The organism is Stutzerimonas chloritidismutans AW-1, assembly GCF_000495915.1.
In the GTDB taxonomy this organism is placed as follows: Bacteria; Pseudomonadota; Gammaproteobacteria; order Pseudomonadales; family Pseudomonadaceae; genus Stutzerimonas; species Stutzerimonas chloritidismutans.
Genome location: NZ_AOFQ01000014.1, coordinates 1 through 41,783 on the forward strand (window position 1 = coordinate 1; position 41,783 = coordinate 41,783).

Sequence of the window (41,783 nt, forward strand, 5' to 3'; positions counted from 1 at the left end):
TGTCCCCCTGCCGCGAGAATCGACTGCACCTGGCGTTGCGCCAGCTTGAGCTGAGCGGCAATGCCGACCGTACCCTGTGTGGCGGTCTGCTGCCTGCGCAGCCTCGCTGGAGGGAGCTCGAGCGCGCCACGCTGAAGGACCGACAGCTATGCCCGAACTGCAGGCAGTTGCTTGAGGCGCGACGCAAGGGCCTTCCGTCTGCCACCGCTGCCTGGTAGCTCACGTTTAGCCCGGTTCACGTACAATCGCACCATTCCATCACACCAAGTTCTCAAGGATTTTCTGAATGCTCTCGCGCGCGTTTGCAGTCGCCTCCTGTTTGTCACTCGCTGCTTTGCTTTCAGCAGGCACCAGCGCGGCGCTCGAGCTGCCGCTGCCGCCCGAAGGCGACGACATAGTCGGTCAGATCCAGGTGATCAAGGCCAAGTACGAAGACACCTTCGCGGCCATCGGTGAAACCCATGACCTTGGCTATCTGGAGCTGGTAGCGGCAAACCCGGGCGTCGATCCCTGGCTGCCAGGCGAGGGCACGGACATCATTCTGCCGACCCGTTTCATTCTGCCGCCGGGCCCGCGTGAAGGCGTGGTGATCAACATTGCCGAGTACCGCCTTTATTACTTCCCGGAAGGCCAGAACGTTGTGCACACCTTCCCCCTCGGAATCGGTCGCGAGGGTTGGGGCTCGCCGGTTGGTAATACGCGGATTTCGGCAATGACCAGCAACCCCGCCTGGTACCCTCCGCAGTCCATCCGTGACGAGCACGCCGCTGATGGCGACCCGCTGCCGAAGGTGGTGCCGCCGGGGCCGGATAACCCGCTGGGGCCGTACAAGATGAGTCTGGCGCTGCCTGGCTACCTTATTCATGGCTCGAACAAGAAGTTCGGTATTGGCATGCGCGTCAGTCACGGTTGCTTCCGCATGCTCAACCACAATGTGCTGGAGCTGGCGAAGATGGTGAAGGTGGGGACGCCGGTCCGCATCGTCGATGAGCCCTACAAATTCGGCGTGAGCGAAGGCAAGGTTTATCTCGAGGCCCATGCGCCGCTGGAAGAGGAGGATCAGCAAGCGCTCACTTTGATGGACAAGCACGCCGTCGTCATCAATACGCTACTCAAGCGTGACGATGCTGCAGGCAAGCTGCATCTCGACTGGGAAATGGTGCGGGAGATCATCGCCGGCGAGGACGGCCTGCCGATCCAGATTGCCGAACAACGTACGGAAGTGGCCGTACAGGAAGACCAGTTGTTTTGACTACTGATCTGCGCGCATAAAAAAAGCCGACCTCGAAGGTCGGCTTTTTTTATTTCTACAAGCTTACTTGCGGCTGGCGCGTTCCAGCATACGCAGAGCACGCTCGTTGGCTTCGTCAGCGGTCTGCTGAGCCTTCTGAGCGGCGGCCAGAGCTTCGTCGGCCTTGCTGTACGCTTCGTCAGCGCGAGCCTGGGCGCGGGCAGCGGCGTCCTCGGTCGCGGTCAGGCGAGCTTCGCTTTCTTTGGTCATGCTGTTGCTGCAACCGGTAGCCAGAACTGCGGCCAGAGCCAGAGCAGAGAATTTCAGAACGTTGTTCATCTTGTTCCCCTTAAGGTGGAAATCCATAAGCAACTTCCGTTATGGAAAGTTTGCGCGCACATACTACCTAGAACTTAGCTTAAGTAAACGGAGCGAGCCTCGGAGCCACAGGTTTTTTTTCAAATGGCCTTTTGCTTTACCACCCCTTTGCGAAAGTTGGATAAAAAACATCCAGTGTTCGCCGGGAATACATGCACTCATAGTTGCCTGATCTTCTGTTTGATCGAAAGTTCCTTCAATGCCGCGCACAAATATTGATCAGCTGAGGCTGTTCGAACGGATGCGAAACAGGTAGAAAAGACACCTGTGTATGTTTCGGCTGCCAGTTCTGCGTCATGGACCGCAGCGTGATCGAGAACAAGAAGACAGGGCAATCCTGCTGAGGAGTCAAAATGAGCGATACGGTGCGTGTTCACCATGACCTGGCGGGGCATCGCTTCGAGGCGGTGATCGACGGTCATTGTGCCTATCTGGCCTATATGGATTTGGGCAAGCAGACGCTGGACATGTACCGGACCTTCGTTCCGGATGCGCTGCGTGGGCGAGGCATCGCTGCTGTGCTGACGCAGCACGCGCTCGAATATGCCGAGCGCGAGGGGTACCAGGTGATTCCGTCGTGTTCCTATGTCGAACGTTACATCGAGCGCAATCGACCGACCTCGGACAGGGTGGAACCGACCCCATAAAAAAACGCCGGGAGACCGGCGTTTTTCGTTTCAGTCGCGCTGCCGTCTTGGCAGTACGTCCTTTAGCTTGTCGTGCATGCTCATCACCGCTTTCTCGGTGGTTTCCCAGTCGATACAGGCATCGGTGATCGATACGCCGTACTTGAGATCACTCAGATCCTTCGGAATGGACTGGTTACCCCAGCCAAGGTGGCTTTCCACCATCAGGCCAACGATGGAGTTGTTGCCTTCCAGAATCTGATTGGCGACGTTGTCCATTACCAACGGCTGCAGGGCAGGGTCCTTGTTGGAGTTCGCGTGGCTGCAGTCGATCATCACATTGGGGCGGATGCCCGCCTTCTTCAGATCCTGCTCGCACAGCGCGACGCTGACCGAGTCGTAGTTGGGCTTGCCGTTGCCACCGCGCAGGACCACATGTCCGTAGTTGTTGCCCTTGGTGGTGACGATGGAGACGCCGCCGGACTGGTTGATGCCGAGGAAGCGGTGCGGGCTGGAAACCGACTGCAGGGCGTTGATTGCCACGGTCAGGCTGCCGTCGGTGCCGTTCTTGAAGCCGACAGCGGAGGACAGGCCCGAGGCCATCTCGCGGTGCGTCTGGGATTCGGTTGTTCGTGCGCCAATCGCCGACCAGCTGATCAGGTCCTGCAGGTATTGCGGCGAAATCGGATCGAGCGCTTCGGTCGCGGTGGGCAGACCCATCTCGGCAAGGTCGAGAAGCAGCTTGCGACCGATGTGCAGCCCGTCCTGGATCTTGAACGAGTCGTCCATATACGGATCGTTGATCAGGCCTTTCCAGCCGACGGTGGTGCGCGGCTTCTCGAAATACACCCGCATGACGAGGAAGAGGCTGTCGGACACCTTTTCTGCCAGCACCTTGAGACGCTCGGCGTACTCGTGGGCGGCCTTCAGATCGTGAATGGAGCAAGGGCCGATCACTATGAACAGGCGGTGATCCTTGCCGTCGAGAATGTCGCGTACCACCTGGCGCCCGTGGGAGACGGTCTGCAGTGCCGAGGCGGTCAGCGGAATTTCACGCTTCAGTTGCTCCGGCGTGATGAGGGTCACGTTGGAGGCAACGTTAAGGTCGTCGATTGGTAAATCAGCCATTTGTTACTCGTCAGGAATCACGGGAGCCGTCCGCCAGCGATCCCGGTGCGGCGGAACACAGCCTGAGGGCGCAGCGGGGAAACGGAACCTTATCGCTAAAGGCCGCACTCGACAACGAGATTGATGGCCTATTGAGGCTTGCCGCTTGCGTACCCTTCACGCTGCCACGCTAGTCGCTGGGACGTTGCGTGCCGGACTGCTATCGTTCGACCTTTTACCGGTTGGCGCGGCGAGCGCAGCCGGTCCCCTGATCTGGAGTGCTTATGTCTGCAGCGAGTCCACGTATCGGCATCATCGGCACCGGTGCCATCGGCGGTTTTTACGGTTTGATGCTGGCGCGTGCCGGCTACGATGTGCACTTTCTTTTGCGTAGCGAATACGCCGCGGTGTGCGAGCGCGGCTTACAGGTGAACAGTGCCGTTCATGGATCGTTGCTGTTGGAGCGGCCGCAGGTCTATCGCGATGCGGCAAAGATGCCGGCGTGCGACTGGTTGCTGGTCGGTGCCAAAAGCACCAGCAATGATGCACTCGCGCCGATCATCGCGCAGCTAGCCGCTCCTGATTGCAAGGTCGTGGTGCTGCAGAACGGTTTGGGGGTGGAAGATGCCATCAGGCCATTGCTCCTTGATACCGTGCATCTGCTCGGTGGCTTGTGTGCGATCTGCGCCCATCGCTCGGCGCCCGGCGTGGTGGAGCATCAGGCACTGGGCGGGGTGAATCTCGGTTACCACTCTGGACCGGCCGGCGGCGACGAGCAGGCACAACTTGCGTTGCTGAACGCGATGGTCGAGATGTTCCGTCAGGCAGGCGTGGACTCGTCGCCGATGCCCAGCCTGGCACAGGCGCGCTGGATGAAGCTGGTGTGGAATGTCCCGTTCAACGGGCTGTCGGCGTTGCTCGACGCGGGCACCGAGTCACTGCTCAGTAGCGATCACTCGCGCGCGCAGGTCAAGGCGATCATGCAAGAGGTCTGCACGGCGGCGCACGCGCTGGGCTGTTCGCTGCCGGAAGACTTTCCGGAGAAGCTGATGATGGGCACTGCGCGTATGCCCGATTACCTGCCCAGCATGTATTACGATCGTTTTCAGAACCGGCCGATGGAGCTTGAAGCGATCTATGCGGCACCGCTCGCTGCCGCAGCGCAGGCTGGCGTTTCGATGCCCAGGACGGAGATGTTGTATCACCTGTTGCGTTTTCTGGAGAAGCGCACTGGCGGCTGAGCAAACGCCGGGCCCGATTTTCGCCGCGCTGCTAAGCTCAACGGCAGTCGCGGCGAGTCAGACCAAAGGTCGCACAGCAAACGCCAGGCGGAACATCTATCATCCGTTGGCGCACCGTTCATAAGGTTATAAGTGTTGCGGCAGGCGCAGTGGTGCCTTTGCCTTGAGGGATTTCTATGAAGCTTCAACAACTGCGTTACATCTGGGAAGTGGCGCACCATGACCTCAACGTTTCGGCAACGGCGCAGAGTCTGTTCACCTCGCAACCCGGGATCAGCAAGCAGATCCGACTGCTGGAAGACGAGCTCGGCGTCGAGGTGTTCGCCCGCAGCGGCAAGCATCTGACCCGTGTCACGCCAGCGGGGGAGCGCATCATCACGACGGCAGGCGAGATCCTGCGCAAATGCGAGAGCATCAAGCAGATCGCTCAGGAGTTCTCCAACGAAAAGAAGGGAACCCTGAGCATCGCCACCACCCATACCCAGGCGCGCTACGCGTTGCCCCAGGTTATTAGCAGCTTTATCAAGCAATACCCTGACGTTTCCCTGCACATGCACCAGGGTACGCCGATGCAGATCGCCGAGATGGCCGCCGACGGCACCGTCGACTTCGCCATTGCCACCGAAGGGCTGGAGTTGTTCGGTGATCTGGTGATGATGCCCTGCTATCGCTGGAACCGTTGTGTGATCGTGCCTCAGGGGCATCCGCTGGCAAAGCTCGAAAAGCTCACGCTCGAAGCACTCGCCGAGCATCCGATCGTGACCTACGTATTCGGGTTCACCGGCCGTTCCAAGCTCGACGAGGCGTTCGGGCATCGCGGGCTTTCGCCGAAAGTGGTCTTCACCGCCGCCGATGCCGACGTGATCAAGACCTATGTGCGGCTTGGGCTGGGTGTCGGGATCGTTGCGCGAATGGCTGTGGATTCCAAGCTCGACTCCGATCTGGTTGTACTGGATGCCAGCGAGCTGTTCGAATCCAGTGTGACCAAGATCGGCTTCCGCCGCGGCACCTTCTTGCGCGGCTTCATGTGCGACTTCATCCAGCAGTTTGCCCCGCACCTGGATAGGGACATGCTGGAGAAGGCGATCCAGTGCCGTAACAAGGCGGAACTGGATGAGCTGTTCGACGGCATGGAACTGCCGACTTACTGAGCCATGCCGAGCACGCCGGGAGCCCAGCCTGCTGTCCTTTTATCGTTGCTCGCTGCCGGCCCTGGCTAAGTTTCAGTTCTTGGCGATCAGATTGCCGGCATGCAGCCCGCATTCCTTGTGAGTGGCTTCTTCCCACCACCAGCGTCCTTCGCGCTCGTGCTGATTGGGCAGTACCGGGCGGGTGCAGGGCTCGCAGCCGATGCTGATGAAACCGCGCTCGTGCAGGCTGTTGTAGGGGATTTCCAGCATGCGGATGTAGCCCCAGACTTCCTCGCTGGTCATCTGCGCCAACGGGTTGAACTTGTACAGCGCGTTATCCGCTGTGGAGAAGGCCATATCCAGCTCCAGCACCGATACCTGGCTGCGTGTGCCGGGGCTCTGATCGCGGCGCTGCCCGGTAGCCCAGGCGCGGACGGTGGCCAGTTTGCGTCGCAATGGCTCGATCTTGCGAATTCCACAGCATTCGCCGTGACCGTCACGATAGAAACTGAACAGGCCCTTTTCATTTACCAGTGGCTGCAGCAATGCCGGATCGGGGGTCATGATTTCGATGGCAATACCGTAGTGATCGCGCACCTGCTCGATGAAACGGTAGGTTTCGCTATGCAGTCGCCCGGTATCAAGGGTGAACACCTTGACGTTCTTGTTCAGCTTCCAGGCCATGTCCAGCAGCACGACGTCTTCGGCGCCACTGAAGGAAATCCACAGATCATCGCCGAACAGGTCGAAGGCGAGCTTTAGAACGTCTTGCGGGGATTTCTCGGCGTAGGCTGTGGCCAACGCGGCGACGTCGATAGAGGGGCTCATCGGGCGGCTTCCTTATAGATGGCATTGGCGCTTCGGCGCTCTGAGGCAGCGGATGGTAGCAAAAGGCGTTTATGCCGCTAAATAACGTTTAGGCACTCAGATCAGCTGCTTCGGGTATAAGCCTTGCGTTGCTTCGGTGGCGAGCTGCCGTTAGAGTGCCGCCTTCAATTTTCTGCATTGAGGAGTGGCCCCGTGGAAATAGCCTGTCTCGACCTGGAAGGTGTGCTGGTTCCGGAAATCTGGATCGCCTTTGCCGAGGCCACCGGAATCGAATCGCTCCGGGCGACCACGCGGGACATTCCCGACTACGACGTGTTGATGAAGCAGCGCCTACGCATCCTCGATGAGCACGGCCTGAAGCTCGCCGACATCCAGAAGGTGATTGCGACGCTGAAGCCACTGGAAGGCGCACCTGAGTTCGTCGACTGGCTGCGCGAGCGCTTCCAGGTGGTGATCCTGTCCGACACCTTCTACGAGTTCTCGCAGCCGCTGATGCGCCAGTTGGGGTTCCCGACGCTGCTTTGTCACCGCCTGATCACTGACGAAACCGATCGCGTCGTGGACTATCAGCTGCGTCAGAAGGACCCCAAGCGTCAGTCGGTCATTGCGCTGAAGAGCCTCTACTACCGCGTCATTGCCGCGGGCGATTCCTACAACGACACCACCATGCTCAGCGAGGCCCATGCTGGCATCCTGTTCCATGCGCCGGACAACGTCATCGCCGAGTTTCCGCAGTTCCCGGCAGTGCACACCTTCGACGAGCTGAAGCAGGAATTCCTCAAGGCATCGAACCGCAAGCTCGCGCTGTAAGGCCGTGACGCTAGGGCGACTGGTTTAGTCGGTCGCCTCAACCTGGTAGCTGCTCCAGTGTCTGCAGCAGCACCTTCACCTTGTCGATCGATTCCTGGTACTCCGCCTGCCAGTCCGAGTCGGCGATTATGCCACCGCCGCCCCAGCAGCTGGCTTGCCCATCGCGGATGAGCAGTGTGCGAATGGCGATGGAGCTGTCCATTTCCCCCCTGACGTCGACGTACAGCAACGATCCGCAATAGATTGCGCGGCGCGTCGGTTCCAGCTCGTCGATGATCTGCATAGCGCGGATCTTCGGCGCTCCGGTGATCGAGCCGCCGGGAAAGCTGCCGGCCAGCAGATCGAACGCGTCGTGGCCGTCGGCCAATTCGCCGGTCACGCAGCTCACCAGGTGATGCACGTTGGGGTAGCTTTCCAGTGCGAACAGCTGCGGAGCGCGTACGCTGCCGATGCGGCAGCTGCGGCCGAGGTCGTTGCGCAGCAGGTCGACGATCATCAGGTTCTCGGCACGATCCTTGTCACTGGCGAGCAGCGCTTGCGCTTGTACGGCGTCGCTGCGCTCGTCCGCACCGCGTGGACGGGTGCCTTTGATCGGGCGGGTTTCCACGTGGCCCTGCTGCAGGCGCAGGAAGCGCTCCGGCGAGAGGCTGGCAATGGCGCCGTCTTCCAGTGCGACGAAGCCGGCGTACGGCGTTGGGCAAGCTTCTCGCAGCGCGCGATAGGCGCTCCATGGGTCACCCGAGCAGCCGGCACGAAAACGCTGGGTGAAATTGACCTGATAGCAGTCACCGTTCTGGATGTAGGTCTGAATGCGCTCGATGCCGTTCCGGTAAGTGTCGACAGAAAGATCGGCAGCGAAACGGCTGTGCAGCCTGAATGGAGCGCTTTCGACGGTGGTGGCTGAATCGAACAGCGCGATCAGTCGCATCTGCTCGGAAGAAGTCGTTGCTGGGTGAAACACCAACTGACTGGTGCGCCTCTGGTGATCGCTGATCAGCGCCCAGCCATAAAGGCCGAAACGCGCCAGTGGCAGACCGTTGTCGTCGAGGGCGCGCTGGGGCAGGGTCTCGAGGCGGGCACCGAAGTCGTAGCTCAACAGGCCGATCAGGCCTCCGGCAAACGGCAGCTCACAGCTCTCGGGCAGCTCGGCGGAGCCAAGTCCGCGCAACGCCCGGCGCAAACGGTGGAAGTAATCACGCCCTGATTCATCGTCGCGTGGCTCGTGCACAGCCAGTGGCCAGGCACTGAGAATGTCGAAGCGCCCACGCTCTGCCTTCGGCCTGCCCGAATCGAGCAGCACCGCCCCTGGGGCATGGCGGATGTGCTCGAACCAATAGGCGGGATCGGCCTGGTAGGGCAGGGCATGCAGCGTGCAGATGGGCATGGGTCGAGTCGATGAGGGGGCAGCCCGAGAGGATACGCGGGCTACCCGGCTTGCGTCATTCAGGCGTGGGGCGGGACATGGCCGAACAGCTCCTGGGAGAACTTCACCCGTTCCTCCGGCGTTTCCTGGATGCCTTTCTCCTTGAGTTCCGCCAGGCGGTTCTCGACTGCATGGGCCCGGTGCGTTAGCCCACAGTCGTTGGCGATCTGGATGTTCAGGCCAGGGCGCGCGTTCAGCTCGAGAATGAGCGGGCCCTTTTCCTGATCGAGCACCATGTCGACACCGATATATCCGAGCCCGCAGAGCTCGTAACAGCCGGCGGCGAGCTTCATGAAGCCATCCCAGTTCGGCAGCTGCACGCCGTCCACCGCGTTGGTGGTGTCCGGGTGCTTGGTAATCTTGTTGTTCAGCCAGGTACCGCGCAGGGTGATGCCTGTGGCCAGATCCACGCCGACGCCGATGGCGCCCTGGTGCAGGTTGGCCTTGCCTCCGGATTGACGGGTTGGCAGGCGCAGCATCGCCATGACCGGGTAGCCCATCAGCACGATGATGCGAATGTCCGGCACACCTTCGTAGCTGATGCTCTTGAAGATCGGGTCGGGCGTGACGCGATATTCGATCAGTGCGCGGTCGCGATGGCCGCCCAACGAGTACAGCCCGGTGAGGATATTGGAGATCTGATGCTCGATCTCCTCATGGGTCATGATCTTGCCCGAGACGGTCTTGTAGCGGCCTTCGAAACGGTCGGCGATCACCAGGATGCCGTCGCCGCCGGCGCCCTGGGCCGGCTTGACGACGAAATCGGTGTGATCCTTGACGATATCCTTGAGTTTGTCGATGTCCTTTTCGGTTTCGATGATGCCGTACATCTCCGGCACATGAATGCCGGCCTCCATGGCGCGCTCCTTGGTGATGATCTTGTCATCGACGATCGGATACAGGTTGCGCTTGTTGTACTTGAGCACATAGTCCGCGTTGCGGCGGTTGATGCCCATGATTCCCTTGGCCTCGAGGGCCTTCCACGTCTTGATCAGACCGAACATGGCTCAATCCTTCAGAAAGGCTTTGAAGCGGAACAGCTCGGTCAGGCGGTAGCCGCGGTAGCGACCCATCGCCAGCATGAAGCCCACCATGATCAGCAGCACCGCTGGGAAGGTGAAGATGAAGTAGGTCAACTCCTGAATGTTCATCAGCATGAAGGCCAGGCTCGCGGCGATCAGGGTGCCGACCGCCACCTTGAAGGCATGGCCGCCGCCACGTTCTTCCCAGGTGATCGACAGGCGCTCGATGGTCATGGTCAGAATCACCATCGGGAACAGGGAGACCGACAGGCCGCGCTCCAGGCCGAGCTTGTGACTGAGCAGGCTGATCACGGCGATCAGCACCACGACGAACGTCAGTACCACCGAGAGGCGCGGCAGCATCTGCAGTTTCAGGTGTTCCAGGTACGAACGCAGCGACAGGCCCAGCGCCGTGATCAGCGTGAACAGGATGATGCCGAAGCCGATCTGCGTCTCGCGGAACGCCAGGGCAATCAGTACCGGGGTGAAGGTGCCGAGAGTCTGCAGGCCGCCGAGGTTGCGCAGGATCAGGATCACTAGCACGCCGATCGGGATCATGATCATGATCTGGTAGGTCTGCTGGGTCTGCAGGGGCAGGCCATACAGCGAGTACTCGAGGAAGTCGGCGTCGGTGTTCTCGTCGGTCAGCTTGGCCAGGCGGATGGCGTTCATTTCGCTGTTATTGAGCGTGAAGGTCACCTGCGGATTGCGTCCGCCTTCCAGATTGATCAGCGGCTCGTCACCGGTCCACCAGACCAAGCGGTCATTCGGCAGGCCTTGCTCGCCGGTGCCGGGGTTGAAGAACAGCCACTTGTCGCCGTTGAAGCTGCGCAGCCAGAGCTCCGGGGTTTGCGGCTGGTCTGCGTTCAGGCGAATGGTATGCACGCGCTCCATCGGCACGTGAGCGATGGACAGCAGCAATTCGATGACGCGTGCCTTGTTCGGGATGGATGCATCGCCGCCCAGTAGCAGCTTGACGTTGTCATCGTTGGGATTGTTGACCCGCTTGATGGCTTCGCTGATGAAGGTTTCCACATCAGCGGAATGCTGGCGAATGGGAGAAAGCAGCGCTTCGGCAGCGATCTTCTCGGCGCCTTCCACCGGAAGACTGTCGCGGAAGATCGGCCCGGTGGCCTTGGTCTGCTCACCGCTGTAGCGCTTGGTGAGCACGAGGCGGTAATAGAGCGTCTGGTTTCCGCTCGCACGGCGTGCAGACCAGGTGACGCGGCGGTTGCCATCGGCCCGGTTGATGCTGACGCCGTAATTGTTGGATATGAAGCTTTCGTTGAGGCTGACGAATTCCTGATTCAGTGGCGGCACGTACATCTGCAGCTTGACCGGCTCGCGTGGGCTGGCCTGGAACTCGACCTTGGCGTCGATATTCCACAGGTCATCGGTTTCGTCTTCGGTAACCGGGATGCCCAGTATGAAGATCTGGTAGGCGGTGATCGAAATTCCCAGAGCGACGAGGATGAAGATCAGGACTTTCAGATGCAGAGTGAGAGCGCGCATGGGTATTACTCGTCAGCGTCAGATTCGTTGAGGCAACCGGGTTTGCCGGCAATAAAGGTGCGACTTGGGTCGACCAGGGCGCCGAAGCGGGTGAGTGCGTCGGAACCGATCAAAAGTGGGTATTGGAAAGCGGTACGGTCCGTGAGGTTCACTTCGATTGTGCGTTTGGCCTTGCCCATGCACAGATCGAGTTCGATAACCGGGCGCGCCGTATAGGTTTTTTCCTCTTCCGGATCATAGTCGCCAGCCCGGCGCTTGATCTTGCTGATGCGTGCCAGCGGACGCTCGATGGGGTGTGCGTGGGCGCTGTCGACGGCAAGGTAGAAGCGCACCCACGACTCGCCTTCACGCTTGAATCGGGTGATGTCACGCGCACTGAGCGACGCGGTCTGGGCGCCGGTGTCGAGCTTGGCGTCCACTTCCAGATTGAAGTCAGGGATTCCAACGTGTTCGTTCAGACCGTAAATCGTATTGTCGGCAGCGGTGCCGATCGCGGGCAGGAGTAATGTACAGAACAGCAGGAAGTGGGCTTTTACTCTCATGGAACCTGTTGTCTTAAGGAAGGGATGACTGGAGATCGAGTAGCGACAGGCATTGCGGGCAAGCGCCGGGGGCGCGAAAGGCCGGCATTCTAGCATGCTGGTTTCACGGCGCTACAAGGCGCTCTGCCCTGGCTCAAGCTAATCTCGATCAGATTGCCGCTTTTACGACTTTAGTAAAGGTGTCGACAATCTGCGTAGGCGGGCTGTTGACTGGTCGGCAATGCAGGCGTACTTTCGCCGCATCGAAACCTGAATTGTCGACAATCATGCTGGATACCGTTGAGCTTCACTCATCCGCGCAACAGCTCGACAGTGGCACGCTGGCCGAGCACGTGTTTCGTCTGATCCAGGCTGCCATCGTCAAAGGCGAGATTGCCCCGGGTAGCAAGATCTCCGAGCCGGAGCTGGCGCGTACCTATGGCATAAGCCGCGGGCCGTTGCGCGAGGCGATCCACCGGCTGGAAGGGCAGAAGCTGCTGGTCCGCGTGCCGCATGTTGGCGCGAGGGTGGTGTCGCTCAGTCATGCCGAGTTGATCGAGCTCTACGAGATTCGTGAATCCCTTGAAGGCATGGCCTGCCGCCTGGCGGCCGAACGCATGACTGAGGCGGAAATCGACGATCTGCGCCGGGTACTGAGCACCCACGAGCGCGATGAGGCGTTTCAGGCCGGTGTCGGCTATTACCAGCAGGAAGGCGACTTCGACTTCCATTACCGGATCATTCAGGGCAGCGGCAACCGCACACTGGCCAAGCTGCTGTGCGACGAGCTCTATCAGCTGGTGCGCATGTACCGCATCCAGTTCTCCACCACGCCGAACCGTCCGCATCAGGCCTTCGCCGAACACCACCGGATTCTCGATGCCATCGCCGAACGCGATGGCGAACTGGCGGAGCTGCTGATGCGCCGCCATATCGCCGCTTCCAAGCGCAATGTCGAACGTCACTTCACGGGCGTTCTTGAGCAAACACCACATGAAAGGGGTAATGCATGACTCTTCCTTCTGCCGGTCAGCGTTTCCGTGACGCCGTCGCCAGCGAGCATCCGCTCCAGGTCGTCGGCGCGATCAACGCCAACCACGCCTTGCTGGCCAAGCGTGCCGGCTTCAAGGCCATCTATCTGTCCGGCGGCGGCGTTGCTGCCGGCTCGCTGGGTCTGCCGGATCTTGGAATCACCGGGCTCGACGATGTGCTGACCGACGTGCGCCGCATCACCGATGTCTGCGATCTGCCGCTGCTGGTGGATGTCGACACCGGCTTCGGCTCCTCGGCGTTCAACGTGGCGCGTACCGTCAAGTCGATGATCAAGTTCGGCGCCGCTGCGATCCACATCGAGGACCAGGTCGGTGCCAAGCGTTGCGGCCATCGCCCAAACAAGGAAATCGTCTCGCAGCAGGAGATGGTCGACCGCATCAAGGCGGCCGTGGACGCGCGCACCGACGACAGCTTCGTGATCATGGCGCGTACCGATGCGCTGGCGGTGGAAGGTCTGAACTCCGCGCTGGATCGTGCCGCGGCCTGCATCGAAGCGGGTGCCGACATGATCTTCCCCGAGGCCATCACCGAGTTGGCGATGTACAAGACCTTCGCCGACCGCGTGCAGGCGCCAATTCTGGCCAACATCACCGAGTTCGGTGCCACGCCGCTTTACACCACCGAAGAGCTGGCCAGCGTCGACGTCTCCCTGGTGCTCTACCCGCTGTCGGCGTTCCGTGCCATGAACAAGGCCGCGGAAAATGTCTACACCGCGCTGCGCCGTGACGGCACGCAGAAGAACGTGATCGACACCATGCAAACCCGCATGGAGCTCTACGATCGCATCAACTATCACACGTTCGAGCAGCACCTCGACGCGCTGTTCGCTCAGAAGAAGAGCTGACGAGAAGGCCCCATTGGGTTGCCAATGGGGCCTTTGCGATCCATTTTTCAACGTGATTTGCAGTATCCAGAACAAATCCAAGAAGGAGATAGCAATGGCTGAAGCAAAAGTTTTGAGCGGCGCGGGCCTGCGCGGACAGATCGCCGGACAGACCGCCCTGTGTACCGTGGGCAAGACCGGTGCCGGGTTGACCTATCGTGGTTACGACGTGCGCGACCTGGCAGCCGAGTGTGATTTCGAGGAAGTGGCCTACCTGCTGTTCTATGGTGAGCTGCCGAACACCCAGCAACTGGCCGATTACAAGAATCGCCTGAAGACCATGCGTGACCTGCCGCAGGCACTGAAGGAAGTGCTCGAGCGTATTCCGGCAAGCGCCCACCCGATGGATGTCATGCGTACCGGTTCGTCCGTACTTGGCACGCTGGAGCCGGAGCTCAGCTTCGACCAGCAGCGCGACGTGGCCGAGCGGCTGATGGCGGCTTTCCCGGCGATCATGTGCTACTGGTATCGCTTCACCCACGACGGTGTTCGCATCAACTGCACCAGTGATGAAGAGACCCTTGGCGGCCATTTCCTCGCGCTGCTGCACGACAAGAAGCCGAGCGACCTGCACGTCAAGGTGATGAACGTCTCGCTGATCCTCTACGCCGAGCACGAGTTCAACGCCTCGACCTTTACCGCCCGTGTCTGTGCTTCGACGCTCTCCGACCTCTATTCCTGCGTGACTGGTGCCATCGGTTCGCTGCGCGGTCCGCTGCATGGCGGCGCCAACGAAGCGGCGATGGACATGATCGAGCAATGGAAGAGTCCGGAAGAAGCCCGCGAAGCGATCCTCGGCATGCTCGAGCGCAAGGACAAGATCATGGGCTTCGGCCACGCGATCTATAGCGTTTCCGACCCGCGCAACGAGGTGATCAAGGTCTGGGCCGAAAAGCTCGCGGATGAAGTGGGCGACACCGTGCTTTATCCGGTCTCGGTGGCTGTCGACGAAACCATGTGGGAGCAGAAGAAGCTCTTCCCGAACGCCGACTTCTACCATGCGTCCGCCTATCACTTCATGGGCATCCCGACCAAGCTGTTCACGCCGATCTTCGTCTGCTCGCGCGTCACCGGCTGGGCGTCCCATGTGTTCGAACAACGCAGCAACAACCGGATCATTCGGCCGAGCGCCGAGTACATCGGTCCGGAGCAGCGCAAGGTTGTCCCGATCGCCCAGCGTTGATCGGAGCGAGGGAGCTCGTCGTCGGGCTCCCCGCACCTTGCCCCACAGAACATTACTGAATTGAGTTCTTCCGGCATGAATACAGAACACCGCAAACCTTTGCCAGGTACTGGGCTTGACTACTTCGACACCCGTGAGGCGATCGAAGCCATTCAGCCGGGTGCCTATGACAAGCTGCCCTATACCTCCCGCGTCCTGGCCGAACAGCTGGTGCGTCGCTGTGAGCCCGAAGCGCTGACCGATTCGCTGAAGCAGATCATCGAGCGCAAGCGCGACCTCGATTTTCCGTGGTATCCGGCTCGTGTAGTCTGCCATGACATCCTCGGCCAGACCGCGCTGGTCGATCTCGCCGGCCTGCGCGATGCGATTGCGGAGCAGGGCGGCGACCCGGCGAAGGTCAACCCGGTGGTGCCGACCCAGCTGATCGTCGACCACTCGCTGGCGGTTGAATTTGCAGGCTTCGACCCGGATGCGTTCGAGAAGAACCGTGCCGTCGAGGAGCGTCGCAACGAGGACCGTTTCCACTTCATCGAGTGGACCAAGACCGCCTTCAAGAACGTCGACGTGATCCCGGCCGGCAACGGCATCATGCACCAGATCAACTTGGAGAAAATGTCGCCGGTGATACAGGCGCGTGGCGGCGTTGCGTTCCCGGACACCTGCGTGGGTACCGATTCCCACACGCCGCACGTCGATGCCCTGGGTGTGATCGCCATCGGCGTGGGTGGTCTGGAAGCCGAAACCGTGATGCTTGGTCTGCCATCGATGATGCGCCTACCGGACATCGTCGGGGTTCGCCTGACTGGCAAGCGTCAGCCGGGCATCACCGCCACCGATATCGTGCTGGCGCTGACTGAGTTCCTGCGCAAGGAGCGTGTGGTCGGAGCCTGGGTCGAGTTCTTCGGCGAAGGCGCCGACAGCCTGACCATCGGCGATCGCGCGACCATCTCCAACATGTGCCCGGAATACGGCGCGACGGCGTCGATGTTCTACATCGATCAGCAGACCATCGACTACCTCAAACTGACCGGTCGCGAGCCGGAGCAGGTTGCGCTGGTCGAGCAATACGCCAAAGAAACCGGCCTGTGGGCGACCGCATTGGAGGGCGCCGAGTACGAGCGCGTGCTCGAGTTCGACCTGTCCAGCGTTGTGCGCAACATGGCGGGCCCGTCTAACCCACACAAGCGCCTGCCGACCTCGGCGCTGAACGAGCGTGGCATTGCGGATGACAGCATGCTAGCCGCAGCGCGTGCCGAAGAGGCTGAAGGGCTGCTGCCGGATGGGGCGGTGATCATCGCCGCCATCACCAGCTGCACCAACACCTCCAACCCGCGTAACGTGGTGGCCGCCGGTCTGCTGGCGAAGAAGGCCAACGAGCTGGGTCTGGTGCGCAAGCCTTGGGTGAAGACCTCCTTCGCGCCGGGCTCCAAGGTCGCCAAACTGTATCTGGAAGAAGCCGGTCTGCTGAGTGAGCTGGAAAAGCTTGGTTTCGGCATCGTCGCCTACGCCTGCACCACCTGCAACGGCATGTCCGGTGCGCTGGATCCGGTGATCCAGCAGGAGATCATCGAGCGCGATCTGTATGCCACCGCGGTCCTCTCTGGCAACCGCAACTTCGATGGTCGTATCCATCCGTACGCCAAGCAGGCTTTCCTTGCCTCGCCGCCCCTGGTGGTCGCCTACGCCATCGCCGGTACCGTGCGATTCGATATCGAACAGGATGTGCTGGGCACCGACAAGAACGGCAACCCAATCACCCTGAAGGACCTCTGGCCGTCCGACGAAGAGATCGACGCTATCGTCGCGTCCTCGGTCAAGCCTGAGCAGTTCAAGCAGATCTACATCCCGATGTTCGATCTGGGCACCATCGAGGAAGCCAAGAGCCCGCTGTACGACTGGCGTCCGATGTCCACCTACATCCGTCGTCCGCCGTACTGGGAAGGCGCGCTGGCTGGCGAGCGTACGCTCAAGGGCATGCGTCCGCTGGCGATCCTGCCAGACAACATCACCACCGATCACCTGTCGCCGTCCAACGCGATCCTGCTGGACTCGGCCGCCGGTGAGTACCTGGCCAAGATGGGCCTGCCGGAGGAGGACTTCAACTCCTACGCTACCCACCGCGGCGACCACCTGACCGCGCAGCGGGCAACGTTCGCCAACCCGCAGCTGGTCAACGAGATGGCCGTGGTCGATGGCAAGGTGCAGAAGGGTTCGCTAGCCCGCGTCGAGCCGGAAAGCAAGGTGATGCGCATGTGGGAAGCCATCGAAACCTACATGAACCGCAAGCAGAACCTGATCATCGTGGCCGGTGCCGACTACGGTCAGGGCAGCTCGCGTGACTGGGCGGCCAAGGGCGTGCGCCTGGCCGGTGTCGAGGTGATCGTCGCTGAAGGCTTCGAGCGTATCCATCGCACCAACCTGGTGGGCATGGGCGTGTTGCCGGTCGAGTTCAAGCCGGGCACCACGCGCCTGACCCTTGGCCTGGATGGCACCGAAACCTTCGATATCGAAGGCGAGCTGTCGCCTCGCTGCGACCTGACCTTGGTCATTCACCACAAGAGCGGTGAAGAAACCCGTGTTCCGGTCACCTGCCGCCTCGATACCGCGGCGGAAGTCAGCGTGTACCAGGCCGGCGGCGTACTGCAGCGTTTTGCAAAGGACTTCCTCGGTCAGGCGTGACCGGTCGTCCTCGTAGGGTGGATGGCGCTTTTCCATCCACCGCACCAGCCCGCGCGGTGGATCGGACAAGCGTGATCCACCCTACAACCCATTCATCTTCCAGCCAGGACTCACTCATGGCTCATCAAACCCAGATCAGAATTCCCGCGACCTACATGCGTGGCGGCACCAGCAAGGGCGTGTTCTTCCGCTTGCAGGACCTGCCGGAAAGCTGCCAGGTGCCTGGTGCTGCGCGCGACAAGCTGTTCATGCGCGTGATCGGTAGTCCCGACCCGTACTCGGCACACATCGACGGCATGGGCGGCGCCACGTCCAGCACCAGCAAATGCGTGATTCTGTCGAAGAGCACCCGACCTGATCATGACGTCGAGTACCTCTATGGCCAGGTCTCCATCGACAAGCCCTTCGTCGACTGGAGCGGCAACTGCGGCAACCTGTCTACCGGCGCAGGAGCATTCGCGCTGCATGCCGGGCTGGTGGATGCCGAACGCATTCCGCAGAACGGTATTTGTGTGGTGCGCATCTGGCAGGCCAACATCGGCAAGACCATCATTGCCCACGTGCCGGTCACCAATGGCCAAGTGCAGGAAACCGGCGACTTCGAGCTGGACGGGGTGACCTTTCCGGCTGCCGAGATCGTACTCGAATTTCTCGATCCGTCCGACGACGGCGAGGAGGGCGGTTCGATGTTTCCAACCGGCAACCTGGTCGATGATCTGGATGTTCCCGGCATAGGTATGCTCAAGGCGACCATGATCAGCGCCGGCATTCCGACGGTTTTCGTCAATGCCGAGGAGATCGGCTACCAGGGCACCGAACTGCGTGAGGACATCAACGGCAATCCGGATGCCCTGGCTCGTCTGGAGTCGATTCGTGTGGCCGGTGCACTGCGCATGGGCTTGATCCAGACCGCGGACGAGGCACTGACCCGCCAGCACACCCCAAAGGTCGCCTTCGTTTCCAGGCCGAAAAGCTATCGGGCGTCCTCCGGCAAGACCATCGAAGCCGGTGAGGTTGATCTACTCGTGCGGGCGCTATCGATGGGCAAGCTGCACCACGCGATGATGGGCACCTGCGCGGTGGCCATCGGCACCGCGGCGGCAGTGCCCGGTACGCTGGTCAATCTTGCTGCAGGCGGCGGTGAACGACAGGCGGTGCGCTTCGGTCATCCGTCCGGCACGCTGCGCGTCGGTGCCGAGGCGAAGCAGATCGACGGTCAGTGGACCGTTACCAAGGCGATCATGAGCCGCAGCGCGCGCGTGCTGATGGAAGGCTGGGTACGTGTGCCAGGTGACACTTTCTGATGCGCTTCAACTGCCGGAAATCGAATTCTTCCGGCTGAAAAACGCAAAAAGTCCGCACCAAGCGGACTTTTTGTTGTCTAGCGAAGCGGCACTTATTTGAGTCGACGCTCGACGCCTTTCTCCACGAGGATCTTTGCAGAGATTTCCTCGACGGAGAAATGGGTAGAGTTGATGTAGTTGATGTTCTCGCGGCGGAACAAGCTTTCCACCTCGCGGACTTCGAATTCGCACTGAGCGAAGCTGGCATAACGACTGTTGGGTTTGCGTTCGTTGCGAATGGCGGCCAGGCGATCCGGGTCGATGGTCAAGCCGAACAGTTTGTCCTTGTACTCCTTGAGGGCGCTCGGCAACTGCAGACGCTCCATGTCGTCCTCGGTCAAGGGGTAGTTGGCAGCGCGGATGCCGTACTGCATCGCCATATACAGGCAGGTCGGTGTTTTGCCGCAGCGGGAAACGCCGACGAGGATGAGGTCCGCCTTGTCGTAGTAGCGAGTGCGGGCGCCGTCATCGTTATCGAGGGCGAAGTTAACCGCCTCGATACGCTCCATGTAATTGGCGTTGTGGCTGATGGAGTGGGATTTACCAACGGAGTAGGAGGAACGTGACATCAGTTCATGTTCCAACGGCGCAAGAAAGGAAGAGAAGATGTCGATCATGAAGCCATTGGATTCGGCCAGAATGTCACGGATTTCCTGGTTCACCAGGGTGTCGAAGATGATCGGCCGGCCACCGTCCTTTTCCGCGGCATTATTGATTTGCTGTACCATGGCCCGCGCTTTTTCGGCGGTGTCTATGTATGGGCGGGTCAGCTTCGTGAAGGTAATGTTCTCGAACTGTGCCAGAAGACTCTGGCCCAGGGTTTCCGCGGTGATGCCTGTGCCGTCAGAAATGAAGAAAGCAGTTCGTTTCATGTGCCTTGGGCCTTAAGTCGAGAACGGTTCCCAGCTATAGTAGGCCCTTCGCCGAGCCCGGTTGGCGGGCATTGTTACTTATTTTGCAGGGTCGGGCCACAGTCGTGCGGCCAGGCTCCGGTTGAGTTTCCAACACTAATGTGGAGAGATCACCTTGGTAGAGTACGTAGTTTCCCTCGATAAGCTCGGCAATCATGACGTTGAGCGTGTAGGGGGCAAGAACGCCTCCCTCGGCGAGATGATCAGCAACCTCGCAGGCGCGGGTGTTTCGGTGCCTGGCGGTTTCGCCACTACGGCCCAGGCCTATCGTGATTTCATGGAGCTCAGCGGTCTCAACGAGCAGATCCATGCGCTTCTCGATGCGCTGGACGTGGATGACGTCAATGCCCTCGCCAAAGCTGGCGCGCAGATTCGCGGCTGGGTGATGGAAGCTGAATTCCCGCCTCAACTGGATGCCGACATCCGCACCGCATTCGCGGAAATGTCCGGCGGCAATGACAACATGGCGGTCGCGGTACGCTCCTCGGCCACCGCCGAAGACCTGCCGGACGCCTCCTTCGCGGGCCAGCAGGAAACCTTCCTCAATATACGCGGCGTGGACAACGTGATCCGCGCAACCAAGGAAGTGTTCGCTTCTCTGTTCAACGACCGTGCGATTGCCTATCGCGTGCACCAGGGCTTTGACCACAAGCTGGTTGCCCTGTCCGCCGGCGTGCAGCGCATGGTGCGTTCGGAAACCGGCACTGCAGGTGTCATGTTCACTTTGGACACCGAATCCGGCTTCCGCGGGGTGGTGTTCATCACCGGCGCCTACGGCCTGGGTGAGACTGTCGTTCAGGGCGCGGTCAATCCGGACGAATTCTATGTTCACAAGCACACGCTGGAAGCCGGTCGCCCGGCAATCCTGCGCCGCAACCTCGGCAGCAAGGCAATCAAGATGGTGTACGGCGCCGAAGCCAGCGCCGGCAAATCGGTCAAGACGGTCGACGTCGACCAGGCCGATCGCATGCGCTTCTGTCTGACCGACGAAGAAGTGACCAACCTCGCCAAGCAGGCCATGACCATCGAGAAGCACTACGGGCGTCCGATGGACATCGAGTGGGCCAAAGATGGCGACGACAACCAGTTGTATATCGTCCAGGCACGTCCGGAAACCGTTAAGAGCCGCAGCAGCGCCAATGTCATGGAGCGCTACCTGCTGAAGGAAAAAGGCACCGTGCTGGTCGAAGGTCGTGCCATCGGTCAGCGAATCGGCGCCGGCCCGGTCAAGGTCATCCACGACGTCAGCGAAATGGACAAGGTTCAGCCGGGCGATGTGCTGGTTTCCGACATGACCGACCCGGATTGGGAACCGGTGATGAAGCGTGCCAGCGCCATCGTCACCAACCGTGGCGGGCGCACCTGCCACGCGGCGATCATCGCCCGCGAGCTGGGGATTCCGGCGGTCGTGGGTTGCGGTAATGCCACCGAGTTGCTGAAGGACGGTCAGCGCGTGACCGTTTCCTGCGCCGAAGGCGACACCGGTCTGATCTTCGATGGCGAGCTGGGCTTCGACATTCGTCAGAACTCCATCGACGCCATGCCGGAACTGCCGTTCAAGATCATGATGAACGTCGGCAACCCTGACCGTGCCTTCGACTTCGCGCATCTGCCGAACGAGGGCGTCGGCCTGGCCCGCCTCGAGTTCATCATCAACCGCATGATCGGCGTGCACCCCAAGGCGCTGCTGAACTTCGACGGTCTGCCCGCAGATGTGAAGAGCAGCGTGGAGAAGCGCATCGCCGGCTACGACGATCCCGTCAACTTCTACGTCGAGAAGCTGGTCGAGGGCGTAAGCACCCTGGCCGCCGCGTTCTGGCCGAAGAAGGTCATCGTGCGCCTGTCGGACTTCAAGTCGAACGAGTACGCCAATCTCATCGGCGGCAAGCTGTACGAGCCGGAAGAAGAGAACCCGATGCTCGGCTTCCGCGGTGCGTCCCGCTATATCAGCGATTCGTTCCGTGACTGCTTCGAGCTCGAGTGCCGCGCGATGAAGAAAGTCCGCGACGTGATGGGCCTGACCAACGTTGAGCTGATGGTGCCTTTCGTCCGCACGCTGGGCGAAGCCTCGCAGGTCATCGATTTGCTGGCGAAGTACGGCCTCAAGCGCGGCGAGAATGGCCTGCGCGTCATCATGATGTGTGAGCTGCCGTCCAATGCACTGCTGGCAGATGAGTTTCTGGAGTTCTTCGATGGTTTCTCCATCGGCTCGAACGACATGACCCAGCTGACCCTCGGTCTGGACCGCGACTCTGGCATCATCGCCCACCTGTTCGATGAACGTAACCCGGCGGTGAAGAAGCTGCTCGCCAACGCCATACAGGCATGCAACAAGGCCGGCAAGTACATCGGTATCTGTGGTCAGGGGCCTTCGGATCACCCGGATCTGGCCAAGTGGCTGATGGAGCAGGGCATCGAGAGCGTATCCCTCAACCCGGATTCGGTTCTCGACACCTGGTTCTTCCTCGCCGACCGCGAGATCTGACGGTTGAGTCGGTAACGAAAACGGGGCGTCAGCCCCGTTTTTGTTGGCGCTGCTAACCGCCATTCCAGCGATTTCGTTCCGCCTGGCGCGTCCAGCGGCTAATATGCGCGCCTATATGGCTGTACGCTGGATGTCGCCATAATTTCCAAGCAGAAGGAGCTTCCCATGCAATACGTCACGCCTGATCTGTGCGATGCCTATCCCGAGCTGGTGCAGGTCGTAGAGCCGCTATTCAGCAACTTCGGTGGTCGCGATTCCTTCGGTGGAGAGATCGTGACCATCAAGTGTTTCGAGGACAATTCGCTGGTCAAGGACCAGGTCGACGTCAACGGGACGGGCAAGGTGCTGGTGGTCGACGGCGGCGGCTCGCTGCGTCGTGCGCTGCTGGGTGACATGCTTGCCGAGAAAGCCGCACGCAATGGTTGGGAAGGTCTGGTTATCTACGGCTGCGTTCGTGACGTCGATGTTCTTGCGCAGACCGAGCTTGGCGTTCAGGCCCTGGCCAGTCATCCCATGAAGACCGACAAGCGCGGCATTGGCGATCTCAATGTTCCTGTGACGTTTTGCGGTGTGACGTTCCGTCCCGGTGAATACGTATACGCCGATAACAACGGCATTATCGTGTCTCCTGAGCCGCTTTCCATGCCGGAGTGAACCGCCACTAACGGCTGTACCTGCCATAACTCCTGAGCCCGGCGATGCCGGGCTTTTCATGACCAGCGATGGAACGGATCGATGCGGGAAACCGAAAGCGAACAGCACGGGCTGATCCACGCCTTTGTTCTCGACGGCAACGGCGGGGCTCGCCAGATCGGCTATAGCGATTTGCCTGAGCTGCAGCTTGCGGCCAATGAGAGCATCTGGCTGCACTGGGATCGTGGCCAGCCCCAGGCGCAGGATTGGTTGCGCAGGCAAAGCGGGCTCAGTGGGTTCGCTTGCGATGTGCTGCTTGAGGAGAACACGCGCCCGCGCGTCTTGGCGCTGCCGCAGGAAGGGCTCTTGCTGTTCTTGCGGGGGGTGAATCTGAACCCCGATGCCGAGCCGGAAGACATGGTTTCCGTGCGCGTATTCGCCGATCAAAAGCGGGTCATTTCGCTTCGCCTTCGGCCGCTGCGCTCCACCGAAGTAGTGATTCGATTGCTGTCGGAAGGTAGGGGGCCGAAATCGACCTCTGAACTGCTGCTCTATCTGGCAGAGGCGATGACAGAGCGAGTCGATGATCTGGTCACTCAGCTGGCCGAGCGCATTGACGCCGTGGAGGAGCGGCTCGAGGGAGATGAGCAATACACCCTGGAACATGCTTCGATGCTTTCCTTGCGCCGGCAGGCCGCGAGCCTGCGGCGCTTCCTGCTGCCGCAGCGCGAGCTCTACGGCCAGATGACGCGTAATCAACCGAGCTGGTTTGCCGAGGATGACACTGAATACTGGAACGAGCTGAGTAACCGGCTCATCCGTTATCTGGAAGAACTCGAGATGGTCCGCGAGCGCGTGAATCTGGTGTTGGAGTCGGAGCATCGCAGGCTGAGCGAGCGGATGAACCGCACCATGTACCTGCTGGCTATAATTACCGGCTTTTTTCTACCGCTCAGCTTCCTGACTGGGCTGCTGGGGATCAATGTGGGTGGTATTCCCGGGGCCGAGTTTTCCTACGGGTTCGTCGTTGCCTGCCTGCTCATCGGCGGCGTTGCGCTGTTGCAATGGTGGATACTGCGCCGCCTGCGTTGGGTGTGAATGTGACTCCCACCTAACCGTAAGCCGTCTAGACCACATACTTTAGCGAGGTTTGCATGCGCGATCCCTTCGAAGAATCCCTGCGCGATCTGCTCAACAAGCCCTCGGTTCATGATGACGACGCTTGTCTGGGCCGTGTGTTGAAAACGGCCAACCGGCAGGTTGGTGCCGGTGACCTGTTTGCACTGATCGGTCACTGGCTGCAGGCCTTGATGATCGCAGTCAACAGCGGCTCAGGTCATGTCGCTCCGGTTTCTCGCCGAGAAACACCTAACTGTTCGTTCGATAAGGCTGATTGATCATGGAATTCGATCCCTGGACCCAGAGTCTGTTGTCGGCGATGAGCTCCCTTTGGGCTTCCGTCGCCGCGTTCATTCCCCGATTGTTCGGCGCATTGGTCGTCGTCCTGCTTGGTTTCGTCGTCGCAAAGCTCCTCGACACCCTGCTTTCCAAAGTGCTTGCCAAGGTGGGCCTGGACCGGCTGATGGCGGGTACCGGTCTGACCAAGCTGCTGGGGCGGGCGGGGATCCGCATTCCGGTTTCCGCGCTGATCGGCAAGGTCGTGTACTGGTTTGTGCTGCTCATTTTTCTGGTTTCAGCCGCTGAATCGCTGGGGCTTGAGCGAGTGTCGGCAACGCTGGATATGCTGGCCCTCTACGTACCTAAAGTCTTTGGCGCGGCACTGATTCTGCTCGCAGGCGTGCTCTTGGCGCAGTTGCTCAGCGGCCTGGTGCGTGGCGCTGCCGAGAGTGTCGGGCTGGACTATGCCAACGGCCTGGCGCGCATGGCGCAGGGGCTCGTGATCATCATCAGCATCTCCGTTGCGATCGGACAGCTCGAGGTAAAGACCGAACTCCTCAACTATGTCATCGCCATCGTGCTGATCACCGTCGGCTTGGCAGTTGCGCTTGCGTTTGGACTCGGCAGTCGCGAGCTGGTATCGCAGATACTGGCTGGCATCTATGTGCGTGAGCTTTACGAGGTAGGGCAGCGCGTGTGCCTGGCGGATATCGAAGGACAGATCGAGGAAATCGGAACGGTCAAAACATTGCTACTGACCGACGACGGCGAACTGACCTCTGTCGCTAACAGAGTACTGCTCGAACAACGCGTCGGCAGCCGTTAGCCTTGCGATTCTGGTAAAGTACGTCGCCTTTTTTCCGGTTTCCTTAATGGTGGCCGTGCCCCCGACTGCCGGCTCGAAGCGTCTTGACTAAAACCCCATCGTCCATATCGCGCTACGACCCTCGCCAGCTCACCGACGAAGAGCTGGTGCAGCATGCTCATGTCGAACTATTTCATATAACGCGTGCATATGAAGAGCTTATGCGGCGATATCAGCGCACACTGTTCAATGTATGTGCGCGTTACTTGGGGAACGAGCGGGACGCTGACGATGTATGTCAGGAAGTTATGCTCAAGGTTTTATATGGGCTGAAAAACTTCGAGGGCAAATCGAAATTCAAGACGTGGCTATATAGCATCACTTATAACGAATGCATTACTCAATATCGTAAGGAGCGCCGCAAACGGCGTTTGCTTGACGCACTCAGCCTCGACCCGCTTGAAGAGGCATCCGACGAGAAGGCGCCGAGAATCGAGGAGAAGACTGGGCTCGACCGGTGGCTCGTGCATGTGAATCCGATCGATCGAGAGATACTGGTGTTGCGTTTTGTTGCTGAACTTGAGTTTCAAGAAATCGCGGACATCATGCATATGGGTTTGAGTGCAACGAAGATGCGATACAAGCGTGCGCTCGATAAGCTGCGGGAAAAATTTTCCGATACTACTGAAACTTAATCCTGGAAACTTGTCTTATACCTTGCGAACAGCTTGGGCATACAGACAGCCGGTTTCCTTAGATTGTTCTGATTCTAACCACCAGATGGGGATTTACGGATGAAACTTAAAAACACCTTAGGCGTCGTTATCGGTTCGATGGTTGCCGCCACTTCTCTCAGCGCGCTGGCCCAAGGACAGGGCGCCGTAGAGGTGGAAGCGTTCGGTAAGCACTATTTCACCGATAGCTCGCGTGACGTGCAGCGTGACGGCGAGCTTTATGGCGCTGGCGCCAGCTACTTCCTTACCGACGATGTTTCCCTGGGCCTGTCCTACGGCGAATACCATGACCTGACCTCCAAGGATCCGGTCGGCGCCGATGGCAGCCACAAGAACATCAAGGGTAGCCTTACTTCGCTGGATGCTGCCTACCACTTCGGCGCGCCAGGCGTAGGCCTGCGTCCGTACGTCTCCGCTGGTGTGGCTCATCAGAGCATCGGCCAGGCGACTCGTGGCGGTCGTGACAGCAGCACCTTCGCTAATGTTGGTACCGGTCTCAAGTACTACTTCACCGAGAACTTCTTTGCCAAGGCCAGCGTCGACGGCATGTACAACATCGATGCAGACGAGGCTGAGTGGATGGCTGGTGTTGGTGTCGGTCTGAACTTCGGTGGTGGTGCTCGCGAGGTTGCAGCAGTCGAGCCGACTCCAGAGCCGGCTCCGGCTCCGATTGTCGACAACGAACCAGAGCCTGCTCCTGAGCTGGTCCGTGTCGAACTGGACGTCAAGTTCGATTTCGACAAGTCGCGCGTTCGTGAAGAAAGCTACAGCGACATCAAGAACCTCGCTGACTTCATGCAGCAGTACCCGCAGACCAACACCACTGTTGAAGGTCACACTGACTCCGTTGGTACTGACCAGTACAACCAGCGTCTGTCCGAGCGTCGTGCCGAAGCAGTGCGCAACGTTCTGGTCAACGAATACGGTGTTGAGGGTGGCCGCGTGAACTCCGCAGGTTACGGTGAGTCCCGTCCGGTTGCCGACAACGCCACTGAGGAAGGTCGTCAGATCAACCGTCGCGTTGAAGCAGAAGTGGAAGCTCAGGTTCAGTAGTCTGAGTTAACTACGCCTAGAAGAGCCCGGCTAGTCCGGGCTTTTCTTTGTCTGTGGGAAAAGACTATCTCTAGTGGCAATCCCTTTTTCCCGATGGCGTTTTTTCTGCGGCTGTGCTGCGCGGTGATGGCAGGTGTGGCCGGTGCGCATTGCTGTAGCAGCGTGCGTGTGCAGGCGTTGGTCGCCGCTCTGATTGGCGAAGGGGGCAGCGGCGATGGAGGCAATAAAAAACCCCGCCGAGGCGGGGTTTTTTTATTGCCTTACGGCGTCATCAGACTTCGACGACCTTGATCTTGGCCTTCTCCGCAGCGTCACGGAATTCGGCGATCTGGTCGAAAGACAGGTAGCGATAGATATCGGCAGCCATGCTGTCGATGTTCTTCGCGTATTCCATGTACTCCTCGACGGTCGGCAGCTTGCCGGTGATGGACGCTACTGCCGCCAGCTCTGCCGAAGCCAGGTAGACGTTAGTGGCGTCACCCAGACGATTCGGGAAGTTACGAGTGGAGGTAGAGACCACAGTGGAACCGGTTTGCACGCGAGCCTGGTTACCCATGCACAGCGAGCAGCCCGGCATTTCCATGCGCGCGCCAGCCTTGCCGTAGATGCCGTAATAGCCTTCCTCGGTCAGCTGATGAGCGTCCATCTTGGTCGGCGGAGCCAGCCACAGACGGGTCGGAATGCCACCCTTGACCTTGTCGAGCAGCTTGCCGGCAGCGCGGAAGTGGCCGATGTTGGTCATGCAGGAGCCGATGAAGACTTCGTCGATCTTCTCGCCAGCAACGGTGGACAGCAGGCGGGCATCGTCCGGGTCGTTCGGCGCGCAGAGCACGGGCTCTTTCACTTCGGCCAGGTCGATTTCGATCACCGCAGCGTATTCGGCGTCCTTATCTGCTTCCAGCAGCTTCGGATCGGCGACCCACGCTTCCATCGCTTGAGCGCGGCGCTCCAGGGTGCGGGCATCACCGTAACCTTCGCTGATCATCCAGCGCAGCATGGTGATGTTGGACTTCAGGTACTCGGCGATCGAGTCTTCCGGCAGCTTGATGGTGCAGCCGGCAGCCGAACGCTCGGCGGAGGCGTCGGACAGCTCGAATGCCTGCTCCACGGTCAGTTGGTTGAGACCTTCGATCTCGAGAATGCGACCGGAGAAGATGTTCTTCTTGCCCTTCTTCTCGACAGTCAGCAGACCCTGCTGGATGGCGTAGTAGGGGATGGCATGAACCAGGTCACGCAGGGTGATGCCGGGCTGCATCTGGCCCTTGAAACGCACCAGTACGGATTCCGGCATGTCCAGCGGCATGACGCCAGTGGCGGCGGCGAAGGCGACCAGGCCGGAGCCGGCCGGGAAGGAGATGCCGATCGGGAAGCGGGTGTGCGAGTCACCACCGGTACCAACGGTATCCGGCAGCAGCATGCGGTTCAGCCAGCTGTGGATAATGCCGTCGCCCGGACGCAGGGACACGCCGCTGCGGTTCATGATGAAGTCCGGCAGGGTGTGGTGGGTGTTGACGTCGATTGGCTTTGGATAGGCAGCTGTGTGGCAGAACGACTGCATGACCAGATCGGCGGAGAAGCCCAGGCAAGCCAGGTCTTTCAGCTCGTCGCGAGTCATCGGGCCAGTGGTGTCCTGGGAGCCGACGGTGGTCATCTTCGGTTCGCAGTAAGTGCCCGGACGAACGCCCTTGCCTTCCGGCAAGCCGCAGGCGCGACCGACCATCTTCTGCGCGAGGGTGAAACCTTTGCCACTGTCAGTCGGCGCTTCCGGCTTCTTGAACAGGGTGGACGGTGCCAGACCCAGTTCGGCGCGGGCCTTCTCGGTCAGGCCGCGGCCGATGATCAGCGGAATACGACCGCCAGCACGGACTTCGTCCAGCAGGACGTCGGTCTTCAGTTCGAAAGTGGTGACGACTTCATCGGTGCCGTGCTTGCAAACCTTGCCAGCGTATGGATAGACGTCGATCACGTCGCCCATGGCCAGGTTGCTGCAGTCGAATTCGATCGGCAGGGCACCGGCATCTTCCATGGTGTTGTAGAAGATCGGGGCGATCTTTGTGCCAAAGCAGAAGCCACCGGCGCGCTTGTTCGGCACGTTCGGGATGTCGTCACCGAAGAACCACAGCACGGAGTTGGTAGCCGACTTGCGCGAGGAGCCGGTACCGACCACGTCGCCGACATAAGCAACTGGGAAGCCCTTGGCTTTCAGTTCTTCCATCTGCTTGATTGGGCCGACCGAGCCCGGTACGTCCGGGTTGATGCCTTCACGGGCCATTTTCAGCATGGCCAGCGCGTGCAGCGGGATGTCAGGGCGCGACCAGGCGTCTGGGGCAGGCGACAGATCGTCGGTGTTGGTTTCGCCAGTGACCTTGAATACGGACAGGGAAACTTTTTCGGCAACTGCCGGGCGGTTGGTGAACCACTCGCCTTCGGCCCAGGACTGCATCACAGCCTTGGCATGCTCGTTACCGGCCTTGGCTTTTTCGGCCACGTCGTGGAAAGCGTCGAACATCAGCAGGGTGTGCTTCAGTTGCTCGGCGGCAACAGCGGCCAGTTCGGCGTTATCCAGCAGCTCGACCAGAGTGGCGATGTTGTAGCCGCCCTGCATGGTGCCCAGCAGTTCGACAGCGCGCTGCTTGCTCAGCAATGGCGAGGAGGTTTCACCTTTGGCCAGGGCGGACAGGAAGCCGGCCTTGACGTAGGCGGCTTCGTCGACGCCAGCGGGGACGCGGTTGGTGATCAGGTCAACGAGGAATTCTTCTTCGCCGGCTGGCGGATTCTTCAGCAGCTCAACCAGACCTGCGGTTTGCTCGGCGTTCAGCGGCTGGGGCACGACGCCCTGGGCGGCACGCTCTTCTACGTGTTTGCGATAGGCTTCAAGCACAGTTTTTACCCTCATCATTGGTCCCTTGGGTGTTTCGGGACGCGCATCCGGAAGCTGTTTTCAAAGTTTTACGCCGGGCGGGCGAGGCCGGATGGGCAGGGTGAAGATAAATCTGCGCATCCGGCACGCAGCCGGTTCAACTGTGCTCGTGACGCTTTGAAAACAGCTTCGTATGGAATGTGGCGCCAAAAACGGCGGGCCGATACTACTGGAAATGGCCCCAAAAGTTAAGTCGAGCGCCAGCGGCGGCCGCCGCCGAGGCTTCGTGAGCTTGCGTGAAAAGATTTCGCTCGGGCCCGCGGGGCCTGGGCTTGTGGCGGCGCAAGAGGGGGCCACGCTTTAAACAAGGATGACCCTGGTAGGACAAAAGTCTAAGATGTTCGGCCCGCCATCAACCTGCTTCGGTCATGTCCTCACAGCGCATCAAAACCCCTTGCATTGGTCTGTGCTCGACGGTGTACGGCGATATCGTCTGCCGTGGGTGCAAGCGATTCCATCATGAGGTGGTTAACTGGAACGCCTATGGCGAAGAGGAAAAGCGGGCGGTATGGCGGCGTCTGGAAATCCTCCTGGCGCAGGTCATGACGGCCAAACTCGAAGTGTTCGATGCTCAGCTGTTGCGCCAGCAGCTGGAGGCTCGGCAGATCCGCTTTGTAGTGGAGCAGTCTCCCTACTGCTGGGCCTATCAGTTGATCGCGCGCGGTGCGCGGCTGATTCAGCAGCTCGAAGCCTATGGCGTTGCTTTGCTACCCGAATTCCGTGATCGACCGCTGCCTGAACTGCGCGACGCGATCGATCAGGAGTTCTTCCTGCTTTCCGAGGCTCATTACGAGCGCTACATCGCGCCACGCTTTCTAGCGGAAGGTATCGACTTCAGGGTCTGATGAAGCCCGCGGGCCAGCGCTTTCGCTCGGAGCGGTCTGACTCAGTGGCGAACCAGGTCTTCGAGGTGATCGATGATGTCGTTGGGCTTGAGTACCAGGACATCGCTTTCCAGCGTGTCGAGCACCACCTCGGCAGTGTTACCCATCAGCGCGCCAGAGAATCCGGTCCTCGCCACCGTACCGATCACTGTGACGACGGCCTTGAGCTGGTGGCAAACGCGCGGAATCAGCGCATCGGCAGGGCCTTCCTCGACATGTAGCTGAGCGTCAGGAATCTGAAACTCTTCCTGGAACTGCTTGCAGGCATCTCTATACCGAGCTTCGATGGTTTCCTTGAGTTGGAACGCCGGGTCGGCGGCGGAAAGCATCGCAGAAGGATGCGCACTGATGACGTGCAGCTTGCCGTCGGCGAGGCTGGCGATCTCGTAGCCGTGATTGATGATGGTCGCGTGCAGCGTGCGGTGTTCCAGATCGGCGTTGCCGACGTCCACCGCGGCGAGAATGTTTCCACCTGTCCATGGCTTGTCAGTTTTCACCATCAGCACCGGGCTGGGGCAATAACGCAGCAGCTTCCAGTCCTCGGGAGTGAGCAGGGCGCGCTTGAGGGGGTTGTCCGGCACGTGCTGCTTGACCACCAACCCGCAACCTTCGGCCTGCTGCACGTTGATGATGGTCTGATGGATGCTCTCGTGCCACGCCTGCTGGGTGGACACCTGATGGCCCTCGCTAGCCAGCTGTTCGCTCAGTGCAGTCAGGTGGGCACCGTGGTCGTGCCTGGTATCGCACACCAGCAGGTGCAGGCGGGACTGGCTGACACTTGCGATCAGTCGCGCACGTTTGAGTGCCAGCTCTTGCGGCTGGTTCGGGTCAATTACCACGAGGATGCAGCGAATGGCTTGCATGATCGGCTCCATTTCCAGATTCAGGTTGGTCAACTATAGACAAGCCTGCGATGCCGGCCGTGATGTATATCAAGCAAGGCTGGCTGCTCCGCGCGGCATTCGCAATAATGCCCGTCCGGTGTCCGGCGGTGCCATTTAACTGTCGGCTTATTAAGTTCCTGAATATGCAAGGCTAGACATGCTTCCTGATCTCAACGAATTCCTCGGTTGTGCCACACCCGCCGCATGGGTGGATGCAGCGTTGCAGAATCAGGATGTGATGCTCATCGATCATGGAAACTGCGAGAAGAAGGCGGCAGGTGCGGCGTTCCAGTTGATGTTCCGCTACGTTGACAAACCGGACCTGCAGAACAAGATGTCGCGCCTCGCCCGTGAGGAGCTGCGTCATTTCGAGCAGGTACTGGCAATCATTCGCCGACGTGAGATCCAGCTGCGGAACGTTGGGTCGTCACGCTATGCAGCCGGCCTGCGTGAACTCGTACGCAATCATGAGCCATACCGACTGACTGATACGCTGGTGATCGGTGCCTTTATCGAGGCACGCTCCTGTGAGCGTTTCGCCATGTTGGTGCCGCATCTGGATGAGGAGCTGGGCAAGTTCTATCACGGGCTGCTCAAGTCGGAAGCGCGGCACTTTCAGGACTATCTCAAGCTGGCGTACCAATATGGCGATGCGGCCGATGTCGATGCGGCGATCATTCGGGTACGTGAACGCGAGCGCGAGCTCATCGAAAGCCCGGACGCCGAGTTTCGCTTCCACAGCGGCGTGCCGCTGGCGGCTTAGTTCAGATCGAACGGGGCTTGCTGAAAGCCGCTCTCGTCGACCTGTAACGCCCAGCCTTGCTGGTCCCAATCGCCGAGCACGATTCGCTGCGCCGGACGGCCGTCGACTTCCAGTTCATGTGTTGCGGGGCGATGGGTGTGGCCGTGGATCAGGGTCCGCACGCCATGCTCGGCGAGTACTCGAGGGATCAGCTCCGGGGTGACATCGATGATGTCCGAAGCCTTCATGCGCGTCTGGGCGCGACTTTCATTGCGCAGCTTGCGCGCGAGTTTTCGACGAGTGGATAACGGCAGATGGCGCAGGATGAACAGGCTGAGCGGATTGCGCAGCAAACGCCGTAGCCGCATGTAGCCTTCGTCGCGGGTGCACAGGCTGTCGCCATGCATCAGCAGGACGCGCTCACCGCCGAGCTCGACCACACTCGGGTCGCCCAGCAGCGTACAGCCCGCCGCGCGGCAGAAGCCCTTGCCCAGCATGAAGTCACGGTTGCCGTGCATCAGGTAAATGCGCGTACCGCGTTCGCTCAGGGCGCGTAACGCGTCGGCGATCGATTGCTGGAAGGGTGTTATGGCATCGTCGCCGATCCAGACCTCAAAAAAGTCGCCGAGTATGTACAGCGCTTCGGCCTGGCACGCGCGAGTGGCGAGAAAATGCAGAAACGCCCGGGTAATGTCCGGGCGTTCCTCTTCCAGGTGCAGATCGGAGATCAGCAGGATCACTCGCGATTACTCGACGATTTCCGCTTTCTCGATCACCACGTCTTCCACTGGAACGTCCTGGTGACCGGATTTCATGGTGGTCGCCACGGCCTTGATCTTCTCGACCACGTCCATGCCGTCGGTCACCTCGCCGAACACGGCGTAACCCCAGCCCTGAACGGTTGGCGCGCTGTGGTCGAGGAAGTCGTTGTCCTTCACGTTGATGAAGAACTGCGCGGAGGCAGAGTGCGGCTCCATGGTGCGGGCCATTGCCAGGGTACCGGTCTTGTTCGACAGGCCGTTGTTGGCCTCGTTCTTGATAGGGGCGCGAGTCGGCTTCTGCTTCATGCCAGACTCGAAACCGCCGCCCTGGATCATGAAGTTGCTGATCACGCGGTGGAAGATGGTGCCGTCGTAGTGACCGCTCTTCACATATTCCTTGAAGTTGGCAGTGGTTTCCGGTGCCTTGTCTTCGAACAGGTTGACGGTGATGACGCCGTAGTTGGTGTGCAGTTTGATCATCGGGGAGAGATTCCGTTTTCGTGGGGCTGGCCAAGTGCGGGACAGGCCGCTGCAAGGGTCGTCGTACCGAATGCCGTCAGGCGCTGATGGCAGTGCCGCCTTAGGCGCATTGCTCTGTCAGGGGGTTGACGGGTCCGCTATGATAAGCGCTTTGGTGCGACACGTGTGCACGTGTCGCGCTTGGTTTGGTTAACTGCACCATGGCTCCAAACCCTTTGTTTCAAGGGGTTAATGCTTAAAACAGCAGCTAATGTACCCGGCTCAGCCTGGTAATCCTACGCTTCGGACGCTCTGCGTTTTTACGAGGCTAGGCAATGAATCTGCATCAATTCGCACCCAAAATGGGTCCGCAATGGGGTGTAGAAACCAGAAAGTTGCAATCTAGCCTAGCTCGATTGTTACAAATAATGTCTAACCCAGAGGGTGAATTCCGCCCTCTGGGCAGATTTCGTCCCTCACGTTGGGCATCGAGCCTTTATTACCGTCGTGAGACGTTGGGGGACGTTAAACCAAGCGCGGAGCGTCAAGCTCCGAATCGCATTGCTCAGCTCTGCTTGTTCAGGGAGTACCGAGCCTGGCGTGTACCCGCCAGTTCATTAGATCGGCATGCGTCAGGGGCCAACCCTGGGGTGTGAAGCCCGATTAACAATGTCTCGCTCGCAAGAGGGTGTTATCCGGTGACGGAGAACGCTTCGCGTCCGAATTGCACGGACGCGACGAAGCTAATGACCTAACCCGCATGGCTAACGCATGTGAATCGTCGCCAGAACCCTCGTAACTATCGACGGGCCTACGGCAATTATTGGCCTCAGCCAAAAACGGCATAGCAGTTGGCATCACAGTCAAAGCTTGTGATGCGGTACCACACAACTGTCGGGGGATAGACGAAGCCTAAACGGGGAATAGATGCGACTCGGGGAACGTGGCAATCCCGACCACTCGCCTGGTCAGCAACATCGGTCAGGCAGGCAAACCGCAAGGGGCGCTGATGGGTGTGGGGAATGGGAGGATGCAAAAAGCGAAGGGCTGCCTGTAATGGGTGGCATACCGGTTGAAACATCACCGGCAGGGGCAACCCTGGCTGACGTGCATCTGGTTTACGAGCGCAAATAGCCGCTGATTCCAGCGATAACAAACGACCCTATGGGCGACTACTGCCCATAGGGGAGTAGTCCGTCCTGAAAGTCGTGATCTCAGGAGGACAGTATGAAAACGCAACCAGCAGCACCGGTCGCGTCTGCGTCCTTCGACGGGATGACGAACTGGCACGATCTTGATTGGGCCAGGATTCAACAAACCGTTCGGAAAACGCAGCTAAAGATTGCGCAGGCAACTGGGGAAGGCGACTGGCGCAGGGTTAAACGCCTGCAACGACTGCTGACCCACTCGTTCTATGGCCGCTGTCTGGCTGTAAGGCGAGTCACGGAGAACCGGGGTCGCAAGACGCCGGGTGTCGATGGAGAAACCTGGGGAACGCCTCAGGCCAAGCTCCAGGCCGTGGGACGTCTGTCGAAAAAGCGAGGCTATCGGCCCAAGCCGCTACGGCGGGTATGGATACCGAAGGCCGGCAAGCCAGAGAAACGCCCACTGGGTATCCCGACGATGTTGGATCGGGCCATGCAGGCGCTGTATCTGCAAGCGTTGGAACCTGTAATCGAAAGCACCAGCGATCTGAAATCCTATGGATTTCGCCCGGATCGTTCGACTGCTGACGCAATGGTCGAGCTTTTCCACCTGCTGTCGCCACAAACGGCGCCGGTCTGGATTCTGGAAGGCGACATCAAAGGTTTCTTCGACAACATTAACCATGAATGGCTGTGCCGGAATGTTCCGATGGACAGGACGGTGCTGCGCAAGTGGTTGAAGGCCGGGGTTATCGACCGGCGACAACTCATGGCTACGGAGGCCGGGACGCCGCAGGGAGGAATTATCTCGCCCTGTCTGGCAAACGCCACCTTGAATGGCTTGGAAACCCAACTGAAGCGCCATCTGGTGCAGCAAATGGGAAAAACAAAAGCTCAGCAAGCCAAGGTGTATGTGGTGCGCTATGCGGATGACTTCGTCGTGACGGCAGCCTCGAAAGAGCTGCTGGAGGACGAGGTCAAACCCTGGGTAGAGCAATTCCTGTCGGTACGAGGAGTTGCACTGTCACAGGCGAAAACGCAGATCACGCACATCAATCAAGGCTTCGATTTTCTAGGGTGGAATTTCAGGAAGTACGTGCCGAAATCGCCGTATAGGAACGCCAAGCTGCTGATCAAACCCTCGAAGAAGAACGCCTCGGCGTTCTATCGGAAAGTGCGAGAGATCATCAAAAACAGCGGGGCACTGACGCAGGATGCGCTGATCGGCCAGCTGAACCCGGTACTGAAGGGGTGGGCGCAATACCACTCCCCGGTCGTGGCAAAACAGACCTTCAGCAAGCTGGATAGCTTGATTTTCTGGCGACTCTGGAGGTGGGCGAAGCGTAGGCACTCGAAGAAGTCGGCTGACTGGATCAGGAATAAATACTTCCGATCCATAGGCGGGCAGAACTGGGTGTTTGCGTATCCCTACAAAAATGGCAAGGGAGAAAGGCATTACCGACAGCTGTACAAGCTGGCGGAAACCGCAATCGTGCGTCACAAGCGTTTACCGGGTGAGTATCAGCCCTACGACGCGGCGCATGAGCTGAAGTGGGAGGCGTTGAGGGTCCAGCGGATGCAGCACAAGCTGCGTTATCAGGGGCAAATACTCAGTATCTTTCGCAGACAGAAGGGGGTTTGTGCCCTGTGCGGGCATGCGATCAGCAAGGAGACCGGTTGGCACGACCATCACGTCATCAGGCGTGTGGACGGCGGACCGGATACCTTGAGCAATCGCGTGCTGCTTCATCCCAACTGTCATGCGCTGGTGCATAGCCGGCGTGAAAAGGTAACTCTGCGATACGGTGGTCTGGAATGTTAAGATCACGCGACATTGTTGCCGGTCAGCCATCAGCTGACTTTTCGTAAACTTGAGCCGTATGCGGTGAAAGCCGCACGTACGGTTCTTAGGGGGGGACGGGCCAGTAATGGCCTGTCCCTACCCGACATTTGGTCGGCCTACCCTGAGCCGCACTCGCTGATCGTTAAGGACATCATGAGCAAGCCCGAGACTCCCGCCGCTAGCAACTTTCTCCGTCCGATCGTCCAGGCCGACCTGGACTCCGGCAAGCACGCCAAGATCGTCACCCGCTTCCCGCCTGAGCCCAATGGCTATCTGCATATCGGCCACGCCAAATCGATCTGCCTGAATTTCGGCCTGGCGAAGGAGTTCGGTGGCGAGTGCAACCTGCGCTTCGATGACACCAACCCGGCCAAGGAAGACCAGGAGTACATCGACGCCATCAAAAGTGATGTCGAATGGCTGGGCTTTCAGTGGGCGGGCGAGGAGCGCTATGCCTCCAACTATTTCGATCAGCTGCACGAGTGGGCCGTCCATCTGATCAAGGCGGGTAAGGCCTATGTTTGTGATCTGACGCCTGAGCAGGCCCGCGAGTATCGCGGAAGCCTGACCGAGCCGGGCAAGAACAGTCCGTTCCGTGAGCGCTCCGTAGAAGAAAACCTCGATCTGTTCGCGTGCATGAAAGCCGGCGAATTCCCGGATGGTGCCCGTGCACTGCGGGCGAAGATCGACATGGCTTCGCCCAACATGAACCTGCGCGACCCGATTCTCTATCGCATCCGCCATGCTCACCATCACCAGACCGGTGACAAGTGGTGCATCTACCCCAGCTACGATTTCACCCATGGTCAGTCGGATGCCATCGAAGGCATCACGCATTCGATCTGTACATTGGAATTCGAGGATCACCGGCCGCTGTACGAGTGGTTCCTGGCCAACTTGCCGGTGCCGGCGCAGCCGCGTCAGTACGAATTCGCTCGCCTCAACCTGAACTACACCATCACCAGCAAGCGCAAGCTCAAGCAGCTGGTCGATGAGAAGCACGTGAACGGCTGGGACGATCCGAGGATGTCGACGCTTTCGGGCTTTCGTCGTCGCGGTTACACCCCGGCGTCGATCCGCAATTTCTGCGACATGATCGGTGTGAATCGCGCCGGTGGCGTCGTCGACATCGGCATGCTGGAGTTCGCCATCCGCGAAGATCTTGATGCCAATGCAGCCCGTGCAATGTGCGTGCTCAAGCCGCTCAAGGTGGTGATTACCAACTACCCGGAAGGTCAGGTCGAGAACCTCGAGCTACCGCGCCATCCCAAGCAGGATATGGGCGTGCGGGTGCTGCCATTCAGCCGGGAACTCTACATCGACGCCGGCGACTTCGAGGAAGTCCCTCCGGCTGGGTTCAAACGCTTGATTCCGGGCGGCGAAGTGCGCCTGCGCGGCAGCTACGTCATCCGTGCCGATGAAGCCGTGAAGGATGATCAGGGCAATATCGTCGAGCTGCGCTGTTCCTATGACGAGAACACCCTCGGCAAGAATCCGGAGGGGCGCAAGGTCAAGGGCGTCATCCACTGGGTGCCGGCCGCCGAGAGCGTCGAGTGCGAGGTGCGTCTGTACGATCGCCTGTTCCGCTCGGCCAATCCGGAAAAGGACGAGGAGGGCGGTAGCTTCCTCGACAACATCAATCTGGAGTCGCTGGTTGTGCTCAAGGGGTGCCGTGCCGAGCCGTCGCTGGCCAGTGCCGAACCTGAAGAGCGGTTCCAGTTTGAACGCGAAGGCTATTTCTGCGCGGACATGAAGGACAGCAAGCCGGGCGCTCCCGTGTTCAACCGCACCGTCACGCTGCGTGACTCCTGGGGTCAATGATGGCGCTGTCGATCTACAACACGCTGACCAAGGCCAAGGAAGCGTTCCGCCCGCTGGAAGGCAACAAGGTGCGTATGTACGTCTGTGGCATGACGGTCTATGACTTCTGCCACATCGGTCATGCACGGGTGATGGTCGCGTTCGACGTGGTCACCCGTTGGCTGCGCCACCGCGGCTACGACGTGACCTACGTGCGTAACATCACCGACATCGACGACAAGATCATCCGCCGTGCCAGCGAGAACGGCGAGCCGTTCCAGGCGCTGGTCGAGAGAATGATCGCTGCCATGCACGAGGACGAGACCCGCCTCAACGTACTGCGTCCGGATATCGAGCCACGTGCGACTGACCATATCGCCGGCATGCACACGATGATCCAGACGCTCATCGACAAGGGCTTCGCCTATGCGCCGGGCAATGGTGATGTCTATTACCGGGTCGGCAAGTTCGTCGGTTACGGCAAGCTGTCGCGGCGCAAGATCGAGGACCTGAAGATCGGCGCGCGCATCGAGGTCGATGAGGCCAAGGAAGATCCACTGGATTTCGTGCTGTGGAAGGGCGCCAAGCCAGGTGAGCCGAGCTGGGATTCGCCCTGGGGTGCCGGTCGTCCGGGCTGGCATATCGAATGCTCGGTGATGTCGACCTGCTGCCTAGGCGAGACCTTCGACATTCATGGCGGTGGTCCGGATCTGGTGTTCCCGCACCACGAGAACGAGATCGCCCAAAGTGAAGCAGCCACTGGCAAGCAGTACGCCAATGCCTGGATGCATGCCGGCGCGGTGCGTGTCGATGGCGAGAAGATGTCCAAGAGCCTGGGCAACTTCTTCACCATTCGGGAAGTGCTGGAAAAGTACCATCCTGAGGTGGTGCGCTATCTGCTGGTTTCCAGCCACTATCGCAGCCCAATCAACTACTCCGAAGACAGCTTGCGCGAAGCCAAGGGCGCCCTGGAGCGCTTCTACAACGGCCTCAAGGGCCTGCCTGAGGCGACGCCGGGCGGCGGCGACGAGTTCATCGCGCGCTTCGGCGTGGCGATGGACGACGACTTCAACTCGCCGGAAGCCTGCGCGGTGCTGTTCGAGATGATCCGTGAGGTGAACCGTCTGCGTGAGTCAGATCTGGCCGCGGCTGCGGCGCTGGCTGCGCGCCTCAAGGAATTGGCTGGTGTATTGGGCGTGCTGCAGCTTGAGCCTGAAGCCTTCCTGCAGGCTGGTGCGGCGGGCAAGGTCGATGCCATCGAGGTCGAGGCGTTGATCGCTGCGCGCCTCACGGCTCGAGCTGAAAAGAACTGGGCCGAATCCGATCGTATCCGTGACCAGCTCACCGCGATGGGGGTGGTGCTGGAGGATGGCAAAGGCGGAACGACCTGGCGTCTTGCTGAATAGAAGGCACGGCGTAATCAAAAACGGCACCGAAAGGTGCCGTTTTTGTTTCACTCGCAGTAGTTATCGATGCAGATGTTCGGCGGCGTGCAGCGTATTTTCCAGCAGGCAGGCTCGGGTCATCGGACCTACTCCACCCGGAACCGGAGTGATCCAGGCGGCGCGTTCGCTGGCTGGTCCGAATTCAACGTCGCCCAGCAGGCGCCCGTCGGCCTGACGATTGATGCCCACATCGATGACGATCGCCCCAGGCTTGATCCACTCACCCTTTACCAGGCCGGTGATACCGGTCGCTACCACGACCAGATCAGCTCGGCGAACGTGCTCTACGAGGTTGCGGGTGAAGCGATGGGTCACGGTGGTGGTACAGCCAGCCAAGAGCAGTTCCAGCGCCATCGGGCGACCGACAATGTTGGATGCGCCCACGACGACCGCATCCAGACCGTGCAGATCGACACCGGTGCTCTCCAGCAGCGTGATGATCCCCTTTGGCGTGCAGGGGCGTAGCAGCGGCATGCGTTGCGCGAGACGACCGACGTTATAGGGATGGAAGCCGTCCACATCCTTGTCCGGACGGATGCGCTCGAGCAATTGCGAGGCATCGAGGTGCTTTGGCAGCGGCAGTTGCACAAGGATGCCGTCGATGGAGGTGTCGTCGTTGAGCTGATCGATCAGCGCAAGAAGATCTTCCTGGCGAGTATCGCTCGGCAGGTCATGGGCCACGGAATTGAAGCCCACCTCTTCGCAATCCTTGCGCTTGTGCGCCACGTAAACCTGGGAGGCTGGGTCGCTGCCCACCAGAATTACGGCGAGGCCGGGAGCGCGAAGCCCTTGGGCGCGGCGTTCGGCAACACGACCGGAGATCTGTTGGCGAATGTTGGCAGCAATCGTTTTACCGTCGATCAGTTTTGCGGTCATGACGCTTGGTTAACCATTGGAGAGGACTTGGAAAGGGCGCGTATTCTCGCATGTCGCAGCGATGTGGCAAAGGCGAAGCAGCTACCGGCACCTGTAACTCCTTTATCTAACTGAAATTTTTTTGAATTTGCTGTTGACGAGTGTTTGGAGCCTCTATAACATTCGCCCCGCTTGTCGAGCACAGCCTGCTGCTGGGTAAGATGGCTTTCGAAGAGGGTTACTTCTTCAATAGCCGGAGCTTCAAGTCTGCGCTCCGAACAGAATGCAGATAAAGCGCCCGTAGCTCAGCTGGATAGAGCATCCGCCTTCTAAGCGGATGGTCGCAGGTTCGAGTCCTGCCGGGTGCGCCATTTCGGGCTCTGGCACAAGCAAATGCAATATGGTGGGCGTAGCTCAGTTGGTAGAGCACAGGATTGTGGCTCCTGGTGTCGAGGGTTCGATCCCCTTCGTCCACCCCATATTCCAGAAAGCGCCAGGCATTGCCTGGCGTTTTCGTTTAAGCCCTGCTTGGCGGACGTGGTGAAATTGGTAGACACACCAGATTTAGGTTCTGGCGCCGCAAGGTGTGAGAGTTCGAGTCTCTCCGTCCGCACCATCTCATGATTTCGAAGCTTTGCAAGAAGAATCGAAAATCTCTGAAAGCCCCGTAACAGGGGCTTTTTTGTGTCTGCTGTTGTAACACGTGAGGCTACGCACGATGCCTTGCAGCGCAGACGGCGGAGGTTGATGGTACTGATCATCCTCGCCGCCACAGACGACTCAATCGATGCCATGCGGGGCGTTGTAGCTCAGGTGGTTCAGGCCAGTGGGCCTTCTTGCTTTCGCATTGCACTATGCCGTTGGTACCGAGCCTCAGGCGCCAGCGCTGGGCCGATGGAAAATGCTCACCGGGATTGGTGTGCAACAGCAGCAGGTTGTAGTCGTGCTGCTTCTCGATGGGGTGGGCTTGAACTGAACCTTTGCTGCCATCGCTGGCGGAATCATCTTCGTCGGCCGGGACAAACAATTTGTTGTGGCTCCCCCCGGTCATCGCGC

The 41,783-nt window shown here is 59.8% G+C and carries 36 protein-coding genes, 3 tRNA genes and 1 pseudogene; 26 read left to right on the forward strand and 14 right to left on the reverse strand.

What is annotated here, in order from left to right:
• On the forward strand, positions 1-218 hold a 218-nt coding region (locus F753_RS29765; RefSeq protein ID WP_023444330.1), incomplete at its 5' end, for a hypothetical protein.
• A 68-nt stretch (positions 219-286) separates the two neighbouring features.
• Positions 287-1,252: a L,D-transpeptidase family protein gene (locus F753_RS29770; protein ID WP_023444331.1), complete on the forward strand. Its 966-nt coding sequence runs from the start codon at positions 287-289 to the stop codon at positions 1,250-1,252.
• 63 nt (positions 1,253-1,315) lie between these two features.
• Here F753_RS29770 and F753_RS29775 read toward each other — a convergent pair whose 3' ends face one another.
• On the reverse strand, positions 1,316-1,570 hold the full coding sequence (locus tag F753_RS29775; RefSeq protein WP_003294452.1) for an Lpp/OprI family alanine-zipper lipoprotein: 255 nt from the start codon (positions 1,568-1,570) through the stop codon (positions 1,316-1,318).
• 392 nt (positions 1,571-1,962) lie between these two features.
• On the opposite strand from F753_RS29775, the gene F753_RS29780 reads away from it, so the two are divergent.
• A complete protein-coding gene (locus F753_RS29780; protein WP_014820327.1) occupies positions 1,963-2,256 on the forward strand; it encodes a GNAT family N-acetyltransferase in 294 nt (97 codons plus the stop codon).
• 30 nt (positions 2,257-2,286) lie between these two features.
• Here F753_RS29780 and F753_RS29785 read toward each other — a convergent pair whose 3' ends face one another.
• Complete coding sequence (locus F753_RS29785; protein WP_014820326.1) at positions 2,287-3,363, reverse strand: 3-deoxy-7-phosphoheptulonate synthase; 1,077 nt, start codon at positions 3,361-3,363, stop codon at positions 2,287-2,289.
• Between the two features lie 263 nt (positions 3,364-3,626).
• Here F753_RS29785 and F753_RS29790 point away from each other — a divergent pair, with 263 nt between their 5' ends.
• Complete coding sequence (locus F753_RS29790) at positions 3,627-4,583, forward strand: putative 2-dehydropantoate 2-reductase (protein WP_023444332.1); 957 nt, start codon at positions 3,627-3,629, stop codon at positions 4,581-4,583.
• A 176-nt stretch (positions 4,584-4,759) separates the two neighbouring features.
• Entirely contained in the window at positions 4,760-5,734 is a 975-nt protein-coding gene (gene cysB, locus F753_RS29795) for an HTH-type transcriptional regulator CysB (RefSeq protein ID WP_003300132.1), read from the forward strand.
• 72 nt (positions 5,735-5,806) lie between these two features.
• Here cysB and F753_RS29800 read toward each other — a convergent pair whose 3' ends face one another.
• Complete coding sequence (locus tag F753_RS29800) at positions 5,807-6,541, reverse strand: phosphoadenylyl-sulfate reductase (RefSeq protein WP_023444333.1); 735 nt, start codon at positions 6,539-6,541, stop codon at positions 5,807-5,809.
• 192 nt (positions 6,542-6,733) lie between these two features.
• Here F753_RS29800 and thrH point away from each other — a divergent pair, with 192 nt between their 5' ends.
• A complete protein-coding gene (gene thrH, locus F753_RS29805) occupies positions 6,734-7,351 on the forward strand; it encodes a bifunctional phosphoserine phosphatase/homoserine phosphotransferase ThrH (protein WP_003284573.1) in 618 nt (205 codons plus the stop codon).
• A gap of 37 nt (positions 7,352-7,388) precedes the next feature.
• Here thrH and pabB read toward each other — a convergent pair whose 3' ends face one another.
• Genes pabB through rloA form a run of 4 tightly spaced genes read right to left on the reverse strand, consistent with a single transcriptional unit; the run spans position 7,389 to position 11,850 of the window.
• The gene (pabB, locus tag F753_RS29810; protein WP_023444334.1) at positions 7,389-8,735 is read right to left on the reverse strand and encodes an aminodeoxychorismate synthase component I; all 1,347 of its coding nucleotides are present in this window, start codon (positions 8,733-8,735) and stop codon (positions 7,389-7,391) included.
• 59 nt (positions 8,736-8,794) lie between these two features.
• A complete protein-coding gene (locus tag F753_RS29815; RefSeq protein WP_023444335.1) occupies positions 8,795-9,778 on the reverse strand; it encodes an alpha-L-glutamate ligase-like protein in 984 nt (327 codons plus the stop codon).
• A gap of 3 nt (positions 9,779-9,781) precedes the next feature.
• Positions 9,782-11,308 (reverse strand): osmotic stress tolerance membrane protein RloB, encoded by a 1,527-nt coding sequence (gene rloB, locus F753_RS29820; RefSeq protein ID WP_014820321.1) that lies wholly within the window; start codon positions 11,306-11,308, stop codon positions 9,782-9,784.
• Positions 11,309-11,313: 5 nt separating this feature from the next.
• Positions 11,314-11,850 carry a retropepsin-like aspartic peptidase RloA gene (gene rloA / locus F753_RS29825; RefSeq protein ID WP_023444336.1) on the reverse strand — a complete coding sequence of 179 codons (537 nt, stop codon included), beginning with the start codon at positions 11,848-11,850 and terminating at the stop codon, positions 11,314-11,316.
• Between the two features lie 266 nt (positions 11,851-12,116).
• Between rloA and F753_RS29830 the strand changes: the two genes are divergently transcribed.
• The 5 genes from F753_RS29830 (at position 12,117) to prpF (ending at position 18,931) form a co-directional block, all read left to right on the forward strand.
• On the forward strand, positions 12,117-12,842 hold the full coding sequence (locus F753_RS29830; RefSeq protein ID WP_023444337.1) for a GntR family transcriptional regulator: 726 nt from the start codon (positions 12,117-12,119) through the stop codon (positions 12,840-12,842).
• On the forward strand, positions 12,839-13,726 hold the full coding sequence (prpB, locus tag F753_RS29835; protein ID WP_014820318.1) for a methylisocitrate lyase: 888 nt from the start codon (positions 12,839-12,841) through the stop codon (positions 13,724-13,726). Before F753_RS29830 ends, prpB begins: the two co-directional genes overlap by 4 nt.
• Before the next feature lie 94 nt (positions 13,727-13,820).
• Positions 13,821-14,948 (forward strand): bifunctional 2-methylcitrate synthase/citrate synthase, encoded by a 1,128-nt coding sequence (gene prpC, locus F753_RS29840; RefSeq protein ID WP_023444338.1) that lies wholly within the window; start codon positions 13,821-13,823, stop codon positions 14,946-14,948.
• Positions 14,949-15,023: 75 nt separating this feature from the next.
• Positions 15,024-17,627, forward strand: a complete 2,604-nt coding sequence (acnD, locus tag F753_RS29845) for a Fe/S-dependent 2-methylisocitrate dehydratase AcnD (RefSeq protein ID WP_023444339.1) — start codon at positions 15,024-15,026, stop codon at positions 17,625-17,627.
• Positions 17,628-17,743: 116 nt separating this feature from the next.
• A complete protein-coding gene (gene prpF, locus F753_RS29850; RefSeq protein ID WP_023444340.1) occupies positions 17,744-18,931 on the forward strand; it encodes a 2-methylaconitate cis-trans isomerase PrpF in 1,188 nt (395 codons plus the stop codon).
• 92 nt (positions 18,932-19,023) lie between these two features.
• Here the strand turns inward: prpF and ppsR are convergent, their stop codons facing one another.
• On the reverse strand, positions 19,024-19,842 hold the full coding sequence (ppsR, locus tag F753_RS29855; protein WP_023444341.1) for a posphoenolpyruvate synthetase regulatory kinase/phosphorylase PpsR: 819 nt from the start codon (positions 19,840-19,842) through the stop codon (positions 19,024-19,026).
• Positions 19,843-19,996: 154 nt separating this feature from the next.
• Here ppsR and ppsA point away from each other — a divergent pair, with 154 nt between their 5' ends.
• The 7 genes from ppsA to F753_RS29885 all read left to right on the forward strand — a co-directional run bounded on the left by ppsA (position 19,997) and on the right by F753_RS29885 (position 26,989).
• Positions 19,997-22,366: a phosphoenolpyruvate synthase gene (gene ppsA / locus F753_RS29860; protein WP_014820313.1), complete on the forward strand. Its 2,370-nt coding sequence runs from the start codon at positions 19,997-19,999 to the stop codon at positions 22,364-22,366.
• A gap of 165 nt (positions 22,367-22,531) precedes the next feature.
• Positions 22,532-23,020: a ribonuclease E activity regulator RraA gene (gene rraA, locus F753_RS29865; RefSeq protein ID WP_023444342.1), complete on the forward strand. Its 489-nt coding sequence runs from the start codon at positions 22,532-22,534 to the stop codon at positions 23,018-23,020.
• An 81-nt stretch (positions 23,021-23,101) separates the two neighbouring features.
• On the forward strand, positions 23,102-24,097 hold the full coding sequence (locus F753_RS29870; protein ID WP_023444343.1) for a zinc transporter ZntB: 996 nt from the start codon (positions 23,102-23,104) through the stop codon (positions 24,095-24,097).
• A 56-nt stretch (positions 24,098-24,153) separates the two neighbouring features.
• Positions 24,154-24,396, forward strand: a complete 243-nt coding sequence (locus F753_RS29875) for a hypothetical protein (protein ID WP_014820310.1) — start codon at positions 24,154-24,156, stop codon at positions 24,394-24,396.
• A gap of 2 nt (positions 24,397-24,398) precedes the next feature.
• Positions 24,399-25,223, forward strand: a complete 825-nt coding sequence (locus tag F753_RS29880; RefSeq protein WP_014820309.1) for a mechanosensitive ion channel family protein — start codon at positions 24,399-24,401, stop codon at positions 25,221-25,223.
• A gap of 83 nt (positions 25,224-25,306) precedes the next feature.
• Positions 25,307-25,897: an RNA polymerase sigma factor SigX gene (gene sigX, locus F753_RS0124675; protein ID WP_014820308.1), complete on the forward strand. Its 591-nt coding sequence runs from the start codon at positions 25,307-25,309 to the stop codon at positions 25,895-25,897.
• Between the two features lie 99 nt (positions 25,898-25,996).
• Positions 25,997-26,989: an OmpA family protein gene (locus tag F753_RS29885; RefSeq protein ID WP_014820307.1), complete on the forward strand. Its 993-nt coding sequence runs from the start codon at positions 25,997-25,999 to the stop codon at positions 26,987-26,989.
• Positions 26,990-27,260: 271 nt separating this feature from the next.
• On the opposite strand, the gene acnB is transcribed toward F753_RS29885, so the two are convergent.
• Positions 27,261-29,870: a bifunctional aconitate hydratase 2/2-methylisocitrate dehydratase gene (gene acnB, locus F753_RS29890; protein WP_014820306.1), complete on the reverse strand. Its 2,610-nt coding sequence runs from the start codon at positions 29,868-29,870 to the stop codon at positions 27,261-27,263.
• Positions 29,871-30,277: 407 nt separating this feature from the next.
• Between acnB and F753_RS0124680 the strand changes: the two genes are divergently transcribed.
• A complete protein-coding gene (locus F753_RS0124680) occupies positions 30,278-30,754 on the forward strand; it encodes a DUF1289 domain-containing protein (protein WP_031297307.1) in 477 nt (158 codons plus the stop codon).
• A 41-nt stretch (positions 30,755-30,795) separates the two neighbouring features.
• Here F753_RS0124680 and F753_RS29895 read toward each other — a convergent pair whose 3' ends face one another.
• A complete protein-coding gene (locus tag F753_RS29895; protein WP_014820304.1) occupies positions 30,796-31,656 on the reverse strand; it encodes a universal stress protein in 861 nt (286 codons plus the stop codon).
• Positions 31,657-31,834: 178 nt separating this feature from the next.
• On the opposite strand from F753_RS29895, the gene F753_RS29900 reads away from it, so the two are divergent.
• Positions 31,835-32,440 carry a MiaE family protein gene (locus tag F753_RS29900; RefSeq protein WP_023444348.1) on the forward strand — a complete coding sequence of 202 codons (606 nt, stop codon included), beginning with the start codon at positions 31,835-31,837 and terminating at the stop codon, positions 32,438-32,440.
• On the opposite strand, the gene lpxH is transcribed toward F753_RS29900, so the two are convergent.
• The gene (lpxH, locus tag F753_RS29905; RefSeq protein ID WP_023444349.1) at positions 32,437-33,159 is read right to left on the reverse strand and encodes a UDP-2,3-diacylglucosamine diphosphatase; all 723 of its coding nucleotides are present in this window, start codon (positions 33,157-33,159) and stop codon (positions 32,437-32,439) included. The two genes, F753_RS29900 and lpxH, sit on opposite strands and share 4 nt — an antisense overlap.
• A 6-nt stretch (positions 33,160-33,165) precedes the next feature.
• Positions 33,166-33,660 (reverse strand): peptidylprolyl isomerase, encoded by a 495-nt coding sequence (locus tag F753_RS29910; RefSeq protein WP_023444350.1) that lies wholly within the window; start codon positions 33,658-33,660, stop codon positions 33,166-33,168.
• Between the two features lie 1,206 nt (positions 33,661-34,866).
• Here F753_RS29910 and ltrA point away from each other — a divergent pair.
• The 3 genes from ltrA to cysS all read left to right on the forward strand — a co-directional run bounded on the left by ltrA (position 34,867) and on the right by cysS (position 39,833).
• Positions 34,867-36,606, forward strand: coding sequence for a group II intron reverse transcriptase/maturase (ltrA, locus tag F753_RS29915; RefSeq protein WP_023444351.1), 1,740 nt, complete (start codon positions 34,867-34,869; stop codon positions 36,604-36,606).
• A gap of 174 nt (positions 36,607-36,780) precedes the next feature.
• Positions 36,781-38,448, forward strand: a complete 1,668-nt coding sequence (locus F753_RS29920; RefSeq protein ID WP_023444352.1) for a glutamine--tRNA ligase/YqeY domain fusion protein — start codon at positions 36,781-36,783, stop codon at positions 38,446-38,448.
• Entirely contained in the window at positions 38,448-39,833 is a 1,386-nt protein-coding gene (gene cysS / locus F753_RS29925; RefSeq protein ID WP_023444353.1) for a cysteine--tRNA ligase, read from the forward strand. The genes F753_RS29920 and cysS overlap by 1 nt, the downstream gene beginning before the upstream one ends.
• A gap of 60 nt (positions 39,834-39,893) precedes the next feature.
• On the opposite strand, the gene folD is transcribed toward cysS, so the two are convergent.
• Positions 39,894-40,748 (reverse strand): bifunctional methylenetetrahydrofolate dehydrogenase/methenyltetrahydrofolate cyclohydrolase FolD, encoded by an 855-nt coding sequence (gene folD, locus F753_RS29930; RefSeq protein WP_023444354.1) that lies wholly within the window; start codon positions 40,746-40,748, stop codon positions 39,894-39,896.
• Positions 40,749-41,021: 273 nt separating this feature from the next.
• Here folD and F753_RS29935 point away from each other — a divergent pair.
• From F753_RS29935 to F753_RS29945, 3 genes are all read left to right on the forward strand, one after another.
• Positions 41,022-41,098: transfer RNA gene (locus F753_RS29935), tRNA-Arg, on the forward strand.
• A gap of 32 nt (positions 41,099-41,130) precedes the next feature.
• Positions 41,131-41,206 (forward strand) — tRNA-His (locus F753_RS29940).
• A gap of 52 nt (positions 41,207-41,258) precedes the next feature.
• A tRNA-Leu gene (locus F753_RS29945) sits at positions 41,259-41,343 on the forward strand.
• Between the two features lie 141 nt (positions 41,344-41,484).
• Here F753_RS29945 and F753_RS0124685 read toward each other — a convergent pair.
• A pseudogene (locus F753_RS0124685) lies at positions 41,485-41,783 on the reverse strand (hypothetical protein); the annotation flags it as partial.

Bases quoted from the DNA above. Each gene is read 5' to 3' on its own strand.
- F753_RS29770 (WP_023444331.1), top strand. From the start codon at position 287: ATGCTCTCGCGCGCGTTTGCAGTCGCCTCCTGTTTGTCACTCGCTGCT.
- F753_RS29775 (WP_003294452.1), bottom strand. From the start codon at position 1,570: ATGAACAACGTTCTGAAATTCTCTGCTCTGGCTCTGGCCGCAGTTCTG.
- F753_RS29780 (WP_014820327.1), top strand. From the start codon at position 1,963: ATGAGCGATACGGTGCGTGTTCACCATGACCTGGCGGGGCATCGCTTC.
- F753_RS29785 (WP_014820326.1), bottom strand. From the start codon at position 3,363: ATGGCTGATTTACCAATCGACGACCTTAACGTTGCCTCCAACGTGACC.
- F753_RS29790 (WP_023444332.1), top strand. From the start codon at position 3,627: ATGTCTGCAGCGAGTCCACGTATCGGCATCATCGGCACCGGTGCCATC.
- cysB (WP_003300132.1), top strand. From the start codon at position 4,760: ATGAAGCTTCAACAACTGCGTTACATCTGGGAAGTGGCGCACCATGAC.
- F753_RS29800 (WP_023444333.1), bottom strand. From the start codon at position 6,541: ATGAGCCCCTCTATCGACGTCGCCGCGTTGGCCACAGCCTACGCCGAG.
- pabB (WP_023444334.1), bottom strand. From the start codon at position 8,735: ATGCCCATCTGCACGCTGCATGCCCTGCCCTACCAGGCCGATCCCGCC.
- F753_RS29815 (WP_023444335.1), bottom strand. From the start codon at position 9,778: ATGTTCGGTCTGATCAAGACGTGGAAGGCCCTCGAGGCCAAGGGAATC.
- rloB (WP_014820321.1), bottom strand. From the start codon at position 11,308: ATGCGCGCTCTCACTCTGCATCTGAAAGTCCTGATCTTCATCCTCGTC.
- rloA (WP_023444336.1), bottom strand. From the start codon at position 11,850: ATGAGAGTAAAAGCCCACTTCCTGCTGTTCTGTACATTACTCCTGCCC.
- F753_RS29830 (WP_023444337.1), top strand. From the start codon at position 12,117: ATGCTGGATACCGTTGAGCTTCACTCATCCGCGCAACAGCTCGACAGT.
- prpB (WP_014820318.1), top strand. From the start codon at position 12,839: ATGACTCTTCCTTCTGCCGGTCAGCGTTTCCGTGACGCCGTCGCCAGC.
- prpC (WP_023444338.1), top strand. From the start codon at position 13,821: ATGGCTGAAGCAAAAGTTTTGAGCGGCGCGGGCCTGCGCGGACAGATC.
- acnD (WP_023444339.1), top strand. From the start codon at position 15,024: ATGAATACAGAACACCGCAAACCTTTGCCAGGTACTGGGCTTGACTAC.
- prpF (WP_023444340.1), top strand. From the start codon at position 17,744: ATGGCTCATCAAACCCAGATCAGAATTCCCGCGACCTACATGCGTGGC.
- ppsR (WP_023444341.1), bottom strand. From the start codon at position 19,842: ATGAAACGAACTGCTTTCTTCATTTCTGACGGCACAGGCATCACCGCG.
- rraA (WP_023444342.1), top strand. From the start codon at position 22,532: ATGCAATACGTCACGCCTGATCTGTGCGATGCCTATCCCGAGCTGGTG.
- F753_RS29870 (WP_023444343.1), top strand. From the start codon at position 23,102: ATGCGGGAAACCGAAAGCGAACAGCACGGGCTGATCCACGCCTTTGTT.
- F753_RS29875 (WP_014820310.1), top strand. From the start codon at position 24,154: ATGCGCGATCCCTTCGAAGAATCCCTGCGCGATCTGCTCAACAAGCCC.
- F753_RS29880 (WP_014820309.1), top strand. From the start codon at position 24,399: ATGGAATTCGATCCCTGGACCCAGAGTCTGTTGTCGGCGATGAGCTCC.
- F753_RS29885 (WP_014820307.1), top strand. From the start codon at position 25,997: ATGAAACTTAAAAACACCTTAGGCGTCGTTATCGGTTCGATGGTTGCC.
- F753_RS0124680 (WP_031297307.1), top strand. From the start codon at position 30,278: ATGTCCTCACAGCGCATCAAAACCCCTTGCATTGGTCTGTGCTCGACG.
- F753_RS29895 (WP_014820304.1), bottom strand. From the start codon at position 31,656: ATGCAAGCCATTCGCTGCATCCTCGTGGTAATTGACCCGAACCAGCCG.
- F753_RS29900 (WP_023444348.1), top strand. From the start codon at position 31,835: ATGCTTCCTGATCTCAACGAATTCCTCGGTTGTGCCACACCCGCCGCA.
- F753_RS29910 (WP_023444350.1), bottom strand. From the start codon at position 33,660: ATGATCAAACTGCACACCAACTACGGCGTCATCACCGTCAACCTGTTC.
- ltrA (WP_023444351.1), top strand. From the start codon at position 34,867: ATGAAAACGCAACCAGCAGCACCGGTCGCGTCTGCGTCCTTCGACGGG.
- F753_RS29920 (WP_023444352.1), top strand. From the start codon at position 36,781: ATGAGCAAGCCCGAGACTCCCGCCGCTAGCAACTTTCTCCGTCCGATC.
- cysS (WP_023444353.1), top strand. From the start codon at position 38,448: ATGGCGCTGTCGATCTACAACACGCTGACCAAGGCCAAGGAAGCGTTC.
- folD (WP_023444354.1), bottom strand. From the start codon at position 40,748: ATGACCGCAAAACTGATCGACGGTAAAACGATTGCTGCCAACATTCGC.